Source organism: Spirillospora sp. NPDC127506, assembly GCF_040302145.1.
GTDB lineage: Bacteria > Actinomycetota > Actinomycetes > Streptosporangiales > Streptosporangiaceae > Spirillospora.
The window spans coordinates 115,344-171,167 of the sequence record NZ_JBEORG010000001.1; the positions used below are offsets into that span (position 1 = coordinate 115,344).

55 protein-coding genes (2 of these 55 running past the window's edge) are annotated in these 55,824 nt (G+C 73.4%); 25 read left to right on the top strand and 30 right to left on the bottom strand.

Annotated features, from left to right (window positions below; all coding sequences use genetic code 11):
* The 3 genes in view from ABTW95_RS00475 to ABTW95_RS00485 are tightly spaced (at most 22 nt apart) and all read left to right on the top strand, a layout consistent with a single transcriptional unit that may run on beyond the window.
* A protein-coding gene (locus ABTW95_RS00475; protein WP_500223373.1) for a serine/threonine-protein kinase crosses the window boundary here: on the top strand, positions 1-483 show its final stretch. It extends 1,476 nt beyond the left edge of the window; 483 of the gene's 1,959 nt are visible here — the last part of the coding sequence; the start codon falls outside the window, past its left edge; it ends in the stop codon at positions 481-483.
* Positions 483-2,186, top strand: a complete 1,704-nt coding sequence (locus tag ABTW95_RS00480) for a serine/threonine-protein kinase (protein ID WP_500223375.1) — start codon at positions 483-485, stop codon at positions 2,184-2,186. Before ABTW95_RS00475 ends, ABTW95_RS00480 begins: the two co-directional genes overlap by 1 nt.
* Positions 2,187-2,208: 22 nt before the next feature.
* Positions 2,209-3,693, top strand: coding sequence for a serine/threonine-protein kinase (locus tag ABTW95_RS00485; protein ID WP_500223377.1), 1,485 nt, complete (start codon positions 2,209-2,211; stop codon positions 3,691-3,693).
* On the opposite strand, the gene ABTW95_RS00490 is transcribed toward ABTW95_RS00485, so the two are convergent.
* The 8 genes from ABTW95_RS00490 to ABTW95_RS00525 form a co-directional block, all read right to left on the bottom strand.
* Positions 3,606-4,805 carry a DUF6114 domain-containing protein gene (locus ABTW95_RS00490; RefSeq protein WP_500223379.1) on the bottom strand — a complete coding sequence of 400 codons (1,200 nt, stop codon included), beginning with the start codon at positions 4,803-4,805 and terminating at the stop codon, positions 3,606-3,608. The two genes, ABTW95_RS00485 and ABTW95_RS00490, sit on opposite strands and share 88 nt — an antisense overlap.
* A gap of 4 nt (positions 4,806-4,809) precedes the next feature.
* Positions 4,810-5,403 carry a DUF6230 family protein gene (locus ABTW95_RS00495; protein ID WP_500223381.1) on the bottom strand — a complete coding sequence of 198 codons (594 nt, stop codon included), beginning with the start codon at positions 5,401-5,403 and terminating at the stop codon, positions 4,810-4,812.
* Positions 5,404-5,673: 270 nt separating this feature from the next.
* Positions 5,674-6,285: a response regulator gene (locus tag ABTW95_RS00500; protein ID WP_396447792.1), complete on the bottom strand. Its 612-nt coding sequence runs from the start codon at positions 6,283-6,285 to the stop codon at positions 5,674-5,676.
* 71 nt (positions 6,286-6,356) lie between these two features.
* Positions 6,357-7,022 carry a response regulator transcription factor gene (locus ABTW95_RS00505; RefSeq protein WP_396447793.1) on the bottom strand — a complete coding sequence of 222 codons (666 nt, stop codon included), beginning with the start codon at positions 7,020-7,022 and terminating at the stop codon, positions 6,357-6,359.
* On the bottom strand, positions 7,019-8,317 hold the full coding sequence (locus ABTW95_RS00510) for a sensor histidine kinase (RefSeq protein ID WP_500223383.1): 1,299 nt from the start codon (positions 8,315-8,317) through the stop codon (positions 7,019-7,021). Before ABTW95_RS00510 ends, ABTW95_RS00505 begins: the two co-directional genes overlap by 4 nt.
* Before the next feature lie 85 nt (positions 8,318-8,402).
* Positions 8,403-9,281, bottom strand: coding sequence for a cytochrome P450 (locus ABTW95_RS00515; protein ID WP_500223385.1), 879 nt, complete (start codon positions 9,279-9,281; stop codon positions 8,403-8,405).
* A gap of 90 nt (positions 9,282-9,371) precedes the next feature.
* A complete protein-coding gene (locus ABTW95_RS00520; protein WP_500223387.1) occupies positions 9,372-10,019 on the bottom strand; it encodes a response regulator transcription factor in 648 nt (215 codons plus the stop codon).
* Entirely contained in the window at positions 10,016-10,831 is an 816-nt protein-coding gene (locus ABTW95_RS00525) for a sensor histidine kinase (RefSeq protein ID WP_500223389.1), read from the bottom strand. The genes ABTW95_RS00520 and ABTW95_RS00525 overlap by 4 nt, the downstream gene beginning before the upstream one ends.
* Positions 10,832-11,505: 674 nt before the next feature.
* On the opposite strand from ABTW95_RS00525, the gene ABTW95_RS00530 reads away from it, so the two are divergent.
* Entirely contained in the window at positions 11,506-12,648 is a 1,143-nt protein-coding gene (locus ABTW95_RS00530; RefSeq protein WP_396454228.1) for a Rieske (2Fe-2S) protein, read from the top strand.
* Between the two features lie 198 nt (positions 12,649-12,846).
* Positions 12,847-12,996, top strand: coding sequence for a hypothetical protein (locus ABTW95_RS00535; protein ID WP_396447799.1), 150 nt, complete (start codon positions 12,847-12,849; stop codon positions 12,994-12,996).
* Here the strand turns inward: ABTW95_RS00535 and ABTW95_RS00540 are convergent.
* The 9 genes from ABTW95_RS00540 to ABTW95_RS00580 form a co-directional block, all read right to left on the bottom strand.
* Complete coding sequence (locus ABTW95_RS00540; RefSeq protein ID WP_500223391.1) at positions 12,993-13,907, bottom strand: hypothetical protein; 915 nt, start codon at positions 13,905-13,907, stop codon at positions 12,993-12,995. The genes ABTW95_RS00535 and ABTW95_RS00540 overlap by 4 nt on opposite strands.
* A 25-nt stretch (positions 13,908-13,932) precedes the next feature.
* Positions 13,933-14,649 (bottom strand): sugar transferase, encoded by a 717-nt coding sequence (locus ABTW95_RS00545; RefSeq protein ID WP_396447801.1) that lies wholly within the window; start codon positions 14,647-14,649, stop codon positions 13,933-13,935.
* 2 nt (positions 14,650-14,651) lie between these two features.
* On the bottom strand, positions 14,652-15,935 hold the full coding sequence (locus ABTW95_RS00550; RefSeq protein ID WP_500223393.1) for a lipopolysaccharide biosynthesis protein: 1,284 nt from the start codon (positions 15,933-15,935) through the stop codon (positions 14,652-14,654).
* Complete coding sequence (locus tag ABTW95_RS00555) at positions 15,932-17,245, bottom strand: O-antigen ligase family protein (RefSeq protein ID WP_500223395.1); 1,314 nt, start codon at positions 17,243-17,245, stop codon at positions 15,932-15,934. The genes ABTW95_RS00550 and ABTW95_RS00555 overlap by 4 nt, the downstream gene beginning before the upstream one ends.
* Positions 17,242-18,462 (bottom strand): glycosyltransferase, encoded by a 1,221-nt coding sequence (locus ABTW95_RS00560; RefSeq protein ID WP_396454225.1) that lies wholly within the window; start codon positions 18,460-18,462, stop codon positions 17,242-17,244. The genes ABTW95_RS00555 and ABTW95_RS00560 overlap by 4 nt, the downstream gene beginning before the upstream one ends.
* Before the next feature lie 10 nt (positions 18,463-18,472).
* Positions 18,473-19,639, bottom strand: a complete 1,167-nt coding sequence (locus ABTW95_RS00565; RefSeq protein ID WP_500223396.1) for an SDR family NAD(P)-dependent oxidoreductase — start codon at positions 19,637-19,639, stop codon at positions 18,473-18,475.
* Between the two features lie 2 nt (positions 19,640-19,641).
* Positions 19,642-20,793, bottom strand: a complete 1,152-nt coding sequence (locus ABTW95_RS00570) for a DegT/DnrJ/EryC1/StrS family aminotransferase (protein ID WP_500223397.1) — start codon at positions 20,791-20,793, stop codon at positions 19,642-19,644.
* A 4-nt stretch (positions 20,794-20,797) separates the two neighbouring features.
* Positions 20,798-22,186 (bottom strand): YveK family protein, encoded by a 1,389-nt coding sequence (locus ABTW95_RS00575; RefSeq protein WP_396447808.1) that lies wholly within the window; start codon positions 22,184-22,186, stop codon positions 20,798-20,800.
* 92 nt (positions 22,187-22,278) lie between these two features.
* Positions 22,279-22,935 carry a response regulator gene (locus tag ABTW95_RS00580; RefSeq protein ID WP_396447809.1) on the bottom strand — a complete coding sequence of 219 codons (657 nt, stop codon included), beginning with the start codon at positions 22,933-22,935 and terminating at the stop codon, positions 22,279-22,281.
* Between the two features lie 226 nt (positions 22,936-23,161).
* On the opposite strand from ABTW95_RS00580, the gene galE reads away from it, so the two are divergent.
* Both galE and ABTW95_RS00590 read left to right on the top strand, forming a co-directional pair.
* Positions 23,162-24,166, top strand: a complete 1,005-nt coding sequence (gene galE / locus ABTW95_RS00585; RefSeq protein WP_500223399.1) for a UDP-glucose 4-epimerase GalE — start codon at positions 23,162-23,164, stop codon at positions 24,164-24,166.
* A 229-nt stretch (positions 24,167-24,395) separates the two neighbouring features.
* Positions 24,396-24,773 carry a hypothetical protein gene (locus ABTW95_RS00590; protein ID WP_396455075.1) on the top strand — a complete coding sequence of 126 codons (378 nt, stop codon included), beginning with the start codon at positions 24,396-24,398 and terminating at the stop codon, positions 24,771-24,773.
* Positions 24,774-24,775: 2 nt separating this feature from the next.
* On the opposite strand, the gene ABTW95_RS00595 is transcribed toward ABTW95_RS00590, so the two are convergent.
* On the bottom strand, positions 24,776-25,621 hold the full coding sequence (locus ABTW95_RS00595; RefSeq protein WP_500223401.1) for an NAD(P)H-binding protein: 846 nt from the start codon (positions 25,619-25,621) through the stop codon (positions 24,776-24,778).
* Positions 25,622-25,726: 105 nt separating this feature from the next.
* Between ABTW95_RS00595 and ABTW95_RS00600 the strand changes: the two genes are divergently transcribed.
* On the top strand, positions 25,727-26,116 hold the full coding sequence (locus ABTW95_RS00600) for a winged helix-turn-helix transcriptional regulator (protein ID WP_500223403.1): 390 nt from the start codon (positions 25,727-25,729) through the stop codon (positions 26,114-26,116).
* Here the strand turns inward: ABTW95_RS00600 and ABTW95_RS00605 are convergent, their stop codons facing one another.
* Positions 26,117-27,049: an NAD-dependent epimerase/dehydratase family protein gene (locus ABTW95_RS00605; protein WP_396447654.1), complete on the bottom strand. Its 933-nt coding sequence runs from the start codon at positions 27,047-27,049 to the stop codon at positions 26,117-26,119.
* Positions 27,050-27,213: 164 nt separating this feature from the next.
* On the opposite strand from ABTW95_RS00605, the gene ABTW95_RS00610 reads away from it, so the two are divergent.
* A complete protein-coding gene (locus ABTW95_RS00610) occupies positions 27,214-27,687 on the top strand; it encodes a carboxymuconolactone decarboxylase family protein (protein WP_396447653.1) in 474 nt (157 codons plus the stop codon).
* Positions 27,688-27,759: 72 nt separating this feature from the next.
* On the opposite strand, the gene ABTW95_RS00615 is transcribed toward ABTW95_RS00610, so the two are convergent.
* Complete coding sequence (locus ABTW95_RS00615; protein ID WP_500223405.1) at positions 27,760-29,895, bottom strand: MMPL family transporter; 2,136 nt, start codon at positions 29,893-29,895, stop codon at positions 27,760-27,762.
* Positions 29,896-30,119: 224 nt separating this feature from the next.
* On the opposite strand from ABTW95_RS00615, the gene ABTW95_RS00620 reads away from it, so the two are divergent.
* Together ABTW95_RS00620 and ABTW95_RS00625 are read left to right on the top strand one after the other, a co-directional pair.
* Entirely contained in the window at positions 30,120-31,250 is a 1,131-nt protein-coding gene (locus ABTW95_RS00620; RefSeq protein WP_500223407.1) for a sensor histidine kinase, read from the top strand.
* The gene (locus ABTW95_RS00625; protein ID WP_396447650.1) at positions 31,247-31,909 is read left to right on the top strand and encodes a response regulator; all 663 of its coding nucleotides are present in this window, start codon (positions 31,247-31,249) and stop codon (positions 31,907-31,909) included. The genes ABTW95_RS00620 and ABTW95_RS00625 overlap by 4 nt, the downstream gene beginning before the upstream one ends.
* A gap of 9 nt (positions 31,910-31,918) precedes the next feature.
* On the opposite strand, the gene ABTW95_RS00630 is transcribed toward ABTW95_RS00625, so the two are convergent.
* Both ABTW95_RS00630 and ABTW95_RS00635 read right to left on the bottom strand, forming a co-directional pair.
* Complete coding sequence (locus tag ABTW95_RS00630) at positions 31,919-33,358, bottom strand: glycoside hydrolase family 62 protein (protein WP_500223410.1); 1,440 nt, start codon at positions 33,356-33,358, stop codon at positions 31,919-31,921.
* A 407-nt stretch (positions 33,359-33,765) separates the two neighbouring features.
* Positions 33,766-34,929, bottom strand: coding sequence for a cytochrome P450 (locus ABTW95_RS00635; protein WP_396453966.1), 1,164 nt, complete (start codon positions 34,927-34,929; stop codon positions 33,766-33,768).
* 221 nt (positions 34,930-35,150) lie between these two features.
* On the opposite strand from ABTW95_RS00635, the gene ABTW95_RS00640 reads away from it, so the two are divergent.
* The 6 genes from ABTW95_RS00640 to ABTW95_RS00665 all read left to right on the top strand — a co-directional run bounded on the left by ABTW95_RS00640 (position 35,151) and on the right by ABTW95_RS00665 (position 41,232).
* A complete protein-coding gene (locus ABTW95_RS00640) occupies positions 35,151-35,762 on the top strand; it encodes a TetR/AcrR family transcriptional regulator (protein ID WP_396447646.1) in 612 nt (203 codons plus the stop codon).
* Between the two features lie 67 nt (positions 35,763-35,829).
* On the top strand, positions 35,830-36,459 hold the full coding sequence (locus tag ABTW95_RS00645) for a LysE family translocator (RefSeq protein ID WP_396447645.1): 630 nt from the start codon (positions 35,830-35,832) through the stop codon (positions 36,457-36,459).
* A gap of 151 nt (positions 36,460-36,610) precedes the next feature.
* The gene (locus ABTW95_RS00650; protein WP_500223413.1) at positions 36,611-37,831 is read left to right on the top strand and encodes a PucR family transcriptional regulator; all 1,221 of its coding nucleotides are present in this window, start codon (positions 36,611-36,613) and stop codon (positions 37,829-37,831) included.
* 32 nt (positions 37,832-37,863) lie between these two features.
* Positions 37,864-38,472, top strand: coding sequence for a TetR/AcrR family transcriptional regulator (locus tag ABTW95_RS00655; RefSeq protein ID WP_396453967.1), 609 nt, complete (start codon positions 37,864-37,866; stop codon positions 38,470-38,472).
* Positions 38,469-39,818, top strand: coding sequence for an MFS transporter (locus tag ABTW95_RS00660; RefSeq protein WP_500223415.1), 1,350 nt, complete (start codon positions 38,469-38,471; stop codon positions 39,816-39,818). Before ABTW95_RS00655 ends, ABTW95_RS00660 begins: the two co-directional genes overlap by 4 nt.
* On the top strand, positions 39,808-41,232 hold the full coding sequence (locus ABTW95_RS00665; protein ID WP_500223417.1) for a pyridoxal phosphate-dependent decarboxylase family protein: 1,425 nt from the start codon (positions 39,808-39,810) through the stop codon (positions 41,230-41,232). The genes ABTW95_RS00660 and ABTW95_RS00665 overlap by 11 nt, the downstream gene beginning before the upstream one ends.
* Here ABTW95_RS00665 and ABTW95_RS00670 read toward each other — a convergent pair.
* A complete protein-coding gene (locus ABTW95_RS00670; protein WP_500223419.1) occupies positions 41,229-42,704 on the bottom strand; it encodes a D-alanyl-D-alanine carboxypeptidase family protein in 1,476 nt (491 codons plus the stop codon). The genes ABTW95_RS00665 and ABTW95_RS00670 overlap by 4 nt on opposite strands.
* Before the next feature lie 1,559 nt (positions 42,705-44,263).
* Here ABTW95_RS00670 and ABTW95_RS00675 point away from each other — a divergent pair.
* Positions 44,264-44,683 carry a CBS domain-containing protein gene (locus ABTW95_RS00675; RefSeq protein ID WP_500223421.1) on the top strand — a complete coding sequence of 140 codons (420 nt, stop codon included), beginning with the start codon at positions 44,264-44,266 and terminating at the stop codon, positions 44,681-44,683.
* Between the two features lie 68 nt (positions 44,684-44,751).
* Here the strand turns inward: ABTW95_RS00675 and ABTW95_RS00680 are convergent, their stop codons facing one another.
* Complete coding sequence (locus ABTW95_RS00680) at positions 44,752-45,915, bottom strand: aminotransferase class V-fold PLP-dependent enzyme (RefSeq protein WP_500223423.1); 1,164 nt, start codon at positions 45,913-45,915, stop codon at positions 44,752-44,754.
* 120 nt (positions 45,916-46,035) lie between these two features.
* On the opposite strand from ABTW95_RS00680, the gene ABTW95_RS00685 reads away from it, so the two are divergent.
* The gene (locus tag ABTW95_RS00685) at positions 46,036-47,922 is read left to right on the top strand and encodes an ABC transporter ATP-binding protein (RefSeq protein ID WP_500223425.1); all 1,887 of its coding nucleotides are present in this window, start codon (positions 46,036-46,038) and stop codon (positions 47,920-47,922) included.
* Between the two features lie 217 nt (positions 47,923-48,139).
* Here the strand turns inward: ABTW95_RS00685 and ABTW95_RS00690 are convergent, their stop codons facing one another.
* Genes ABTW95_RS00690 through ABTW95_RS00710 form a run of 5 tightly spaced genes read right to left on the bottom strand, consistent with a single transcriptional unit; the run spans position 48,140 to position 51,030 of the window.
* Complete coding sequence (locus tag ABTW95_RS00690) at positions 48,140-48,574, bottom strand: SRPBCC family protein (RefSeq protein WP_500223427.1); 435 nt, start codon at positions 48,572-48,574, stop codon at positions 48,140-48,142.
* 37 nt (positions 48,575-48,611) lie between these two features.
* Positions 48,612-49,412 (bottom strand): ABC transporter permease, encoded by an 801-nt coding sequence (locus ABTW95_RS00695; RefSeq protein WP_396447634.1) that lies wholly within the window; start codon positions 49,410-49,412, stop codon positions 48,612-48,614.
* Positions 49,413-49,427: 15 nt separating this feature from the next.
* Positions 49,428-50,372, bottom strand: a complete 945-nt coding sequence (locus ABTW95_RS00700; protein ID WP_500223429.1) for an ATP-binding cassette domain-containing protein — start codon at positions 50,370-50,372, stop codon at positions 49,428-49,430.
* The gene (locus ABTW95_RS00705) at positions 50,369-50,680 is read right to left on the bottom strand and encodes an ArsR/SmtB family transcription factor (RefSeq protein WP_500223432.1); all 312 of its coding nucleotides are present in this window, start codon (positions 50,678-50,680) and stop codon (positions 50,369-50,371) included. The genes ABTW95_RS00700 and ABTW95_RS00705 overlap by 4 nt, the downstream gene beginning before the upstream one ends.
* Positions 50,677-51,030, bottom strand: coding sequence for a VOC family protein (locus tag ABTW95_RS00710; RefSeq protein ID WP_500223434.1), 354 nt, complete (start codon positions 51,028-51,030; stop codon positions 50,677-50,679). Before ABTW95_RS00710 ends, ABTW95_RS00705 begins: the two co-directional genes overlap by 4 nt.
* A 101-nt stretch (positions 51,031-51,131) precedes the next feature.
* Here ABTW95_RS00710 and ABTW95_RS00715 point away from each other — a divergent pair, with 101 nt between their 5' ends.
* The 3 genes from ABTW95_RS00715 to ABTW95_RS00725 all read left to right on the top strand — a co-directional run bounded on the left by ABTW95_RS00715 (position 51,132) and on the right by ABTW95_RS00725 (position 52,826).
* A complete protein-coding gene (locus ABTW95_RS00715) occupies positions 51,132-52,052 on the top strand; it encodes an NADP-dependent oxidoreductase (RefSeq protein ID WP_500223436.1) in 921 nt (306 codons plus the stop codon).
* Between the two features lie 85 nt (positions 52,053-52,137).
* Positions 52,138-52,380, top strand: a complete 243-nt coding sequence (locus ABTW95_RS00720) for a hypothetical protein (protein ID WP_396447631.1) — start codon at positions 52,138-52,140, stop codon at positions 52,378-52,380.
* Entirely contained in the window at positions 52,380-52,826 is a 447-nt protein-coding gene (locus ABTW95_RS00725) for an SRPBCC family protein (RefSeq protein WP_500223438.1), read from the top strand. Before ABTW95_RS00720 ends, ABTW95_RS00725 begins: the two co-directional genes overlap by 1 nt.
* A gap of 17 nt (positions 52,827-52,843) precedes the next feature.
* Here the strand turns inward: ABTW95_RS00725 and ABTW95_RS00730 are convergent, their stop codons facing one another.
* Positions 52,844-53,191: a hypothetical protein gene (locus tag ABTW95_RS00730; RefSeq protein WP_396447629.1), complete on the bottom strand. Its 348-nt coding sequence runs from the start codon at positions 53,189-53,191 to the stop codon at positions 52,844-52,846.
* A 120-nt stretch (positions 53,192-53,311) separates the two neighbouring features.
* Between ABTW95_RS00730 and ABTW95_RS00735 the strand changes: the two genes are divergently transcribed.
* From ABTW95_RS00735 to ABTW95_RS00745, 3 genes are all read left to right on the top strand, one after another.
* Positions 53,312-54,676 carry an SMI1/KNR4 family protein gene (locus tag ABTW95_RS00735; RefSeq protein ID WP_500223441.1) on the top strand — a complete coding sequence of 455 codons (1,365 nt, stop codon included), beginning with the start codon at positions 53,312-53,314 and terminating at the stop codon, positions 54,674-54,676.
* Positions 54,677-54,861: 185 nt separating this feature from the next.
* On the top strand, positions 54,862-55,665 hold the full coding sequence (locus tag ABTW95_RS00740) for an SRPBCC family protein (RefSeq protein ID WP_396447627.1): 804 nt from the start codon (positions 54,862-54,864) through the stop codon (positions 55,663-55,665).
* A gap of 12 nt (positions 55,666-55,677) precedes the next feature.
* Positions 55,678-55,824: the beginning of an SRPBCC family protein gene (locus tag ABTW95_RS00745; protein WP_500223443.1), read on the top strand. It continues 951 nt past the right edge of the window; only the first 147 of its 1,098 coding nucleotides appear in the window; it begins with the start codon at positions 55,678-55,680; its stop codon lies off the right edge, out of view.

Below are 55,824 nucleotides of genomic sequence, written 5' to 3' on the forward strand. Positions count from 1 at the left end.
GGTTCGCCGAGCAGCGGGGGGCTGCCCGCCGGGTTCACCGTGCACAAGGACCCCAGCGGCTACCGGCTGCCGGTCCCGAAGGGCTGGACCGGCCCCGAGCGCAAGCAGGGCGGCGACTACTTCTACTCGCCCGACCGCAGGATCTACCTCCAGATCGACCAGACCGACGACCCGGGCGACAGCGCGATCGGCGACTGGCGGCGGCAGGAGCGGGGCGGCGCCGGCTTCCCCGGGTACCGGAAGATCCGGATCGCGCCGACCGGCGACCACCCGCCCGTCCCCGACACCGGTGACGGCGACGACTCCGCCGACTGGGAGTTCACCTACGACGGCGACGGAGGCCGGGTGCACATCCTCAACCGCGGGTTCGTGACGCACGGGCACGGCTACGCCATCCTCCTGCGCGCCCCCGACGCCGAGTGGGACAAGGTCTACCGGGACCTGCAGCCGGTCTACCGGTACTTCGAGCCCGCGGACGACTGATGGAGGGGCGTCTCCTCGCCGGCAGGTACCGGCTCGAATCCGTGGTCGGGCGCGGCGGCATGGGCACCGTGTGGCGCGCCCGCGACGAGACCCTCGACCGGGAGGTCGCGGTCAAGGAGGTCGCGCTGCCCGCCGGGCTGAGCGACGAGGAGCGCGAGAACCGGCACCGCCGGACGCTGCGCGAGGCGCGCGCGTCGGCGCGGCTGAACCACCCGGGCGTGGTGACCGTACACGATGTCGTGGACGAGGACGACCGGCCGTGGATCGTCATGGAGCTGGTACGGGCCCGTTCTCTCCAGGACATCGTGGACGAGGACGGCCCGCTGCCGCCCGGCCGCGCCGCGGTGATCGGGCGGCAGATCGCGGGCGCGCTGCGGGCGGCGCACGCGATCGGCATCCTGCACCGGGACGTCAAGCCCGCGAACGTGCTGGTCGCCGACGACGACCGGGCCGTCCTCACCGACTTCGGCATCGCGCAGCTCGCGGGCGAGGCGACGCTCACCGGCACCGGCCTGATCATGGGGTCGCCGGCGTACATGTCGCCGGAGCGGGTGAACGGCGACCCGGCGATCCCCGCGTCCGACCTGTGGGCGCTCGGCGCCACCCTCTACGCGGCGGTCGAGGGCAGGGCGCCGCACCACCGCAGCGACGCGATGGCCGTCCTCGCGGCCGTGATGACGCAGGACGCCCCGCCGCCGAAGAACGCCGGGCCGCTCGCGCCCGTCCTCACCGGGCTGCTGGAGCGCGACCCGGTGCGGCGGCTCAGCGGCGAGAAGGCGGAGGAGGCGCTCAAGGCGATCGCGTCCGGGCACGCCGCCGGCCTGGCGGCCGCGCAGCTCGCGGCGGGCGAGGCCACAGCCGCGGACGGGGCCGCCGTGGGCGGGCCGGACGCGGGCGGGACGGCGACCCGGCAGGCACCCCCGCAGTACGGGCCCGTTCCCGTCCCGCCTCCGCCCCCGGGCATGACCGCGCCGATCCCGCCGGACCCTGGCCGACAGTGGCCGCCCGGGCACGCGGGGCCGCCGGCGCCGTCCCGCCGGTCGCCGATCCCGCCGATCCTCGGGGGTGTCGCCGCGGCCGCGGTGATCCTCGCGGTCGCCGGGGTCGTGCTCTGGGCGAACCGCCCGCCCTCCGGCGGGACGGCCGCGACTCGGTCGCCCACCGCCGTGGCCAGGCAGTCCACGCCCGCCGCGCGGGAAACGCCGCGCGGCACGTCCGCGTCCACGCCCGGGTCGTCGTCGGCTCCGGGCACGGCGCCGCTGCCGCCCGGCCTCGTCCGGGCGGCCGGCCCCGGGTTCACGATCGGCGTCCCGCCCGGGTGGCGGCGCTCCGAGCAGGGCAACAGCGTCATCTGGACCGACCCCGCGTCCAGCGCTTACATTCAGGTCGACCGGACCGTCTGGACGGGCGACCCCTACGAGCACTGGGTCACCTGGGAGCAGGAGGCCATCGCGGACGGCAAGCTGAAGGACTTCCGGCGGGTCGGGGAGATCACCCGCACGGAGGTCGCCGGGCACGCGGCCGCCGACATCGAGTTCACCTGGACGCGCGGCACGGGGCTCACGCGCGCCCGCGACCGGGGGGTGAACGCGGGCGGCCGGCCCTACGCGGTCGTGGTGGCCGTTCCCGCGTCCCAGTGGAACAAGAGAGAGCCGCTCGTGAAGAATGTGCTCGACACGTTCCGTCCCTCCGGGGTGGGATGACCAATGGGGGGACTCTTCCGACATGACACAGGCACGTCTGCTCGGTAACCGCTACCGGCTGGACGCGGTGGTCGGCCAGGGCGGCATGGGCACCGTGTGGCGTGCGCGCGACGTCATGCTGGACCGCGAGGTCGCGGTGAAGGAGGTCGTGTTCCCGCCGGGCCTCAACGACGACGAGATCGCCGTCCTGTACGAGCGGACGTTCCGGGAGGCGCGGGCGTCGGCGCGGCTCAACCACTCCGGCGTCGTGACCGTCCACGACGTGGTGCAGGAGGCCGACCGGCCCTGGATCGTGATGGAGCTGGTCCTCGCCCCGTCCCTGCAGGACATCATCGAGCGCGGCCCGATGGACCACCGCCGTGTCGCCGACATCGGGCTGCAGATGCTCGGCGCGCTCCGGCACGCCCACGAGAAGGGCATCCTGCACCGCGACGTCAAGCCCAGCAACGTGCTGATCACCGACTCCGGCCGGGTGGTGCTCACCGACTTCGGCATCGCGCAGGTGGAGGGCGACGCGACGCTCACGCAGACGGGCCTCGTGATGGGGTCGCCCGCCTACATCCCGCCCGAGCGGGCGCAGGGCGAGCGGGCGGTGCCCGCGTCCGACCTGTGGGCGCTCGGCGCGACCCTGTACGCGGCGGTCGAGGGCCGGTCCCCCTACGAGCGGTCGGACGCCATGGCGTCGCTGCAGGCCGCGCTGACCGAGCCGGTCCCGCCGGCGCGCAACGCGGGGCCGCTCGCCCGGGTGCTGGACGGGCTGCTGGCGCGCGAGCCGGTGAACCGGATGACCGCCGCGCAGGCGGAGCCGCTGCTCGCCCGGGTCGCGGCGATGCCGCCCGCCCGGCCCGCGCCGCCCCCGCCCCCGCCCCCGGTGCGCCAGGCGGCGGGCGAGACGGTGCTGGACGAGCCGTCCGCGCGCCGGCCGCCGGGAGGCCGGGACGAGGCGGCGGAGACCGTCCTCGACCCGGCCGAGCTGGGCGTGGTGACGCGGCGGGACCGCGGGGCGGTGACGCGCCGCGACCCCGGCGACCCCGCCCCGGTGACCCGGCGCGACTCGGGCGGCTTCGCCGAGCAGCGCCCCGCCGGCCGCGGCTTCGCGGATCGCGGCGCCCCCGAGCGCGGACCGGCCGACCGGAACGGCTCGCACCGCCCGCCGCCCGCGCGGCCCGGCCGGGACCGCGAGGCGCGCACGCTGCTGGAGACCGAGTGGGCGCCGCCGCCCGCCCGGACGACCCCGCCGCAGCCGCCGCAGCCGTGGGAGCAGCCGGGGCAGTACTCCGGCTGGCAGCAGGCGCCGCCGGCCGGGGCGGGCGGGGAGCGCCGCAGGACGGTGCTCGTCGTCACGATCGCGGTGGTCCTCGTCGTCGCGGCGGTGCTGCTGGGCGCGTTCATCCTGCGCGGCAAGCTGCAGAAGGGCGCTCAGGAGGCGATGCCGAGCCCGGCGAGCTGCGCCCCGCCGGCGGTGACGGCGGGCTGCTCGGACACCACGTCCGTCATCACCATGTAGGGCAGCGTCAGCGGCGGCGGGTGCTCCGGCGTGAACGTCAGCGGGATGCCCAGCAGCTTGGACGACATCTTCGTCGTGTACATGACCACGTCACCGGTCAGGGTGAGCCTGGGGGTCCGTATCCGCGTGGTGGCCCCTCCGCGGGCGACGGTCTGGTCCACGTTCTTCAGGACGGCCGTGGACATGGTGAACTTCAGCGCCTTCACCGTCCCGCCCGCCGACGGCAGGGACGCGACGCCGTCGTAGCTGAGGCCCGACATCGTCAGCGAGTCGGCCCGCAGCGTCCCCGAGTCGGCGTAGAGGCGGGTGCCGCCGGCGGCCGTCTTCCCCTCCGCGGCGCAGGCGGGGTCCTTGCTCGACGCCAACTCCTGGATGAGTTCGCGCGCCTCGTCCTGCGAGAGCCCGGCGCCGTTGGCGGGGACGTCCGGGCACTGCGGCGCCGTCGTGGTGGACGTGGCGCTGGGCGCCGGCGAGGGGGTCGCGGCCGGGCCGGGGGACGCCGCAGGCGACGGCGTCGCCGTGGCGCCGGGCGCGGGTGCCGGTGCGGGCGTCGGGCTGAGCAGGTGGAAGCCCAGCAGGGCGGGCAGCGCGATGGCGGTCAGGCGCCCGCCGCGTTGCGCGTGCCGGGCGCCCGGCACGCGCGACCGGGGCGGCTGCGCGGGGGACCAGGCGAAGCCGAGGGCGCCGCCGGTCAGGCCGAGCAGCAACCCGACGAAGAACCCGCCGAAGTTGGACGTGAGGAACGACGCCAGCGACAGCAGCACGGCGAGGACGCCGTAGAAGCTGCGCTGGGCGGGCTGCGTCCACATGAGCACGCCGGCGGTGACGAGCAGCGCGCCGATCAGCCAGCTCGCCACCCCCGCCATGCCCTGGTGGACGACGAGCGGCATCGGCGCGAGCGGGACGGCGATCAGCTCCAGGCCGCCGAGGACGGTGAACACGCCGCCCCAGAAGGGGCGTGTCCGCCGCCACCGCCGGAACCCGCGCGGCCCGGCCCGGTCCGGTTCGGCCCGGTCCGGTTCGGCCGGGTCCGGTTCGGCGCGGTGCTGGTCGGCCCGGTACGGCTCGGTCCGGTACGGCTCGGTCCGGTAGTGCGGTTCGGCAGGGTTCATGGGCTCAGAAGCACTCGGCGCCGAGCTTCATGCTGAGGTCGCTCAGCTTGAAGGTGCCCGCGGTGGTCGCCCACGCGACCTGCCGCACGTTGCGCAGCTCGATCTTGGACGCCTGCTGGCCGAACATCCCCGCGGGCCCCTGGGCGCCGCGCGGGCCCTTGTCCAGGGTGCTGGCGTCCCGGCCGATCTCGATGTTGGAGAACTCGGCGTCGGCGTTCAGCTGCTCCACGTCCAGTACGAGGTCGGTGGCCTGGACCGGCTTGGCGCCCGTCCCGGCGGTCAGCCGCAGCGTGAACGGGCCGACCTTCACCGACTGGCACATGTTGCGGATCTGCGCGGACTTGATGCCGGAGATCTGCACCGGGTGCTTCTCCCCGCCCTTGCCGGCGTCGACCCCGCCGTACTGGACGAAGCCCGTCCCGGTGAGGGAGTCGGCGCTGACCTTGAAGCTGCTGCCGGACACGGCGAAGGAGGAGGCGATCGCGCCCTGCGCGGTCATGAACATCAGGGCGCCGGCGCCGAGCGCGGCGGGGGCTGCGATGGCCGCGAACCGCTTCCAGCGGACGCGGCCGACGGCGGGACCGGGGGAGTCGGACATGGGGGTTGCTCCTGGGGGTCTAGGGGTCCGGACGGACACGGTGATACCGGCCGATCTCGTGACGGTGAGTGCAAGTTACTACCAAGTACTTACTTGCGACAAACCGGATCACGGAGTCGCGAGGTAAAGAATCTGGCGCTGACCTGCGAAGTCTTTTGAACTCGATGTCAATAACGACCGGCAAGGTCAACTAGTATCAACTACCGAGTGTGATGGTCACGGGCCATAGATCCCGGGCCGCGGGGGCCGAAGGTCCCGAAACGGGCCGGCTCAGGAGCCGGCGGAGAAGGCGTCCAGCGCGAGGCGGAGCGCGCCGACGTGCTCGGCGAGGGCGTCGGCCGGCTCCCCGGACCGCAGCCGCGCGACGTCGTCCTCCACCTTGGACAGCCGCTCGTCGAGGGCCGCGAGCAGCCGTTCGCAGCCCGCCAGGGCGCCGCCGGCGTCGTCCCCGCCGAGGGTGCTGCGCAGCAGCCTCGCCTGCCGCTTCAGCTCCAGGTTGCGGCGGTGCAGGTCGACGAACACCGACACCTTCGCGCGCAGCAGCCACGGGTCGAACGGCTTGGTGAGGTAGTCGACGGCGCCGGCCGCGTACCCCCGGTACGCCTGCTCGCCCGCGCCGCCGCCGGCGGTGAGGAAGATGATCGGGATGTCCCGGGTGCGCGACCTGGACTTGATGTGCTCGGCGGTCTCGAAACCGTCCATCTCCGGCATCACGACGTCGAGCAGGATCAGCGCGAAGTCGTTGTTCAGCAGCTCCTTCAGCGCCGCCGCCCCGGACGTGACCGGCACGACCTCCACCGGCAGCGCATCGAGCACGGCCGCCAGAGCGGTCAGGTTCTCCTCGCGGTCGTCGACGGCCAGAATCCTCGTGTCGTTCGGCACCGGACTCCCAACGTCGATGGCGTGTCCCGTCCAGTCTGTCATGACCCCGCGGACGGCAGCACCGGCTTCGTCTAGGGCAGCCAGCCCGGTTTGACAAGGCCCGACTCGTAGGCGAAAACCACCAGTTGCGCCCGGTCGCGGGCGCCGAGCTTCACCATCGTGCGGCTGACGTGCGTCTTCGCGGTGGCCGGGCTGACCACGAGGCGGGCCGCGATCTCCTCGTTCGACAGGCCCTCCCCGACGAGCGCCATGACCTCGCGCTCCCGGTCGGTCAGGGCGTTCAGCCGCGGCGAGGGCGCCGGCTCCTTGGCCCGCGCGGCGAACTCGGCGATCAGCCGCCGGGTCACGCTCGGGGACAGCAGCGCGTCGCCGTCCGCGACCGCCCGGACGGCGTGCAGCAGCTCCACCGGCTCGGTGTCCTTCACCAGGAACCCGCTCGCGCCGCCGCGCAGCGCCTCGAACACGTACTCGTCCAGCTCGAACGTGGTCAGGATGACGATCTTCACGCCGTCGAGCCGCTCGTCGGACGCGATCCGGCGGGTCGCGGCGAGGCCGTCCAGGCCCGGCATGCGGATGTCCATCAGGATGACGTCGGGGCGCAGCCGGCGCGCCTGCGCCACCGCCTCCTCGCCGTCGCTCGCCTCCCCGACCACCTCGATGTCGGACTGCGCGTCCAGCAGCGCCCGGAACCCCGCCCGGACGAGCACCTGGTCGTCCGCCAGCACCACCTTGATCACTGTGCGCCCCTCACGTCCTCGCCGTCCTCGTCCAGGGGAAGCGCGGCCCGCACCCGGAACCCGCCGCCCGGGCGCGGCCCGGCGTCGAACGTCCCGCCGAGCGCGGCGGCCCGCTCGCGCATGCCGCGGATGCCGCTGCCGCCCGGCCGGTCGTCCAGCAGGGGCGCGCCCCGGCCGTCGTCCTCGACCCGCACCACGACCTCGTGCTCACCGTAGGCGATGGCGACCCGCGCGGTCACCGGCCCCGGACCGGCATGGCGGGTCACGTTCGTCAGCGACTCCTGGACGATCCGGAACGCGGCGAGGTCGGTGCCCGCGTGCAGCGGCCGCCGCTCCCCGGTGATCTCGGCCTCGACCGCGAGCCCGGCGGCGCGCGCCCGGTCCAGCAGCTCGTCCAGCCGGTCGAGCCCGGCGGTCGGGGCGCGCGGCGCGGTCTCGCCCTGCGACCGCAGCGCGCCGATCACCCCGCGCATCTCGGTGAGCGCCTCCTTGCTCGCGTCCTTGATGGCCGCGAGCGCCGTCCGCGCCTGCTCGGGGTTCTGGTCGATGAGGTGCAGCGCGACCCCCGCCTGCACGTTGATCATCGAGATGTTGTGCGCGAGGACGTCGTGCAGCTCGCGGGCCATCCGCAGCCGCTCCTCGCTGGCCTGGCGGCGCTCCTCCTCGGCCCGGACCCGCGCGCTCTCGGCGGCCCGCTGCGCCCGCATCCGGACGAGCTCCGAGCTGACCAGCACCACCAGCGCCCAGCCGACGACGAAGCTCGACCCGCCGGGCGTCGGCTCCTCCACCGGGAACAGCCCGTCCTGCCCGCGCTCGGCGGCCGGGACGCCGATCAGCGCGGTGAGGGAGAAGAACGCCGCCAGCCCGAGGCCCGCCCCGGCCCAGGTGACCAGCCGGTGCCCGGACACGATCGCCGCCATCATCGCGACGACCAGCGCGAGCGGCGCCGGCCCGTAGGTGTAGGCGCGCAGGAAGTACAGCGCCGTCACCGCGGCGACCGCGCACACCGTGAACACCGGGTGCCGGCGCCGCAGCAGCAGGAGCGCCGGCCCGCCGAGCAGCAGCGCGAAGCCGAGCGCGTCGAGGTCGGTGTGCCCCATGCCGCCGGGGCCGCCGCCCCCGTGCTCCCACGGCGGGCCGCCGGACGACCCGTTCGCCCCCGTCCGGTCGCGCTGCGCGCCCAGCGACCCGACGACCTGGACGAACGCCACCAGGGCCGGGACGACCCACACCGGCCACGTGCCGGGCCGCGGCCAGTGCGCCCGGCCCGGACCGGGCGGCGGTGAGGTGCTCATGCCTGCACGGTAGGTCATCGGGGGCCGGCTCCACGTCGGCCTCGGGGAGTGCGCGCCCGTACTCCGCGCGGGGTACGCCGGGCGGTCAGCCGGTCCAGCGGACGGGGAGGTGGGCGAAGCCCCGCCGGACGCTGGAGCGCAGCGGCACCGGCTCGCCCGCCGGCTGCGGCAGGCCCGGCCGTTCGAGCAGCGCGGCCAGCATGGCGCGCAGGTGCACGCGGGCCAGCCGGGCGCCGAGGCACGCGCGGTACCCGTACCCGAAGCACAGGTGCGGCCGGGCGGCCCGGAGGAAGCGGTCCGGGCGGAACCGGCCGGGGTCGGGGAACACCTCGTCGTCGTGGTTCGCCGAGATGAGCGACAGCATCACCTGCTCCCCGGCCAGCAGCGGCACGCCGCCCACGGTCGTCGCGCGCTGCACGGTCCGCCGCACCTGGAGCACCGGCGTCCACCAGCGCAGCATCTCCTCCACGGCGCTGTCGAGCAGCCTGTCGTCGGCCTGCTCCTCGCGCAGCCGGACGTACTCGGCGGGGTGGCGCAGCAGCGCGTACAGCCCTCCGGCGAGGGCGTTCCGCACCGTCTCGGGCAGGTCGTTCGCGACCTCCCCGACGAAGTCGACCGTGTCGCCGGACGGGATGCGGGCGAGCATGGCCCGCGCGGGCGGATCCATGTCGATGAGGGCCGCGTCTCCGGGCGGCGGCGGGGCGTCGCCGCTCGCCGGGCCGTGCGGCGCGCCGTCCGGCTGCGGCGCGAACAGCCCGGGGTTCACGAGGGCGTGGTGGACGTCGCAATAGCGCAGCACGGCCCACGCGCCGGACCGCTCGGCCCCGCCGCCGTCCAGCCACACCACCGGCGTCCGCGACCGGAGCCGTTCGAACCGGTCGTAGGGGACCCCGCGGGCGTAGGTGTCCGCGCGGCCGAGGGCCCCGGCGTCGGAGACGGGTGACGCGCCTCGCCGTTGAGGCATGGGGAACCTCCTCTCCGAGGCAGACGCTAACGCGTCCCGGCGGAACCCTGAAAGGTCCGGATTCGGCCGTCCCGCACGCGGTTTCGCCCGTCAGCCGGCGAGCCACTCCCCGGTCTCGACGCTGACCAGCCCGTGCCGGGCCGCCTCGATCACCGCCTCCCGCTGCGAGTGCACGCCCAGTTTGGACAGGACGCTCTGCACGTGGCTGCGCGCCGTGCTGCGGGTGACCCCCATCGCCTTGGCGAGCGCCTGCGTGGACTCGCCGCGCGCCAGCCGCGTCAGCACCTCCCGCTCGCGCGGCGTGAGGAACTGCGCGATCTTCTGCGCGCGGCTGCGCGGCCGGGCGCCGCCGCGCGGCGCCGGCGGGCCGGCGACGACCTCGCCGTCGGCGACGCGGCGCAGCACGGCGAGGATGTCGCCGGCCTGCTGCCCCTTGTGCGCGAACCCCCGCACGCCCGCCGCGACGCCCGCCTCCAGCACCGGCTGCTCCAGGAAGCCGGTCAGCACGACGAACTTGGTGTGCGCGGCCGAGGCGCGCAGCCGCGGCATCCAGTCGAGCGCGGTGCCGGACGAGAACTGCAGGTCGATCAGGCAGACGTCGGGCTGCCTGGCCCGCAGCACCGGCAGCGCGTCGGCCGGGGAGTAGACCACCCCGACGACGCTGTGCCCGGCGTCCGCCAGCACCAGCGACAGCGACTCGGCGAAGACCGCGTGGTCGTCGCAGATGACCACTCTCATGGATGGGGCCGCCAGTCGTCGGCGAACGCGTCGGCGCCGCTCCGCGACGCGACCGTGTCCGGCGGCGGGGCCGCCGGCAGCAGCATCCGGACGCGTGCCCCGCCCATCTCGCAGGTGCGGATCTCCAGGCTGCCGCCGTAGCCGGAGATGAGGTCGTGCACGATGCCGAGCCCGAGCGACGCGAGGCCCGGCCGCGCCGGGCCGTGCCCCGGGCGGCCCGGGTGCGCGCCCCACCCGGCCCCGAAGCCGGGGCCGTCGTCGTCGACCTGGATGGCGATCCAGCCCTGGTCGGCGTCGACGCGCACGTCCACGCGCCCCGCCGCCACGCGGCACGCGTTGTCGAGGACGTTGCGGACCGCGCGCCACAGCGCCACCGGGTCCATGTGGGCCCACGCCTCGCACCCGGTGAAGCACACCTCGTGCGCGGTGGCGAGCCGCATGCCGGTGACGACCTCGGCGGTCAGCTCGTCCACCCGGAGCCGCTCGGGGCCGGGCAGCGGGCGGCCGGCGCCGTCGTCGTCCTCGTCGAGCCGGCGCAGCAGGTGGTCGAGCCACCGGGTCTCGCCGAGCAGCTGGTCGATGCGGGCCCGGCTGGTGTCGCCGACGTCGTCGGCGACGACGACGGCCGAGGCCAGCATGATGATCGTGCCCAGTTCGTGCCGGATGTCATGGCGGAGCCGGCGCCGCCACAGCACCTGCTCCCCCCGCCCGGACGCCGCCGGCCGGTCCCGCCCGCCGTCGCGCGCGCCCGCGAGCGTCCCCGCGCCCGCGGCGGCTTCCGCCGGGGAGGACCGAGCCCGCCCGTTGTTCATGGAGACCCCCCGTCCACTATTCCAGCACCCTATAGACCGTCACCCCGCCTCCCGGCGGATGTCCAGTCAATTGGCCGCAACAGACCCGTGCCTGACCAGAAGTGGACATGCCGAAGGCGAGCGTAAACTTCCTTCTTTGTCGAAGCGTCTCAGCCAATGTCAGTTCTGCCCTGAGACATTTCATTCATGCCGGTGGCGTAGCCGCTTTGCGCATTCCGGCGGGTGCGCCCCCGGGCGGCGCGCGGGACAGTATCCCCATGCCGACGGTCACATTTCTCGGACATGCGGGGGTGGCGGTGGACGCGACCGCGTTCCACCTGCTCGCGGACCCGTGGCTCGCTCCAACGGGGGCCTTTCTCGGAGCCTGGCACCAGTATCCGAGAAACGATCACCTGGATCTCGCCCCGATCCTCGACGCCGACTGGGTCGCCGTCTCGCACGAGCATCTAGATCATTTCGACCCGTGGGTCCTGGAGCGCCTTCCGGCGCGGACCCGGATCCTCATTCCGCGTTATCCCGGACCCGCCTTCCGGGAACGCATCACGGCCGCCGCCGGCGGCCGCCAGGTAATAGAGATCGAACCCTGGGGGAAATTCCCTCTTGACAATCGCGGGTCCTGGATCACCGTGATTCCAGAACTGTCGCCAATGTGCCACGATGCCGCCTTTCTCATCGTGGCGGACGGCCGCGGCATCCTGCATTGCAACGACGCCCGGCTCACCGCCGCGCAGGCCCGCCGCGCCAAGCACCTCGCGGGCGGCCGGCTCGACCTGATGGCCCTGCAGACCTCCGGCGCGTCCTGGCACCCCATCTGCTACGAGTACCCTCCCGAGGAGATGGCGAAGGTCTCCATGGCCAAGCGGATCTCCAAGCTCCGCGCCGCGCAGCGCCTCGTCCGGCAGACCGAACCGGAGCTGGCCGTCCCCTTCGCGGGCCCGCCCTGCTTCCTCGACGCCGAGGTCTCCCACCTCAACTGGGTCCTCGACCAGCGGGACGGCGCGTTCTGCGACCCGGAGGTCTCCACCGCGTGGCTGCGCGAGCACCTGCCCAAGCAGCGCTGGGACTACTTCCTGCCCGGCGACGCCGTCGACCTCGACACCGGCGACATCACCCGCGACCCGGTCTCCGCGGAGTTCTCCTTCGCCGACGCCGGCGCCTACCTCGACCGCTACGCCGCCGACCGCGCGGAGGCCATCGCCGGCGTCCTCGCCGGCTACCCGGAACCGGGCCCGGACCTGTTCGACCGCTTCAAAGCCCACTTCACCCACCTCGGCGGCCTGAGCGACTACTTCAACCGGCACATCGCCATGATCGTCCGGTTCGAGATCACCGGCCCCAACGGCGGCGTCTGGGACGTCGACTTCGCCCCCGGCGGCGCCACCGTCTCGACCGCCTCCCCGGACGTCCGCCCGCACTACCGGATCACCACCGCCGGCCGCTGGCTGGACACCGTCCTCACCGGCCGCATGGCCTGGGAGGACCTCCTCATCTCCTTCCGCCTCAGCCTCTACCGCGACCCCGACGTCTACAACGACTACCTGGTCGGCCTCCTCAAACACGCCAACGCGCCCGCCCTCCAAGCCGTCGAGGAGTACGAGACCGGCCGCGACGAGTCCGAGCGCATCACCGTCGCCTGCGACGGCGCCCGCTACGACATCCCCCGCTACTGCCCGCACGCCGGCGAAGACCTCTCCGTAGGCGCCGTCGTCCGCGACGGCCAGATCCACTGCCTCGCCCACAACTTCGCCTTCGACCTGGCCACCGGCGAATGCCTGAACGCAAGAGCCGCCAACCTGACCAGTAGAAGGGTGAGCTGAGTTTGCCCAGGGGGAGTGTTGACCCAGGGGGCGACCCCCTGGGAACCCCTGATCGTGCGGGCTCGGGTTGGTGGCGCTGCGGCTCAGGCCGTGGACGTCCGGGCTTGGGGGTAACGGGAGGGTTACGGGGTGGGATTGGGTGGATCATGGTGTGTTAGGTTCGACCTGGGTTTTCTGGGGGTTGAAGGGGTGCGGGGCTTGGACCGCAAGAAGGTCGGCCTGTTGGCCGTCGCGTTCGTTCTGGTCGTCGGGGTGCTGGAAGTCGTGGCCGTCAAAGTGGGGTCGTTCGACTTCCCGGTGCCGTCCGGCTCGCAGCCGGCCATCGCCGACAAGGCGGGCGGGCACTAGCCGCGGGTGTTGCGGGCCCGGATGAGGGTCTGCAGGTCGGGGTGCGCGCCGCCCGTCGCGTCGGCGAGGGTGGGGCAGGCCCACTGGCCCTGGCGGCCCCACGAGTAGGAGATCTCCAGGGGCGGGCGCGGCGTGAGGCGGTCCCAGCGGGCGAGGATCTTGCGGAACTGCGTCTCCGTCGGCAGCCAGTACTGCTTGTCGCCGCTGGAGCAGCTCTGCCCGAACGTCTGCAGGACGGGCGCGATCCGGGTGCGCGGGATGCCGGCGGCGTCGGCCATCCGGACCATCCGGTCGATCGCCCCGATGTCGCAGTTCTCGCGGGCCTTGGACGAGCCCTTGCACGGGTACGGGTCGAGGCCGATCAGGTCGACCCCGACGCGTTTCGGGGTGAGGGGCTTCATCGGCCAGTCGGTGAGGGAGATGAACGAGACCTGGCCGGGCGCGTTCTGCTCCAGGTACTCGGCGCGGCGGCGGATCTCGCCCGCGACCTTCGGGCAGTCGCGGGTGTTCGGCTCGTCGGACAGGTACCAGCCGTAGACCTTCGGGTCGTGTCCGAACTGGGCGACGGCCCGCTTGAACGCGTCCCAGTCGAGTTCGAAGTCGCCGCAGGTGAAGTTGCCGACCCACAGGAGCGCCTGCATGCCCGCCGGGACGCCGGCGACGAGCGCGGCGTCCGCCTTGACGTCCACCAGGTCGTAGCCGAGGGCCCGGAGGCGGGGGTAGTCGGACGGCTGGGTGTTCAGCGCGATCCGGCGGGTCTTGCCGGCGGCGGGCGTGCCCGGCGAGGCCAGCGGCCCGCGGTACGGCTCGTATCCGGACGACCTGTGCTGCAGGAACAACAGGAACCCGGCCACCAGGACGACCGCGGTCGCGACGGCCGAGAGCTTGAACCGGGCGTCCCGGAAGTCCATGGTGTCTCCCCGATGGCGGGCGGTGTCAGGCCGCGGAGCCGGGTTCGGTGCGCTTCTCCTGCGGTTCCGCGAACGCGCCGGTGATCCGCAGGGGCGGGATCGGGATGCCGAGGATGTGCTTCACCGTGTCCCACAGCGCGCCGAACGTGGCGCGCATCGACGGGTCCCGCAGGTAGACGGCGTCGACGGCGACGCGGGCCGGGACGATCCGCTCGATGTAGTTGACGAGATCGACCTCCTCACCGGGCCCGAGGACGTCGAAGTCGCGGAACCGGACCTCCGAGACGCCGGTCAGGCCGGGGCGGTGGTCGAAGATCCAGCGGCAGTGCTCGGCGTAGTGCTCGGCCAGGTCGTAGGTCTCCGGGCGCGGCCCGACGAGGGTCATCTGGCCGCGCAGCACGTTCACCAGCTGCGGCAGCTCGTCCAGCGACCACTGCCGCAGCAGCTTGCCGACCTTCGTGAGCCGCGGATCGCAGTTGGCGGTGACGGTGAGGCCGCCGACGCCCTGCCGCATCGTCCGGAACTTGTACATGGTGAACGGCCGCCCGCCCTGCCCGACGCGGGTCTGCCGGAACACGCCGGGGCCGGGGCTGGACAGCCGCACCAGCAGGTAGATGAGCAGCAGCGGGACGCTGAGCAGCAGTAGCCCGGTGAGCGCGCCGGCGATGTCCAGCACGCGGCGGGGCCGCGACGGGGGGACGCCGTCGGACGTGTCGACGGGACGGCTCACGAGCTCGGACATGGTCACCCCTTGTGTTTGACGTGCTGGAACCACACCAGCAGTGCGGCCGTGGTGGCGACGAAGGAGATGGACGTGGCGACGGCCGCGCCGATCGCGCCGTGCGTCGGGATCAGGACCGCGCCGAGGACGACGACCACCACGAGGCCGATGCCCTGCCCGGTCGACGCGGCGCCGGGCCGCCCCACCCCGTACAGGTAGGCCATGACGAGGCCGGTCACCCCGAACGTGACGACGCCGGCGAGCCGGATGTAGGTGGGCACGACCGCGTCGTCGAACACGTCCCCGAAGACCCAGGGCAGCGCGGTCCCGGCGATGAGCGCGAGCGGCAGCGCGGCCAGCGCCGACACGCCCAGCGCGGGCAGGATCAGGCGGGACGTGCGCTTCGTCGCCGTCTCCCGGTCCTCCTTGGCGAAGTCGGGGTACAGGACGTAGTTGACCGCGAGCCCCGGCAGCTGCACCAGCTCGGCGAACTTGCTGGCGACCGTGTAGACGCCGAGCACCTTCGGCCCGGCGAGCGCGCCGAGCAGCGCCATGTCGAAGCGGAGCTGCAGCAGGTCGATGAGCTGGCCGAGGTAGCCGCGGAACCCGTACCCGGCGATGGAGCGGCCGAGCCGCCGGTCGGCGCGCCCCCAGCCGGCGAAGAACCCGCGCCGGGCGAGCCGCCGCGCGATCCACGCTGCGGCGGCGACGTCGGCGAGCACGAGCCCGGTGATGAGCGCGCCGGGCCCGTACCAGCCGGTCAGGATCACCAGGTAGATCGGCAGGAACACGAACTCCTCGACGGCGATGGCGAGGCTCGCGCCCGGCTGGTCGTCGGTGCCCTGGAGCAGGCCCTTGCCGACCGACACGAAGCCCTGGGTGAAGGACGGCGCGGCGGCGGCGATCGTGACCCAGATCCCGAACGATTTGAAGAACACCAGGTAGAACAGGGGGCTGAGGGCCAGCCAGCCGATCCCGGAGGCCGTCGCGCCGATCACGGTGAGCCAGGCGAGCGTGGGCCGCACCCGGCTCTGGTCGTAGTCGGAGCGGGCGAGGAAGAACGGCGCCGCGCCCGGGAGCCCCGCGCTGGACAGCTGGCACAGCAGCCCCGGCAGGATCCGGACGAGGGTGAACGCGCCGACGAGCTTCGGCCCGCCGATCCGCGCGACGAGGATCGTCGCGATGCCGAGCGACCCGAGCGCCCCGATCCGTCCCGCCATGTTCCCCGCGACCAGCGCGACGAGCCGCCGCCGGAGCCGCGACTCCGGTGCGGGCGCGACGGCGGCGGGGGACTGCGTGTCGGTCATCGCGCTTCCTCGCTTTCACGGGTGGGGCCGCCGGGGTGTTCCGCCCGGCCGAAGCAGTCGAGGGCGGCGATCAGGCCGAAGAACGCCCAGCCGTGGCGGTAGTGGAGGGTCTCGTAGAACAGCCCGGAGACGAGGAAGACGGCGACGAGCGCGCCGAACAGCTCGGGCCGCGGGACGAGCCGCGCGTACTCGGCGGTCAGGGCGCCGCGCCGGGCGATCCGCACGCACTTCAGCAGCAGGACGAACACCAGCGTGATGAGCGCGACGCCGCCGAGGAAGCCGCGTTCGAGCACGGACGCCACGTAGTCGTTGTGCGCCTCGCGTACGTAGGTCTCCTGCCGCACCAGCATCTGCTTCTCGGTCTGGCCCGGCCCGATGCCCCACGGGTGCGTCTGGTCGTCGATCATCTGGATGGTGGTGGCGAGGACGGTGCTGCGCGAGTTGGTGCTCTCCCCGGTCGTCCGGCCGATGGAGTCGCGCAGGATCGGCGACGCCTGGCTGGCCCGGTCCAGCAGCGGCTGGACGTTCACGGTAGAGACGACCGCGGCGGCGCCGCCGCCGACGAACACGGCGAGCGCGCCGACGGCGACGGCGTGGTGCGCCTTGCCCTCGCGGAACAGCCGGAACAGGTAGCCGAGCAGGACCGCGACGCACAGCGCGAGCAGCCCGCCGTTCGAGCCGGTCAGCAGCTCGGCGGCGATCAGCACGCCGCAGACCGCGAAGCGCCGCCGGGCCGTCTCGGGGAAGCGGCTCGCGCGGGCGATGAAGAAGACGCAGATGAACCAGTTGGACGCGTAGTTGGCGTCGCCGAAGGTGAACATCGCGCGTTCGCCGTCGACCTGCTTGCCCGACAGCGCCTCGATGCCCAGCACGAAACCGACGATCATCACGACGGCGTAGAACGTGCCGATCCACACGAACGCGCGCAGCGCGAGGCGCAGCAGGGACGCGTCGCGCCCGAAGTTGGCGATGGCGACCGCCCACAGCAGGACGAACAGGTCCTTGGCGAGGGTGAGCCCGCCCGCGTCGTTGACCACGGCCGCGATGCCGCCCGCGATGATCGTCATGAGGGTCGGGATGAGGAACGGCCACCGGATCGGCAGCCGCCGGGTGCCCGCCCACAGCAGCAGCGTCGCGGTGACGCCGACGAGCACGAGGTCGGGCAGGCCGGTGTTGCCCGGTCCGGGCGCCAGCCCGGCCGGCATCAGCATCGGCAGCGAGGCGATGCCCGCGATGATCATGACCGCCGGCAGCCGGGTGCGGCGGGTCAGCGGCGGCGGCGCGGGCGGCGCCTCGGTGATCGCGGTCATGGGCGCGCGGAGCTCCCCCGGTAGACCTCGTCCAGGACGGTCCCGAGGTGGGCGGGCGAGAACCAGTCGCCGACCCGCGCGCGGGCGCGTTCCGCCATGCGGGCCGCGGCGGCCGGGTCGTCGAGCAGCGCCGACACCGCGGCGGCGAGCCCGTCCGGGTCCTCCGGCCGGACCAGCATCCCCGTCTCACCCGCGAGGACGAGGTCCTGGTTGGACGGGACGGCGGTCGCGACCAGCGGGACGCCCGCCCCGATCGCCTCGACCAGCACGCACGGCAGCCCCTCCCACCGGCTCGCCATCGCCATCACGTCGAACGCGGGCAGCACGTCGGCGACGTCGCCGCGGTGCCCGAGCCAGCGCATCCGCTCGGCGACGCCGAGCTTCTCGGTGAGCTCGGCCAGCTCGTCCGCCATGGGGCCGCCGCCGACCCACAGCCCGAACACGTCGTCCGGCAGCCGGGCGATCGCCTTCACGAAGATCTCCGGGCCCTTCTGGAACGTCAGCCGCCCGATCGACCCGACGACCTTCACGCCGAGCGGCAGGTCGAGGCGGCGGCGGGCCTGCGCGCGGGAGCCGGGCGCGGCGGCGTAGGCGTCCACGTCCACGGCCGGCCAGGACAGCCGCACCCGCTCCGGCGTGGTCAGCCCGAGCCGCAGCGCCGTGGTGACCGTCTCCGACCCGATCGCGAGGAACGCGTCGGTGCGCTTGGCGGCGATCCGTTCGAGACGTATATATACGCGTCGCCGCGGCCACGACTGGAACTCGTTGAACGGGAACCCGTGCCAGGTGTGCACGATGCGGGGCACGCCCGCGCGGGCCGCCGCGATCCGCCCGATCACGCCGCCCTTCGCGCTGTGCGTGTGGACGACGTCGTACCGGCCGTCCGCGAGCACGCGGGTCAGCGTGCGCAGCGCGGCCAGGTCGTCGCGCGGCGAGATCTGCGGCACCAGCGGCCCCACCTGGACGATCTCCATCCCGGCGGCGTGCGCCTGGGGGGTGAGGTCACCGGCGGCGGCGTTGGCGACGGCATCGTCCCCGTAGAGGACGCTGTTTCCGATGGACGCTGCCGTGCTGTCCATACCGACGCCGCCGGTGACGATCGCGCGCTCGTAGCCGCCGTCGGGGAGGGCCAGCGCGCCGTTCAGCGCGACCTGCCCGGCCCCGCCGTTGAAGCGGGTGATCACCGTGGCGACTCTGAGCTTCCTCGTGGTACTCAACTGGCACACCTCACAGGCCGGGCGGGTCGGGGCTGCACTGCGCGCCGCAGAGGCAGGGCGGCGCGGGCGGCGGGGGCTCGGCGGGGTCGGGCCGCCGCACCGGGTGGTATTCGGGCAGCAGCCGGCGCAGCAGCAGCCGCACCGCTTCGTCGTCGCCCGCCCCGGCCGCCGCCTCCAGCTCGTCCAGCAGCTGCGGCAGCCCGGCGGGCGGCGCGGCGGGCCGGGTCGCCCAGATCTTCGGGTGCGCGGTGCGGATCCGGCGCTCGGAGTCGGCGAACGCCTTCTCCGCGAGCTTCTCGCCGGGCCCGAGCCCGCTGAACCGGATCGTCACCTCCGGCAGCCGCAGCTGCTCGGCGTACCGGTGCACGAGGTCGACGACCGGGACGGGCCGGCCCATGTCGAGGACGAACGTCTCCGCCTCCTCCGCCATCGCCGCCGCCTCGATCAGCAGCCCCGCCGCCTCCCGCACCGTCATGAAGTGGCGGGCGACCTCGGGGTGGGTGATCGTGACGACCTCGCCGGAGGTGATGCGGTGCGCGAGCAGCGGCAGCAGCGACCCGGTCTCGCCGATCACGTTGCCGACGCGGACGGCGGCGAAGCACGTCGAGCCGGGCGTCGCGGTCCGCAGCAGCAGCTCCCCGAGCCGCATCGTCGCGCCGAACACCGAGGTCGGGTCGGCGGCCTTGTCGGAGGAGACGAACACGACCCGCTCCGCCCCGTGCCGCACCGCCGCGTCGATCACGTGCCGGGTGCCGAGGACGTTGTGCGCGACGCCCCGGCACGGGTCGCGTTCGACGTCCGCCAGCTCGTTGCGGCCCGCCGTGTGGAACAGCAGGTCGGGGCGGGCCGCCTCGATGACCTCGCCGACGCGCCGCTCGTCGCGCACGTCGGCCCGGGCCGGGATGGCGTCGGCCAGCTCGCCGCTCAGCCGGGCGAGGCCGTCGCCGTCCCGGTCGAGCAGGGTCAGCGCGGCCGGTTCGAGCCGCCCGACCTGGTGGCAGAGGGCGCGGCCGACCGTCCCGCACGCCCCGGTGACCAGCACCCGCCGGCCGCGGACGAGCCGCCGCCCGCGATGCCGCGCCATGACCACCTCGTCCCGCCCCATCAGCAGGGCGAGCGGGCTGACCGGGACCGGCGCGGGGGTCCCGATGCGGCGGCGCGGCAGGAACCTTCGCACGGTCAGTCCCGGGTCCGCGTCCGCAACGCCTCGGTGAGCGCGGCGACGACGAGGTCGACGCCGTCGTCGGTCAGCCCCGGGTACATCGGCAGCGACAGCAGCTCCTCGCCGACCCGGTCGGTCACCGGCACCCGCGCGCACTCCTCGGCGCCCAGGATCTCCTGGTAGGCGGTCATCTGGTTCGCCGGGATGAAGTGCACGGACGTCGCGACGCCCGCCGCCTCCAGCTCGCCGCTGATCGCGTCGCGGTCCGGGACGCGGACCTGGTAGAGGTGCCAGGCGTGCCGGATCCCGGCCAGGTTCCGCTGGGGGAGGACCACGCCGGGGAGGTCCCGCAGCGCCGCGTCGTAGCGGGCGGCGATCTCGGCGCGCCGCTCCTGCCAGCCCGGCAGCGCCGCGAGCTGCGCCCGCCCGATCGCCGCCTGGACGTCGGTCATGTTCGCCTTCAGCCCGACCCGTTTGACGTCGTACCGCCAGCTGCCGCCCGGGAGGTAGCGCTTCCAGGAGTCCTTGCTCATCCCGTGCATCCGCATCGCGCGGACCCTGTCGGCGAACTCCCGGTCGCTGGAGGCCACCGCGCCGCCCTCGCCGATCGGCAGGTTCTTCGTCGCGTAGAAGGAGAAGCACGCGGCGAACGACTCCGCGCCGACGTTCCTGCCGCCGCGCGCGGCGCCGGGGCCGTGGGCGGCGTCCTCGACGACCCTCGTCCGGTCGAGCCCGGCCGCCTCCGCCAGCGCGGCCACGTCCACCGGGTACCCGCCCTGGTTCTGGACGATCATCGCCGCCGGGGCGGCGCGCCCGGCCGCCGCCTTCACCGTCTCCGGGCTCGGCACCAGCGTGTCCTCGTCGATGTCGACCAGCACCGGCCGGTGCCCCGCGTGCAGGATCGCGTTGATCGCGCCGCAGAACGTCAGGCTCGGCGTCAGCACCGCCGAACCGGGCGGCAGGTCCAGCGCGCGGAGGCACAGCTCCAGCGCGGTCGTGCACGACGCCACCGCCACGACGTGCGCGGCGCCCAGGTGGTCGGCGAACTCCTGCTCGAACGCGGCGGTCTGCGGGCCCGTCGTGATCCAGCCCGAGTCGAGCACCTTGACGACCGCGTCGGACACCTCGCCGGCCACCGGCGGGACCGTGAACGGAACGGACGAACTCATCTGGCTACCCCCTGCTCTTCCGGGACGCGGAGACCTTCCGGGACGTGGCGACGACGCCGAGCAGCGGCCAGCCCGACGCGGCGACCAGATCGCGGACCGTCTCCAGCCCCGCCACCCGCGTCACCGGCCCGACCGCCACGACCACGCCGACCACCTCGTCCGAGCCCGGATCGACGTCCTCGAACGCGTGCACATGACAGAGCCGGCGCACCGGAACCGGCTGGGTGACCTCCGAGGGCGACACCTCGGACTTCTTCGTCATCACCGCGGTGCCGCCGGCGCGGACCACCGAGGTGCTCTTCTTCGTCCCGCCCGGCCCGCTGCTGTTCAGCGACGGCCCGCCGCCGCCGTCGTCGCCGGGCTCGTCCTTGTTCCCGGGCCGGGCCGTGACGACCTTCGTGTCGTCCCCGTACACCGCGGACGCCACCGCCGACACCAGGTCCGCGGGCAGCGGTCCGGGCGCGCCGACGAGCGTGACCCGCCCGACGCCCTCCTTCTTGGCGGCCAGCCGGATGCGCCGCCCGAGGTCGGCGAGCTGCGCCGGCCCCCGGTCGGCCCAGCCGAGCAGCGGCACCCCGAGCCGCCGGGCGACCCGCCGCTGCCCAGGGATCGTGGGACGGACCATCTCCGTCACCACCGCGATCAGGATCCCGCCGATCAGCCCGACCAGGCCCGCGATCGACGCCATCATGACCACCGGGTTCGTGCGCGGCGCCAGCACCGCCGGCTGCACCACCGACGCCGTGCCCGCCGTGGACAGCTGCGTCTGCAGGTCCGAGCGGTTCGCGCGCAGGTCGGTCAGCTCCGCCTGCACCCGCTCCCGCTCGTTCGCGGCGCCGATGTCGGGGTTCGGCTGCGCGTTCGCCCGCCGCGACAGCGGCCCGAGCTTCTTCTCCAGCTCCCGGACGCGCTTGTCGATCTGGTCCATCTGCTGCGTGATCGCGCCCTGGTTGGAGGTGTTGATCTCCTTGACGACCGCGGCGCCGATCGCGTCCGCGAGCCGCCGCGCCACCTCCGGGTCGGGGTCCTTCACCGACAGCTCGACGATCGTGGACGTGCCGAGCCCGGTCACCTCGATCGCCTTGGCGACCTTCAGCGTCGAGCGGTCGACCCGCTGCTGCCGCAGCACCTCGGTGAGCAGGTTCTCGCTGGTCGCGAACGCCTTCACCTGGCTGACCACGATGGACACGCCCGCGTCCCCGGGGGCGGCGTCGGTCGCGCGGCTGCTCGCCTGCAGGCGCGACTTCGCGACCGACGGCGGCTCCTGCCCGCCCATCACCAGGCCCACCAGCACCAGCGGGACCACCGTCATGACCAGCAGAAGCGCCCAGTAGCTGCGAACCACCCGCGCCGCGACCTCGTCGATCTCCACGATTCCCTCCGGGTTCGTCACGGCGAGCGTAAGGAGGGGCTTCAGCGGAGCAATCGCCCAAACGACGACCCCGGACTACGCCTTTTGCACCAGGGGCGCCGACGCCCTGGGAGTCAGCCGGACGGCCGCATGCCGGCCCGCATGGCGAGCGTGATCGCCTCCAGCGCCGAGTGCAGCCCGAGCTTCGCCAGCAGGTTCTGCGTGTGCGTCCGGACGGTGTTGGCCGACAGCCCGAGCCGCTCGGCGATCTCGGCGCGCCCCAGGCCGTCCACCATGCACTGCAGCACCTCGCGCTCCCGCGGCGTCAGCTCCGCCAGCAGGCCGGAGCTCTCGGCCCCGCCGCCCTCCCGGACGAGCCTGCGCAGCACGTCGCCCAGCACGTCCGGCGGAATCCACCCGCCCTGCCGCGCCGCCGACCGGATCACCCGCGCCACCAGATCGGCGCTCTCGGTCTTCTCCAGCCAGCCGACCGCGCCGCGCCGGACGGCCTGCACCATCGCGTCCGGGTCGCTCATCGCGGTCAGCACGACGACGCGGACGTCCGGGTGGTCCGCGCGGACCCGGTCCAGGACGTCCAGGCCGCTCTCGGCGCCCAGCATCAGGTCGAGGACGAGCACCCGGGGGCGCTCGGTGGCGGCCAGCGCGAGTGCGCGCCGCACGTCGGCGGCGATCGGCAGGATCACCAGATCGGGCTCGCGCCCCAGCCGCGCCGCGAGGGCCTCGGCGAACAGCGCGTGATCGTCCACGATGAGGACGCGGATCGGTTCCATCCACCGACCATGACCGCTGCGCGCGCCGGGCGGATCCTGCAAACGCTGTACTCCGTCCGGACCCGGCCGCGGGGGAGGGTCGCGTGCGCGGACGCACTCGCGCCGCGTCCGGTTCACCGGCGTCCTAACCCGGTCACCTTCCGTGCGGGACATTGACCGTCCGCGACCGCCTGCGGATCCTGTGCGTGTCATTTCAGGGGACGCACTGGCCTGCAGGGGATGCCACATGAAAGTGCTGATCACTGGGGGAGCCGGGTTCATCGGCAGCACGATCGCCTCCGCCTTCGCCGAGCGCGGCGTCACGCCCGTCGTGCTCGACAGCCTGGTCACGGGCCGGTCCGAGTTCGCCGCCGGCAAGATCTTCTACAAGGGCGACATCGGCGACGGCGACCTGGTCGACGAGATCTTCCGCGACCACCCCGACATCGCCGCGACCGTCCACTGCGCCGCGCTGATCGTGGTGCCCGACTCGATGGCCGACCCGCTGCGCTACTACCGGGTCAACCTGTCCAAGACCCTCGACCTCGCCGGCCACCTCGTGCGCAACGGCTGCGACCGGATGATCTTCGCGTCCACCGCCGGGATGTACCGCCCGGAGCCCGACCTCTCGGTCACCGAGACGTCCTTCCTCGAACCGCAGAACCCGTACACCCGCTCGAAGATGATGGCGGAGCTCCTCCTGCAGGACTTCTGCAAGGCCTACGACTTCCGCGTCATCTCGCTGCGCTACCTCAACCCGATCGGCGCCGACCCCCGGCTGCGCACCGGCCTGCAGAGCAGCAAGCCCACGCACGCCCTCGGCAAGATGATCGAGTGCCACGCCCTCGGCGTCCCCTTCAAGATCACCGGAGTGGACTGGGAGACCCGGGACGGCACCGCGATCCGCGACTACATCCACGTCTGGGACATCGCCCGCGCCTTCTACGAGGCCGCCGCCCGCTTCGACTCGATCATCCCGCCGGTCGGCGACCACCCCCGGTACGAGGTGATCAACCTCGGCACCGGGGACGGCACCACCGTCCGCGAGCTGGTCGCCGCCTTCCGCGAGGTGGTCGGCGACTCCTTCGTCGCCGAGGACGCCCCGGCCCGCCCCGGCGACGTCGTCGGCGCCTACGTCAAGCCGGACAAGGCGTGGGACCTCCTCTCCTGGAAGCCCGAGTACACCATCGAGGACGCCATACGCCACTCCCTGCAGTGGGCCGAACGCCGCCGCGACCTCGACGTCGCCTGACCCCTCGCCCGGGGCGCGCCGCCTCCGGGCGCCGCGCCGCAGCCCCTGGTCCGGCGCGTCCGGCCTCCTCCTTCCGCCGGAGGCCGGACGCGCCGCGGCCCGTCGCGGGGCGGCCCGCCGACCGCCCCGCGACCGGCCGGGGACCGCCGTGCGAGCCGCCGCGCGCGGATGCCGCCCGTCCCCGCGGGAGTAGGATCCACCGGAAGCCCGCGGCGGAAAGAGGTGCTCAATGGCGGTCGCACGTCCCAAGAATTGGGTGGCGAACAGGCCGGTCCAGGATTCCCGGCTGGCCTGGGAGGCCGCAGTTCCCGAATTGGCCCGGCGATCAAGGAATTGGTGGACCGCCCCTCTCCGGATTCTCGGTGCCGCGGTTCCCAACCGGCGCGCGAACGGCGGCATGGAAGGCGGCGGCTCGACCGGTTTCGCCCGCGAGATCGGCCAGGACGCGTCCAGCGGACGCCTGAAGTCCTACGCGGTTCCCGTCGACGTCGCGGCCGAGCGCCTGACCCCCGAAGAACGGAAGGCGCTCCGCGCCGGAGGCGTCCTCCCGGAATGGTTCTTCGACGCGGTCGAAGAAGAGCGCCGCGCCCAGCGCAAACGCCGTTAGCCCTACCGGAAGGCCTCGATGTTGCGGCTGGCCCATTCGGCGAAGGGGCGGGGCGCGCGGCCGAGCACCCGCTCGACGTCCGGGCTGAGCCGCAGTTCGGCGGCGTTCGGCTCGCCGAGGACGGCCAGCGTGGTCTCCACGACCTGCTCCGGCATGAACGCGGACATCCGCGCGTGCGCCTCGGCCCGGGTCAGCTCCACGAACCGCACCGGCTCGCCGAGGGCCGCGCCGATCGCCTCGGCCTGCTGCCGGGGCGTCACGGCCGCCGGCCCGTTCAGCTCATACACCTGGCCCTCGTGCCCGTCCTCGCGGAGGGCGGCGGCCGCGACCTCCGCGATGTCCGCCGGATCGACCACCGGTATGCCGACGTCGCCGAACGGCGCGGCGGCGGTCCGCTCGGTGCGCACCGACTCCGCCCATGCGTAGGCGTTGGACGCGAAGCCGCCGGGACGGAGGATCGTCCAGGCGAGGCCCGATCCGCGCACCGCCTCCTCGATCGCCCGCATGACGCCTCCGTGCGAGGGCGACTCCGGCCTGGTCGCCACGCCCTGCGAGGAGAGCAGCACCACCCTCCGGACACCGGCGGCCTCCGCCGCGTCCAGGACCGCCTTCGGATCGAACCCGTGGCCGCCCGCGCCGCCGTCGTGCAGGAACAGGGCCTCGGCGCCGTCGAGGGCGGGCCGCAGCGTGTCCGGCTCGGTCAGGTCCGCGCGCACGTGGGCGGCCCCGTCCGGCAGGTCAACGGGGCTCCTCCCCCGCGACACCGCCGTCGCCTTCTGCCCGGCCCGGGCCAGGGCCTGCACCAGCGGCCGCCCGACATTCCCGGTCGCCCCCGTCACCACGATCATGAGCAACTCCCCGCGTTCTCTCGTGTTCTGCGCGATGACGGCGACGCTAACAGCCTCCGTATAGTAGGTACCTAGAAGAAAGCGACTACCTCAGAGGGGTGCGCCATGACCCGTGCGGCGGCCGATGCCGTGACCGATCCCGAGCTGGCCTGCCCGGTCTCCCCGGTCGTCGACATCGTGTTCAGCCGGTGGACGACCCCCATCCTCTGGTCGCTCCACACGTTCGGCCGCCACCGGTTCGTGGAGCTGGAGCGGCGCATCAAGGGCATCACCCCCAAGGTGCTCACCCAGCGCCTGCGCCAGCTGGAGCGCGACGGCCTCGTCGTCCGCACCTACCACCCCGAGGTGCCGCCGCGCGTCGAATACGAGATCAGCGACCTCGGCCGCAGCCTCGGCCCCCTCTTCGCCCACCTCTCCGAGTGGGCCGAGACGAACCTGGAGCACGTCGAGCGCGCCAGGCGGCGCTACGACGGCAGCGGGGCGCCCCGCGGCTGATCAAGCCAGCTCCGCCTTGAAGCCCTGCCGCCAGGACGGGTAGCGCAGCTCCCAGCCGAGTTCCCGCTTGGCCTTGGCGTTGGAGAACCCGCGCCCCTCCGTCATCATGATCACCGCGACGTCGCCGGCCAGGGGGCGGGCCAGCCACGCGGGGACCTTCAGCGGGCGCTTCGCTCCCGCGCACTCGGCCACGTAGGGCAGCCACTCCGCGGCCGGGGCCGGCTCGTCGTCGACGATCGCGAACACCCCCCGCGCCTTCTGCTCCACGGCGAGGACGGTGGCGGACGCCGCGTCGTCCAGGTGCACCCACGAGCAGTATCCGGTGCCTCCGCCGACGACCGGGAACTGCCGCTTGCGCACCGGCCCGACCAGGTCGTCCATGGCGCCCGGGCCGTAGAACCAGCCGTAGCGCAGGACGGCGCCGCCCGCCTTGAGGACCGCCTCCTCGACGTGGCGGATCGCCTTCATCCCCGGTTCGGCGGGGGTGCCCGCCATCGGGTCGACCGGGTCCTCCTCGGTCTTCACCCGGCCGCCCTCGCGGATACCGTTCCAGGCGCCGTAGCTCTGCGCGACGAAATGGGGGACGCCGTTCGCCTCGGCGGCGGCCAGCAGGTTGTCCGTCCCCTCGGTGCGGAGGCGGTTGGTGCCCGCGAACCACCGGTCCATGTGCTTCATGTCGGCCTTGCCCGCGTGCGCCGCGGAGATCGCGGTCATCTGGTGGACGATCACGTCCGGCCGGGCGGCCGCGACCGCCTCGTTGACCGAGGCCGCGTCCAGCCCGTCCATGACGACGCCGTCCGCGCCCATGTCCTCCAGCAGGCCGAGCTTGGCCTCGCTCGTCGCCGTGGCCGTCACCTGGTGGCCGCGCTCCAGCAGCTGCGGCACCAGCCTGCGGCCGAGGACGCCCGTCCCGCCTGCCACGAACACTCGCATGACCATCACCTTTCCCTGAATCGGTCTCTACAAGCGGGGACGAGACGGCCCGGCCGACTGTGACATGGGCGGCGGCATGGCGCACGTCACATCCGGGAGGTGTCACAGACCTCCGCGCCCGTCCCGTCGTGAGGGTGCAACCGCGAGAACGTGAGGAGAGCACGATGGAACCGCGCCTGAACCTGTTCGAGAGCCCGGTGATGGGCAAGGTGCTGAAGCACCTCGTCGCGGCGGGCCACGCGATCCCCGACTCGACGCTGCCGCGCTCGACGCAGGAGCTCGTGCGGCTCCGCGTCAGCCAGATCAACGGCTGCGCGTTCTGCGTCGACATGCACAGCAAGGAGGCCGCGCACGCCGGCGAGACCGCGACCCGCCTCAACCTGGTGGCGACCTGGCGCGAGGCCACGGTGTTCACCGAGGCCGAGCGCGCCGCCCTGGAACTGGCGGAGCAGGGCACCCGGATCGCCGACGCGGCCGGCGGCGTCCCCGACGACGTGTGGGCGAACGCCGCCAAGCACTACGACGACGAGCAGCTCGCGGCGCTGGTGTGCGTCATCGCCGTCATCAACGCCTTCAACCGCGGCAACGTCATGACCCAGCAGCCGGCCGGCGACTACCAGCCCGGCCAGTTCGGCTGACGCGCACCGCGCACCAGGGCCGCGGGCGCCGGACGGCGCCCGCGGCCCTGGTGCGTGCGGCGGCACCGCAGGTCAGGCTCCGACCTCTTCCCCGACCCGCGGCATCGGGGCCGCGGCCGGCCGGGGAGTCCGGCGGCCGGGGAGCCACCAGTTGGCCTTGCCGAACAGCTCCATCACCGCCGGGACGAGGACCATCCGGACGACGGTGGCGTCGATGAGCACGGCGACGGCCATGCCCAGGCCGATCTGCTTCACCGAGACGTCCGGGCCGAGCAGGGACGTCGTGAAGACGCAGATCATGATGGCGGCCGCGGCCGTGATGACCTTCGCGGTGCGCGCGAGCCCGCGGGTGACGGCCGCCCGGGTGTCGCCGGTGCGCTCGTACTCCTCCCGGATCCGCGAGACCAGGAAGACCTCGTAATCCATGGACAGGCCGAACAGCAGCGGGAACATCATCATCGGCACCCACGCGGTGACCGGCATCTCGGCCGGGAACCCGAAGAGCGAGCCGAGCCACCCCCACTGGACGATCGCGACGATCACGCCGTAGGCGGCGCCGATCGACAGCAGGTTCATGACGGCCGCCTGCACCGCGATCGTGACCGACCTGACCAGCGCGACCAGCAGCAACAGGGACAACGCGATGACGACCGCGATCATGTAGGGCAGCCGCGAGCCGACCTCGTCGGCGAAGTCGATCGCGGTGGCGTTCGGCCCGCCCACGTAGACGTCGTCGGGGAGCACGCCGTCACGGAGGCGGTGCACGAGGGCCGGGGTCGCCTCGTCCTGGATCCCGGTCTCCGGGAAGGCCATGAAGAACGCGGCCCGCCCGTCTCTGCTGACCTCCGGCTGCGTGACGAGGGCGATGCCCTCGGTGCGGCCGACGGCCCCGGCGACGGGACGCAGGTCGGCGCCCCCGGAGCCGGCCTCGGTCGCGAAGACCAGCGGCGCGCCGTAGCCGGGGCCGAACCCCTCCGCGAGGATCTCGTAGGACGTGTAGCTGCTCCGGTCGTGGGGCTGCACGCTCGCGTCCGGGAAGCTCAGCCGCATCGACAGCGCGGGCGCGGCCAGCACCAGCAGGCCGGCGCCGGCCAGCACCGCGGCGACCAGCGGCCTGCGCTGCATCATGCCCGCCCACCGCTCGGCGGGGGTGCGGCGCTGCCCGCCGCCCCGGCGCGGCCGCCGCAGCGGGCCGATCCGGCGCCCGGTGAAGCCCAGGAACGCCGGCAGCAGGGTCACCGCGGCGGCCATCGTGACCAGCACGGTCACCGACGCGGCGATCGCCACGCCCGTCATCAGCCGCTGCCCCATGACGACCAGGCCCAGCAGCGCGATCATGACGGTCGTGCCGGCGAACAGCACCGCGTGGCCGGCCGTGGCGATCGCCTTCGCGGTGGCGGCCTCGGGGTCGTCGCCGTCCTGCCGGGCCTCCCTGAAGCGGGTCACGATGAACAGGGCGTAGTCGATGCCGATGCCGAGCCCGATCAGCACCGCGACGAGCACGGTGAAGTCCGGCGCCGGGACCACGTGCCCCACCAGCTTGATCAGCGCGATGCCGCCGAGGATCGCGGTCAGCGCGGTCACGATCGGCAGGCCCATCGCCACCAGCGACCCGAACGCGACGAACAGGATCACCGCCGCCGCCAGCACGCCGATGCTCTCCGCCGGGCCCTGCGCGGGGGTCTCGGCCTTCTCCGCCTGCTCCCCGCCGAGCCCCAGCGTCACCCCGCCGCCGGACGCGTCCTTGACCGTGGTCACCAGGGACTTGACGTCCGCCTTCTCCGGGTCGCCGTCGGTCAGCGGGACGGTCGTGCGGGCGATCCGCCGATCGCCGGTCACCAGCTCCCGGTGCTGGTACGGCGACGCCACCGGCCCGGTGACGGGCGAGGCGTCCAGGTCGGCGATGACCTTCTCGATGGTCCGCCGCGCGGCGGGGTCGTCGATTCCCTTTTCCGCCTTGATCGCGAGAGTGAGCGTGTCGCCCTGCCGTTCGGGGAAGTGCTTTTCGAGCAGTTCCTGCGCTTTGGCGGAGCCGGAGCCGCCGCCGGAGAAGTCGTTGTCGGGTGCGGCGCCGAAGCGGAATCCGGCGACCGCCACGGCGAGCACGCCGGCGATCCAGGCCAGCAGGACCAGGCGCCGGCGCCGGTAGCAGAAGCGGGCGAGCCCCGCCAAGGCTCCGCCCGCACGGGGAGTCTCGGTCGATCTCATTTCTTCCATAAGTCGCTCACATCCGATGAGGGAATGTGAGTCGATCTTGCCTTCCGGGAACGGTGCGGGTCGTCCGCCGAGCGCATGCAATTCGCGCTACCGCCGGCGGCGCAGCCCGTTACCGCGGGAATTGCAGAGGCCGCGGAAGTACTGCGTCCGCAGTAGCGGGCGGCTCGTCTGCGAGCATGAGCCGCACCCGGGCGGCACCTGGTTAGGGTTCGCGTATGAGCACAGGACTGCGGCGGCTGTGGGCCAGGGGCAGCGGCTGGGCGATCGCGGTCTTCGTGGCCGCGGTGCTGCTGGCCACCGCGCTCGCCGAGGACCACCCCGCCACGGATCTCGCCTGGCTCGGCTACGCGCTGGTGGCCGCGAGCGGCCTGGCGCTGGCCGCCGGGCGCCGCGCGCCGATACCGGTCCTGGCCGCCACCGGGCTCTGCGCGGCGGGATACCAGGCGATCGGCTTCGACGTGCCCGCCGTCGCGTACCTGTTCGCGGTGTACACCGCCTTCCGGTCGGGGCACCGGATCGTCACCGTCGCGGTGAGCGCGGTCCTGCTGGCCGTCCTGCCGCTGGCGATCATGGCCTCGCCGGCGGACGGGTCCGTCGGCGACGCGTTCACCCGGGCCCGCGGCGTCCTGGAGCTGGCCTGGCTGGTCGCCGCGGGCGCCGCGGGCGAGGCGCTGCGGCAGGCCGAGCGGCGCGCGGACGAGGCCGAGCGCACCCGGGAGGAGGCCGCCCGGCTGCGCGCCACCGAGGAGCGGCTGCACATCGCGCGGGAGCTGCACGACTCGCTCACCCACCAGATCTCGATCATCAAGGTGCAGTCCGGGGTCGCCGTCCACCTGGCCCGCAAGCGCGGCGAGCACGTCCCGGAGGCGCTGCTGGCGATCCGCGACGCCGCCCGCGAGGCGAACCGGGAGCTGCGCGCGACCCTCGACACGCTCCGCGACGACGCCAGGATCCCGCCGCACGGGCTCGACCACGTCCCGGAGCTGGTCGAACGCGCCCGGGGGATCGGCCTGAAGACGACGCTCACGATCGAGGGGCAGCGGCACGACGTGCCGGTCGCGGTCGACCGGACCGCCTACCGGATCGTCCAGGAGGCGCTCACCAACACCGCCCGGCACGCCGCCGCCGAGACGGCGACGATCCGGATCGACTACCGTCCGGGCACCCTCGCCGTGCGGGTCGACGACGACGGCAAGGCCGCGCCCGGCGCCGCGCCGGTGCCGGGCACCGGGCTGCTCGGCATGCGCGAGCGCGTCACCGCCCTCGGCGGCCGCCTGCGCGCCGAACCGCGCAGCGAGGGCGGCTTCAGCGTGCAGGCCGAGTTCCCCGTGGGCCGGCCGTCGTGATCCGCGTCCTGCTGGTGGACGACCAGTCGCTGCTGCGCGGCGGGTTCCGCGCGCTGCTCGACGCCGAGGACGACATCGAGGTGGTCGCCGAGGCCGCGGACGGGGCGGAGGCGCTGGCGCTGACCCGCGAGCACCTGCCCGACATCGCGCTCATGGACATCCAGATGCCGGTCATGGACGGCATCGAGACGACCCGGCGCATCGCCGCCGACCCCGCCCTGGCCGGGGTGCACGTCGTCATCCTGACCAACTACGGCTTCGACGAGTACGTGTTCAACGCGCTGCGCGCCGGCGCCGCCGGGTTCCTGGTCAAGGACATCGAGCCGGACGACCTCCTGCACGCCGTCCGCGTCGCCGCGCGCGGCGACGCGCTGCTCGCGCCGTCCATCACCAGGATGCTGATCAGCCGGTACGTGGCGCAGCCGCTCGACCCGGGGGCCGGGACGGCGCTGAAGGAGCTGACCAACCGGGAGCGCGAGGCCGTCGCCCTGGCCGCGCAGGGCCTGTCCAACGACGAGATCGCCGCCCGGATGGTGATCAGCCCGGTGACGGCGAAGACGCACATCAACCGGGCCATGATCAAGCTCCGGGCCCGCGACCGCGCCCAGCTGGTCGTCCTGGCCTACGAGTCCGGCCTGGTGTCGCCCCGGACCGGCTGAGCACGCCGGTCAGCAGGCGGAGCCGGTCTGGGTCAGCAGGCCGAGCCGCCACGGCAGCGAGTTGTAGTCGCCGCCCGCGTCGGGATCCTTGCCCTGGTACAGGTACCGCATGTCGCACGGGCTGATCGTCAGGGTCTGGTCCGTCCCGGCGCGGATCATCTCGCCGTGGCTGATGTCGCTCGTCCAGGGCGTGCCGTCGAAGGTCACGTTGCTCGCGCGGGCGAACGGGTTGCTCTCCTCGGCGGCGAGCGGCGTCCACGACCCGGCGATGCTCGTGGACGTCCAGGAGCGGAAGTACCGCCGGCCGTCGCCGCCGATCGCCTCGACGAGGAGCAGGTAGCGGTCGGTGCCCTGCACCTTGTAGACGTTGCTCGCCTCGAAGAGCCGGTACGCGTTCGAGTCCTGCATCGCGATCACCGGCTCGGAGAAGCCGTCGGGGAAGTTCGCGAGGCTGGTCTGCGACCGGTACAGGTGTCCGTTGTCATCGGACGAGAACAGGTAGCAGTTCGTGTCGTCGCAGATCACCCACATGTCGACCCAGTAGCCGCTGCCGATGTTGTCCCGGATGATGTCCGGCATTCCGGAGTAGAAGTTCTTCGGCGCCGACCAGGAGCCGGGGTCGCTGATGTCGCTGGTCGTCGAGTAGGACGCGTTGCCGGTCTGGTAGACGAGGTACCACTTCTTCTGGGGCGCGAAGTAGAACACCTGCGGCGCGGCCCGGTATCCGGTCCCGATGCCGCTCTGGTCGAGGTAGTACTGCGGCGCCGACCCGGCCTGCGACCAGTCGGTGAAACTCGTGTAGACCAGGTTGTAGCCGGACGAGTTGGCCGTGCTCGCGAACACGTGCCATTTGCCGTTGGCGTAGACGACCGACGGGTCCTTGATTCCGGCGACGTTGTGGGAGGCGTCCGACTTCGGTGCGATGAGCGCGCCGCTGGAATGCCACGTGAAACTCGACGGAAGCGTTCCGGTGTCGTCCGGGGGCGTCGCGGTCGACGTCGGGCCCGGCTCACCGGTGCAGACCGCGCCGTTCAGGGAGAACGCGCCGGGCACGGGGTTGGAGCCGCTCCACGATCCGTTGAATCCGAAGGAGACGCTGCCGCCGGACGGGACGGCCGCGTTGTAGCCGGCGTCGCTCGCGGTCACCGCCGACCCGGACTGGGATTTGACGGCGTTCCAGATCTGGGTGATCTGCTGGCCGGAGCCGAAGGTCCAGCTCAGCTCCCATCCGTTGACCGCGTCGCCCAGGTTGTCGATGGTGACGGCGGCGGTGAAGCCGTTGTTCCACTGGGCCGTGACCTTGTAGTCGACCTTGCACGCGACGGCGCCCCGGGCGTTCTGCGCGGTCAGCAGCCCGGTCACCGCCGAGGCGAGCAGGAGCACGGCCGCCGCGATCACATTCCTGCGGTGCAGGCGGGTGCGGCGCACGGCGAATGGGGGTGGGGACATCATTTACTCCTTGTGCATGATGCTCCCCACCACCCCGGCAGCGGAGTCCGCTCGGTGATCGAGTTTCGAAACCGCGGCCGCGAGTGTCAAGGGTGTATTTCCGGAGATTCAGTGCCGCGCCTTTTACCTGGAGCGATGGCCGGCTGCGCCGTGAAACTTTCATGCGGCCTTGACGCGGGGCGTCCCGGCTGCTTCTGTTAGCGATAACATGCCGCCGCCTCCGCCACCCCGGCGCTCTTGCCGACGGCCGAACGCGACCACCGGCGCCGAGGGCGCTCGTGCTCCTCCGCGCGAGTTGATTCAGCCGCGCGAGTCGAATGGCCGCACGAGTTGATTCAGCCGCACGAGTTGATTCAGCCGCACGAGTTGATTCAGCCGTATGAGTTGATTCAGCCGTATGAGTTGATTCAGCGCGGCGTGAGGGTGACGGGGAATTCGGTGACGCCCCGGACGAAGGCGTTGCGGAGGATCCGCGGGCCCTCGTCGTCCGCCCATTCGGCGGTCGCCACGCGCGCGATGAACTCCTCGAAGAAGATCTGCAGTTCCAGCCGGGCCAGGGACGCGCCCAGGCAGAAATGCGGGCCGAGGCCGAACGCGATGTGGTCGCCGGGGCGGCGGGTCACGTCGAAGACGTCCGGATCGTCGAAGACGGCCTCGTCGCGGTTGGCCGAGCCGTACATGAGCAGGACCTGCCCGCCCGCCGGGATCTTCACGCCCGCGACCTCGGCGTCGGCCGAGGCGACCCGGCACATGTTGAGGATCGGCGTCGTCCAGCGCACGAACTCCTCGACGGCGTCCGGGACGAGGGACGGGTCGTCCCGCAGCTTCCGCCATTCGGCCGGGTGCCGGATCAGGGCGTCCAAGGCCGTGGCGATGACCGTGCGCGTCGTCTCCGCACCGCCGACCAGAAGCAGCAGGGCCTCGTGGGCGAGGTGGTCGTCGTCGTAGGCGGGCTCGTCCGGCCCCGCGTTCGACCACACGGAGAGCAGGTCGCCGGTCGGGCGGGCGCGGCGGTCCTCGGCCATCTCCAGGACGGCGAGCGCGTACTCGCCGGCCGCGATCGTCGCGTCGTCGGTGATGTAGCGCCGCCCTCCGCCCGCGTAGACGGCCGTCGCCGACCAGTGGACGAGCTGCGGCCACGCGTCCTCGGGGAAGCCGAGCAGCCAGCCGATGACGCGCGCGGGCAGCGGCGCGGCCAGGGCGGGGACGGCGTCGACGGTGCCCGCCTCCAGGGCCGCGGTGATGCAGTCGACGGCCGTGGCGCGGATCCGGTCGGCGTAGCGGGAGACGCCCCGGGGGGTGAAGCGCCGGTAGACCATGCGGCGCCGGCGCGCGTGCTCCGGGTCGTCCTGCCCGATCATGGACGGGTCGGCCGGCAGCTGCGGGCGGTACCCGCCGGAGTTCGTCCAGACGCGCGGGTTCCGCTCGACGGCGAACACGTCGGCGTGTCGGGCGATGCCCCACAGGCCGTTCTCCTCGTCGTGGTACACGGGCGCCTCGGCGCGGAGCCGGGCGTAGACGGACCAGGGGTCGGTGGCGTACATCTCGCCGTCGAGAAGGTCGATGTCCATGGCTCACTCCTCGGGATGCGCGTCGGACGGGGGGCTCATGGGGAGTGGGGCATGTGCCGCGCCTTGGTGGAGACGTGAGTCGAGACTAACGTCTCACCCAAGCAAGTGCTAGGTCCATGTTGTCCCGGCGCGCGCGGGCCGTAAAGAGGAGGAAGACCCTTGGTGCACGCGTTCGGTGTCAATGTGCGGAAGAATGGGGGCGGCCACAGCGAGGAGGCGTTTTGAGCAGCGATGCGCAGTTCACCGTGACGCGGACGCTGAGCAAGGACCAGCAGGCCCGGCGCGAACGGCTGATCGACTCGGCGAGGGAGCTCGCGCTGGAAGGGGGATACCCGGCCGTCACCATGCACGACGTGGCGGACCGGGCCGGCGTCGCCCGCGCGACCGTCTACCGCTACTTCGCCACCAAGGACCACCTGCTCACCGAGGTCGCCGCGGCCTGGGCGCACCACGTCACCGACGACATCGACGCGCTCGCGGTGGGCGACACGCAGCTGGAGCGGCTCACCGCGCTGCTGGAGCGCATCGTGTACGTCGCGGCGCAGGAGCCCACCCTGACGTCCGCGATCATCCAGGCGGTGACCTCGGACGACTCCAGCGTGGACGACGCCCGCACCGTGCTGTTCCAGTACCTGCGCGACCGGCTGTCCGCGGCGATCGGCGACCCGGTGCCCGAGCGGGAGGACGTCGAGCTCGTCCTCGGGCACATCCTGCTCGCCGCGCTGATCAGCCTCGCGTCGCTGCGGCAGCCCGTCGAGGACGTCGCCACGATGGTCCGGAAGTCCGGCCGCCTGGTGCTGGCCGGGGCGCTCTCCGCCGCCTCGCCCACCTGATTGGTCCACGTCCCGCGGCCCTGATTGGATCTAGAGGCAGGACCACTGCGCTCCCTAGCGTTCTCGCATGACCAATCCGCTGCTGTTCCTGCTGGCCGCGCTGACGCTGGTCGCCATCCCCGGCCCGAACCACCTGTACATCACCACGCGCAGCATCGGCGAGGGCCGCCGCGCCGGCGTGGTGTCCGCGCTCGGCGTCGAGACCGGCACGCTCGTGCACATCGCCGCCGCCGCGGCCGGGCTGTCCGCCGTCGTCGCCGCGTCCGCCACCGCCTTCGGGTTCCTGCGCTACGCGGGCGCCGCGTACCTCGTCTACCTGGCCTACCGGACGCTGCGCAGCCGCCACCGGCTCGGCGAGATGGAGCTCGCGCCGCAGCCGATCCACCGCGTCTACCTGGACGGCGCGCTGGTGAACGTCCTCAACCCGAAGGTCGTGCTGTTCTTCCTGGCGTTCCTGCCGCAGTTCGTCGACCAGGACGCCGGCGCCGTGCCGCTGCAGATCGCGGTCATGGGCCTGGCCACCGGGCTGATCGGCCTGGTCAGCGACATCGCCTACGCCCTCGCCGCCGGGTCGATCGGCGGCTGGCTGCGCGCCCGCCCGGCGTTCCAGCGGCGGCAGCGGTACCTGACCAGCATGATCTACCTCGGGCTCGGCGCCGTGGCGGTGTTCGCCGGGCCGAGCGCCCGCCGCGCCTGACCGGGCCGGACACCGCGGTGTCCTCCCTGGAGCTAGTGTCCGCCGTGCCGGAATTGTCACCCGGCTTATAAGTGCCGCCCCGCAATGCGTCGCCGGTGGTGCAGCCCGCCCGGCGCGCCGTCGGTAGCTTCCGTGGCGGGAGGTGCGAACGGTGACCACGACCCTTCAGGAAGGCTCACCGCTGAAGCCCTGGGCGGGCGTGCCGAGCGAGCTGTCCGGCGTGTTCCGGCCCCACCTGGACGCCCTCGCCGAGGAGATGATCGAGGAGATCCTCGCCGGGATCCCCGAGTACTCCCGCCCGCAGGACGAGGAGTACGCGCGGCTCGTCCGGCTCGCCGTCGAGGGCGCGCTCCGCCAGTTCGTCGACCTGATCATGGACCCGGAGAGCTCGTGGGAGCCGGTCGCCGCCGTCTACCGGGAGATCGGCCGGGCCGAGGCCCGCGAGGGCCGCAGCCTGGACATCCTGCAGACGTCGCTGCGGCTCGGCGCCCGGGTCGCGTGGCGGCGGCTCGCGTCGGAGTCCGAGCGGTACAACGTCTCCCGCCGCACCCTCGCCAGCATCGCCGAGGCGATCTTCGCGTTCCTGGACGAGATCGCCCGCGCCGCCACCGAGGGCTACACCGAGGCCCGCGCGCAGGAGGCCGGCGAGCTGGAGCACCGCCGCCGCCGGCTGCTCGACATGCTGCTCGCCGAGCCGCCCGCCTCCCCGCAGGCCGTCGCCGACGTCGCCCGGCTCGCGCAGTGGCGCGTCCCGCGCACGGTCGCCGCGGTCGTCCTGTACGAGCGGGGCAGGCAGCCGTTCTCGCACCCGTCGCTGCCGCCGGACGTGCTCGCCGACGTCAACCGCCGCGAGCCCTGCCTCCTCGTCCCCGACCCGGAGGGGCCGGGCCGCGGCAGGATGCTGGAGTCGGCGCTGCGCGACTGGATCGCCGCCCTCGGCCCGACCGTCCGCACCGAGGACGCGGCCAAGTCGCTGCGCTGGGCCCGCGAGGCGCTGCCGCTCGCGCGGCGCGGCATCCTGCCGTCCGACCGGCTGGTCCGCTGCGCCGACCACATGCCCGCGCTCGTCGTGTTCAAGGACGAGGAGCTGGTGCGCGCGGTCGCCGACCTGCGGCTCGCGCCGCTGAAGAGCGTCCGGCCCCGGCACCGCGAGCGGCTCATGCGGACGCTGCTGTCCTGCCTGCAGAACGGGTTCAACGCCACCGAGGTCGCGCACCGGCTGCACGTCCACCCGCAGACCGTGCGGTACCGGCTGCACCAGCTGGAGGAGCTGTTCGGCGAGCGGCTGTACGACCCGGACACGCGGCTGGAGATGGAGATGGTGCTCACCGTGTGGCTCACCGAACCGCCGGACGATCAATCAATCGATTGACCGACTTGGGGGTTACCGCCTAGTTTGAGGCTATGACCGGTAACGACTCCGGTCGAGAGCGGATCCTCGACGCCGCCACCCGGCTGTTCGCCGCGCTCGGCTACGACGGGACGTCCACGCGGATGATCGCGGAGGCGGCCGGGCTCAACGTCGCCACCGTCGCCTACCACGTGGGCGGCAAGCGCGACCTCTACCTCGCGGTCATGGAGCGCGCCCACGAGCAGGAGCGCGCGGTGCTGTCGTCGGCGATCGAGGAGATCACCCCCGACGTGGACGGCATCCTCACCCTCCTCGACCGCTACATCGACTTCTGCATGACGCGGCCCGAGATCCCGGCGCTGTGGATGCACCGGTGGCTGTCCGACGCCGCGGACGTCGCCCACCTGGAGGAGCAGTACGTCCGGCCGCTGATGGTGATGGTCGCCGACGCCGCGCGCAAGGTCGTCCCCGACGACGTCGACGTCGAGTACGTCGTGTGGACGGTCGTCTGGGCCACGCACGGGTTCGGGGCGGGCGGCGTCCTGGACGCCGACGGGAACCGCCGCGGCCCGGACGACCCCGAGGCCGTCGCCCGGTTCCGCCGCCACATGCGCCGCACCGTCGCCCAGGCGATCGGTATGTCCGACCAGGTCAGCGGATGACCGCGCCGGCCGCCACGGCGCTGCCCCGGCGCCGCCTCCTCGGCTACGGCGTCGGCTCGGTCGGCACGGGCGTGTTCTCCTCCGTCCCGGGGCTGCTGCTCCTGTACTACCTGACCGACGTCCTCGGCGTCTCGGCGGCGATCGCCGGGGCCGTGCTCGTCGTGCCCAAGGCGTGGGACGTGCTGCTCAACCCGATCGTCGGCGCCGCGAGCGACCGCGAGGCCGTCCGCACCGGGCGCCGCACCCGGCTGCTGCTGCTCGGCGCCGCCGCGCTGCCGCTGCTGTTCGCCGCCATGTTCGCCGTGCCGGTCGACTCCCCGGGCATCGCCGCGGCCTGGGCCGGGGTCGCGTTCCTGCTGGCCGCGAGCGCGTTCGCCTGCTTCCAGGTGCCGTACGTGGCGCTGCCCGCCGAGATCTCCGCGGACCCGTCCGAGCGGGGCCGCGCGATGGCGTGGCGCGTCGTCTGCCTGACGCTCGGCATCCTCGTCGCGGGCGGTCTCGCGCCCGCCCTCACCGAGGCCGCCGGGGGCGGCCGCGCCGGATACGCGCTGATGGGCGGGGTGATCGGGCTCGCCATGGGCGCCGCCATGATCGGGAGCACGCTGGCGAACCGGTGGATCCCGTCCCGCCCCGGCCCGCGCCCGCTCGGGCTGGTCGCCGCGCTGCGCACCGCGCGCGGGAACAGGCCGTTCTTCCTGCTCCTCGGCGCCTCCGTGCTGCAGATCCTCGCCGTCGGGATCATGCTGGCGGGCGCCCCGTACGTCGCGACCTACCGGCTGGACGACTACGGGCTCACCTCGGCGATGTTCGTGTGCATGGTCGGGCCCAGCGCGTTCGCGGTGCCGCTGTGGCGGTGGCTGTCGCGGAAGTACGGGGTCGTCGAGTGCTACGTGGTGGGGGTGCTGCTGTTCGCCGTGACGGGCGTCGCGGCCTACCCGGTCATCACGTCCACCGCGGGCGTGCTGGTCTGCGCCGGGCTCGTCGGCGTCTGCTACGCGGCCATGCAGCTGCTGTCGCTGGTGCTGCTGCCGGAGACCGTCCACGCCGACACCGGACGCACCGGCCACGCGCAGGCCGGGGCCTTCACCGGGCTCTACACCGCCGCGGAGACCGGCGCGCTCGCCCTCGGCCCCGGCGTGTTCGCGCTGATCCTCGCCGCCACGTCCTTCCACTCCTCCGACCTCGAAACCCCCGTCGTGCAGCCGGCGTCGGCCATCACCGGCATCGGCGTCGGGTTCACCATCGTCCCGGCCCTGCTGCTGCTGATCAGCGTTCCGCCGCTGCTCGCGTTCCGGCGGGCCGCCGCCCGCCGACCCGTAGAGGAAGCCCAGGAAAATGCCGTCTGATCCCCTTCCCGAAGCGGGCCGCGCCCCCGCCGGCCTGCTGGCCGAGCTCGCCCGGCTCCGGGACGCGGACCTGCCCGTGCGCGGCGGCCAGGTCACCGCCTACGTCTACGACACCGGACGCGAGGCCGTCCACGACCTCGCCGCCACCGCCTACCACGAGATGCTGGAGGTGAACTGCCTCGACCCGACCGCGTTCCCCAGCATCGTCGCGCTGGAACGGCAGATCGTCGGGTACGTCGCGGCCAAGCTCGGCGGCGGCTCCGGCGTCTTCAGCAGCGGCGGCACCGAGTCGATCATGCTGGCGGTGAAGGCCGCGCGGGACGCCCACCCGGTCGAGGGGCGGCCCCAGATCGTCCTGCCGGCGACCGCGCACCCCGCGTTCCACAAGGCCGCGCACTACCTGGGCCTGGAGGTCGTGCACGTGCCGGTGGACGCGGGGTACCGCGCCGACCCCGCCGCGACCGCCGCCGCGATCACGCCGCGCACGGCGCTCGTCGTCGCGTCGGCCCCGTCCTATCCGCACGGCGTCATGGACCCGGTCCCGGAGATCGCCGCCGCCGCGGCCGCCGCCGGAGTGCCCTGCCACGTCGACGCCTGCGTCGGCGGCTGGGTGCTGCCCTGGCTGCGGGACGCGGGGCGCGACGTGCCGCCGTTCGACCTGTCCGTGCCGGGCGTGACGTCGATCTCCTGCGACCTGCACAAGTACGGGTACTCGCCGAAGGGCGCCTCGGTCGTGCTGTTCGCGGACGAGTCGCACCGCCGGCACGCCTACTTCGCGTCCGCGGAATGGCCCGGGTACACCGTCATCAACGCGACCGTCCAGAGCAGCAAGAGCGCCGGGCCGCTCGGCGCCGCCTGGGCGACCCTCAACGCCGTCGGCGCGCAGGGGTACCGCGAGCTCGCCGAGAACGCGATGAAGTCGGCGGAGCGGCTGATCGCCGGCGTCGCCGCCGTACCCGGGCTGCGCGTCCTCGGCGAGCCGGTCGCGCCGCTCGTCGCGGTCGCCTCGTCCGACCCCTCGCTGGACGTGTTCGTCATCGCCGACGAGGCCAGGCGGCGCGGCTGGTTCTTCCAGCCGCAGCTCTCCTACCAGGGCATCCCGCCGAACCTGCACTTCACGCTGACCGGCGTCAGCGACGTCGACGCGCTCCTCGACGCGCTCACCGGCGCCGCCGAGGCCGCCCGCGCCGCCGGCCCGCCGGACGTCCCGGCCGACCTGGTCGCGGCACTCGCCGACCTGGACCTCGACAGCCTCGACGACGCGGGCTTCGCGGGGCTCCTCGCCTCCGTCGGCGTGGACCTCGAGGGCGGCGGCGAACCGGAGATGGCCGTGGTCAACACCATCCTGGACGGCCTGCCGCCCGCGACCCGCGAAGCCCTGCTGATCCGCTTCCTGTCGGCGCTCTACGCCTAGCCGAGGCGGATGAGCCGCTTGAGGTAGGACGGCTCGTCCAGGTTCCGGGCGAGCCGCAGCGGCACGGTCGCCGCACCGGCCGTCACGGCGCCGACCTTCTGGCCGCCGCCGGCCTCGTGCGGCGGGTCGCCCGTGACGCCGACCGGCACGGTCAGGCCGGGCCAGCCGACCACCGTCACCGGCGCCGCGGCGCGCAGCGGCGTCGTCCCGCCGAGCCCGTCGTCGACCCGCGCGACCCGCGCCCCCTTCGGCGCCAGCGTCACCGCGGTCAGCGCGCCCTCGGCCGCGGTGACGAGCCGCCCCGCCGCGCTGACGGCCCCCGCCGCGCTCGGCGACCGCTGCCCCATCACCGCGCCGATGATCAGCGTCGGCACGCCCGCGACGCTCTCCCGCGCGGCGAACACGAAGTTGCCGCCGGCCGCGTCGGTGTAACCGGTCTTGCCGCCGACGACGCCGTGCTGCCCGAGCAGGAAGTTGCCGCCCTCCCGCGCCGCGCCGCCGCCGTCCGGCACGTACGCCCGGTTGTTGACGATCTCCGTGAACGCCCGGACCTTCATCGCGGCCCGCAGCAGCTTGACCTGGTCCTGCGCCGTGCTCACGGTGCCGGCGTCGTACCCGCTCGGATCGGTGTAGTGCGTGGCGGTCATGCCGAGCTCGCCCGCCGTCGCGTTCATCTTCGCGACGAACGCCTGCTCGCTGCCCGCGTCCCACCGCGCCAGCTCGTGCGCGACGTCGTTCGCCGAGATGATCAGCAGCGCCTCCAGCGCCTTGCGCTGCGTCAGCTTCTGGTACGCGGTGACGCCGAGCAGCGACTCGTCCCGCTTCTTGCGCATCGGGATCTGCGCCGCCGCCTCCGGCGACACCGTCAGCACCGGCCCCGGCTCACCCGGCTCCAGCGGATGGTCGCGCAGATACACGTACGCCGTCATCACCTTCGCGACGCTCGCCGTGGGCGTCGGCGCCGTCCCGCCCGAGGACCCCATCATCCCGAGGCCCTCCACGTAGACGGCGGCCTGCCCCGCCGTGGGCCACGGCAGCGCGGGCGCCTGCCCCGGGAACGCGTGGCTGGACGCGATGGCCAGCTCGATCGTGGGCTGCGGGACGGGCCGGATGAGCTGGCCGGCGGCGACGCCGACGAGCAGCACCAGCGCCGCCACCAGCACGATGAGCCCGCGCCGCCGCTTGCCCTTCCGCCGCGGCTCCGCCGAAGGCTGCACGGGGGGCCGGGGCTGCACGGGGGGCTGCGCCGGGGGCTGTGCGGCGCCGTCCCAGGGCACGTTCCACTGCCCCGACGACCGGGCCGGATACTCCCCGGAGCCCCGCACGGCCGGCAGCCGCTCGACCCGCGTGACAGAGGCGTCCGGCGGTGGCGCGGCGGGCAACGCCCGCTGCGGCGACGCCTCGTGCGGCCGCTCCCGTACCGGCGCCGCCTGCGCGCCCTCGTTGCCCGGACGGTTCTTCGAGGGATCCACGCGCCAAGGCGCACCCTGCGGCGGCGCGGCCGCGGGCGGGACACCCTGCGCACCGGCCGAGGCGCCCCTTGCCCCCGGAGCGCCCTCCTGCGCACCGGGCGGAGGGCCCTGCCGGGGTGTCCCGGCGGACGGCGCCGCATGCCTGCCCCGCTGCGGCGCCGCGCCCGGCCGCGCGTTCCCGCGCCCCGCCTGCGGCGCCGCGTCTGCGGGCGGTGCCGCGTCCCGGGCCGGCGCCCGATGCGCCGACCGGCCGCCAGACCCCGCGGGCGGCGCCTCGGGCGGGGTGGACGCGTGCGATGCCGGCCGGCTGCCCGGCCTGCGCGCATGGCCGCCGGACTCCAGCGGTCCCGTCTCGGCAGGCGGGCCGGTGCGAGGCCGTCGTATCGGATAGGTCGCCGGGCGTGTTTCGTCGCGTGGTTGTTGCGGCGCGGCTTTTGCGGGCGGGGTGGGTGGCTGTCGTGTGGGTTGGGTCGTCGGGCGTGCTTCGTCGCGCGGCCTTTGCGGCGCGGCTTCTGCGGGTGGGTTGGGTGGTTGTCCTGTGGGTTGGGTCGTTGGGCGTGCTTCGTCGCGCGGCTTGCGGGGTGCCGCTTCTGCGGGTGGGGTGGGTGGCCGTCGTGTGGGTTGGGTGGTCGGGTGTGTTTCGTCGCGTGGTTGTTGCGGTGTGGCTTTTGCGGGTGGGGTGGGTGGCTGTCGTGTGGGTTGGGTGGCCGGGCGTGCTTCGTCGCGCGGCTTGCGGGGTGCCGCTTCTGCGGGCGGGTTGGGTGGCCGTTGCGCTGGTCGGGTGGCCGAGTGCGCTTCGTCCCGGGGCTTCTCCGGCGGAGTGGGGCGTGGCTCCTCGCGTGGTTGCCGACGTGGTTCGGCGGGCGTTTCCGCGGTGGTGTCGCCGGGGCGCTCCTGTGCGGGCGCGGCGTGCTTCGGCGCGCTCGGGCGCGGTGTCGGCTGGGTGGGCGCGGTGCTCGGGTGCGGCGTTGCGGTGTCGCGGTCGTCGCGTTGCGGTGCTTCTTCGGTTTCCGGCGGGTCCTCGTCCTGCTCGGACGGGGCGGGGCCGGGTTCTTCCGCGTCGGACGCTTCGGCTGCGTCGTCCTCTGCTGCGGGCGTCTCGGGCGGCGTCGGGAACTGGACGTACCAGGTCGGGGTGGGCGGCTCTTCCGAACGGCGGCGGATCGCCATGTCCGGGCGGGTCAGGTCGACCTTCGCGGGGGCGCGGAACTCGGCGGTCGCCGTGCGGGCGGCGTCCTGCTCCTCCTCGGTGCCGGACGTGTCCCGTTCCCGCTCGGCCTCGTCGTCCACGTCCCCGACCTTCCTCGTACTCGAGTCATGACAAGCAGGCGGAGCGGTCCCCCCGACAACCCCGTGCATAGTGAAGGATGCGCAGTTTATCGAGAAGGTTCGCGCTGATTCGCATGCGCGGCCGCCGTGTTCCGCGAGGGGACGGCCGGGGCGAGCCGGATGCCCGACGCGTCCGGGGCGTCGTGAGTGATCCCGTTCCTGCCGGGTAGGGGCCGGATCAGCCCGGGCCCAGCACAACGGTTCACGAGGCTCAAGGAGTGAGCATTCCCATGGCCACGAAGATCCGCGAAATCATGACCGGCTCGCCGACGTCGGTGTCGCCGGAGCTCGACCTCGTCACGGTGGCGCGGGCGATGCGGGACGAGGACATCGGCGCCGTGCTGGTGGCGGACGGCGACGACCTCATGGGCGTCGTCACCGACCGCGACCTGGTCATTCGCGGGCTCGCCGCCGGCGGCGACCCGGCCCAGGCGAAGATCGGCGGCATCGCCAGCCGGGTGACCGCGACCATCGGCCCCGACGACACGCTGGACAAGGCCGCGCAGATCATGCGCGAGCGGTCGGTGCGGCGGCTCCCGGTCATGGAGGACGGCCGCCCGGTGGGCATCGTCTCCATCGGCGACCTCGCGATGGAGAAGGACTCGGAGTCGGCGCTCGCGGACATCAGCGCCGCACGCCCCAACACCTGACTTATTCCCGACCAGTGGGCGCGTCCGGAGGTCGCCTACCGGTGCCCATCCTCCGACCCCGGGCGCGCTCACTTTTGGGGCAGGGCGGCCAGCAGCCGCTCCAGCTCCCCCTCGGTGTTGTAGTAGTGCACGGAGGCCCGCACGGCCGTCGGCCGGGCGTCCGGGTCGTATCCGTGTGATGCGGGGTACGTGACGTTGATGTTGACATCGTGTGCGCGTGCGGCCTTCTTGATGGCGTCGGGTTCGTGGCCGTCCACGGTGAAGGTGACGATCCCGGACTGCCGTGCACCCTTGTCGAGGACAGTGACGCCAGGGCGTTCGGCCAGGGCGGCGCGCAGCTTGGCGGCGAGGTCGGTCACGCGGGCCTCGATGTTCGCCATGCCGAGGCCGGTCGCATAGTCCGCGGCGACGCCCAGGCCGATCTGCCCGGCGACGTACCGCTCCCACGTCTCGAAGCGCCGGGCGTCGTCGCGCATCTCGATGCCGTCCGGTGACTTCCAGTCGGCGGCCCGCAGGTCCAGGAACGGCGGGACGAGGGTCCGCAGGATGTCGCGGCGCACGTACAGGAACCCGGTCCCGCGCGGGCCGCGCAGGTACTTGCGGCCGGTCGCGGAGAGCATGTCGCAGCCGATCTCCTCCACGTCGACGGCGAGCTGGCCGACCGACTGGCATGCGTCCAGGAGGTAGAGGACGCCGTGCTCGCGGCAGAGCCGCCCGACCTCGGCGGCCGGGTTGATGAGCCCGTTCTGCGTGGGGATGTGGTTGAGCGACACCAGGCGGACATCGCCCTTGGCGAGTTCGGCCTCCAACGCCTCCAGCGAAAGGGTTCCGTCCGCCTCGTCCGGGACGACGTCCACCCTGGCGCCCTTGGCCTCGGCCATCTGCCGGTAGGCGATCGCGTTGCTGGAGTACTCGCTGGTCGTCGTCAGGATGCGGTCGCCGTCCGCGAACGGGATCGAGTAGAACGCCATGTCCCACGCGCGGGTGGCGTTCTCCACGTAGGCGACCTCGTCTGCGCGCGCGCCGATGAGCCCGGCCACGGCGTCGTAGAAGTGCTGGACGGCCTCCGCGTTCTGCTCGGCCGCCTCGTACCCGCCGATCGTCGACTCCAGCGCGAAATGCCCGTTGACGGCCTCGATGACGGGATAGGGAGGCAGCGCGGCGCCGGCGTTGTTGAGGTGGGCGACCCTCGCGCACCCCGGGGTGTCGGTCCGGATCCGTCCGATGTCCATGCTCGCCTCCGCAGAAATGTCGTACCCCCGCGTGATGCTGGATCGCGGTCACGACTTGACCTCAAGCCGCCTTGAGGTCGCATGCTTGCCGGTCCAGGCTAACGATCTTCAGGGGGCTCCATGGACATGGAAGTCACGGCGTGGATGTCGCTGCACCATGCCATGAACGCGCGGGACAGCAGACCGTTCTCCAAGGCGACCCTGCGCCGCATCGCCGGGTTCGCCCGCCCGCACCGGCGCCCGCTGGCCGCGTTCCTCCTGCTCAGCGTGGTGATGGCGGTCATCGCGGTGGCGACGCCCGTACTCGCCGGATGGGTCGTCAACGCGATCGTCGACCGCGCCGCGACGTCCACCGTCGTCTGGCTCGCGGTGCTCATCGCCGTCCTCGCGGTCGCCGAGGGCGGGCTGGGCCTCGCCAACCGGTGGCTGTCCGCCCGCATCGGCGAGGGGCTGATCCTCGACCTGCGCACCGCCGTGTTCGACCACGTCCAGCGCATGCCCGTCGCGTTCTTCACCCGGACCCGCACCGGCGCCCTGGTCAGCCGCCTCAACAACGACGTGATCGGCGCCCAGCGCGCCTTCAGCGACACCCTCTCCGGCGTCGTCAGCAACACGGTCACGGTGCTGCTCACCTTCGCCGTGATGGTGCGCATCTCGTGGCAGATCACCCTGCTCGCGCTGCTCCTGCTGCCCGTCTTCGTCCTCCCGGCCCGCCGCATGGGCGCCCGCCTGGCCCGCCTCGAGCGCGAGGCCGCCGCGCACGACTCCGCGATGAGCACGCAGATGACCGAGCGGTTCTCCGCGCCGGGGGCGACCCTCGTGAAGCTGTTCGGTCGCCCGGACCGCGAATCGGCGGAGTTCGCCGCGCGGGCCCGCCGCGTCCGCGACATCGGCGTCCGTACCGCGATGGTGCAGCACGTCTTCATCACGGCGCTCACCATGGTGTCGGCGCTGGCCCTCGCCCTCGTCTACGGCCTCGGCGGGTTCCTGTCGCTGCGCGACCACCTCGACGCCGGCGCCGTCGTCGCGCTCGCTCTCCTGCTCACCCGCCTGTACGCGCCGCTGACCGCCCTCGCCAGCTCCCGCGTCGAGGTGATGAGCGCCCTCGTCAGCTTCGAGCGCGTCTTCGAGATCCTCGACCTGGAGCCCCTCGTCGCCGAGCGGCCCGACCCGCGCACCGTCCCGTCCGGCCCGGTCTCGGTGGAGTTCGAGGACGTCACCTTCGCCTACCCGTCCGCCGACAAGGTCTCCCTCGCGTCCCTCGAAGAGGTCGCCACCCTCGACACGCGCGGCGGCGTGGACGTCCTGCACGGCATCTCGTTCCGCGCCGAACCCGGCCAGATGATCGCGCTGGTCGGCTCCTCGGGCGCGGGCAAGTCGACGATCGCCCAGCTCCTGCCGCGCCTCTACGACGTCGACTCCGGCGCCGTCCGGCTCGGCGGCGTGGACGTCCGCGACCTGTCCTTCCAGGCCATCCGCGAAACCCTCGGCATGGTCACGCAGGACGGCCACCTGTTCCACGAGTCCATCCGGGAGAACCTGCTGCTCGCCCGGCCCGAGGCCACCGACGACGAGCTCTGGGACGTCCTGCGCCGCGCCCGCCTCGACACCCTCGTCGAGGGGCTGCCGGACGGCCTCGACACCATCGTCGGCGAGCGCGGCTACCGCCTCTCCGGCGGCGAGCGCCAGCGCCTCACCATCGCCCGCCTCCTCCTCGCCCGCCAGCGCGTCGTCATCCTGGACGAGGCCACCGCCCACCTCGACTCCACCTCCGAGGCCGCCGTCCAGGAGGCCCTGGCCGAGGCGCTCGACGGCCGCACCGCCATCGTCATCGCCCACCGGCTGAGCACGATCCGCGCCGCCGACGAGATCCTCGTCATCGAGGACGGCCGGATCGTCGAACAGGGCGCCCACGACGAGCTGCTCGCCGCCGAAGGCCGCTACGCCGACCTCCACAACACCCAGTTCGCCAACACCCCGCCGCTGGAACCCGAGCCCGCCCTCTGACTCCCCGAGCCCGCCCCTCTGACTCCCCGAGCCTGCCCTGGACACGCGCCAAGCCCGCCCTCGGCATGCGCCGAGCCCGCCCAGACAAGCGCCGAGCCTTCCCTCGACACGCGCCGAGAAGCCGCGACGGCGCCGCGAGTGTCGAAGCGCCCGGACGGCCATGGACCCGGCCCGGACCCGGCGGGTCGGGGGCGGCGAGGGCTGGGTCGGGCCGGGGTCAGGGGAGGGCGGTGAGGGTTCGGTTGAGGGCGCGGAGGACGCCGGAGCGCCAGCCGCTGCCCATGCCGCGGAACGCGAACGCGTTGACGGGGTCGTCCAGGTCGAAGCCCGCGTGCTCGATGAACAGGCGGGTGCCGCGGCCCTCGGGGGTGAGCCGCCACGTCACCGTCGTGTCGAGGCCGCCGCCGTTCCAGGTGATGCGCAGGAGGCGCTCCTCGTCGATGTCGAGGACCCGGCAGGCGATCCTCCCGTCGAAGCCGACGTTCGGGATCGGCGGGGCGGTGAACGTGAACCGGTGCCCCACGACGGGCTTGAAGTCGTTCGGCATCAGCCAGCGGGCCAGCAGGTCGGGCTCGGTGAGCGCCCGCCACACCTTGGCCGGCGGATGCGGCAGGAACTCGTCCACCTCGATCGACGCGCGTTCACCGCTCACGCCGTCCCCCTCCGGCCCCGTGCGGGGCGTCGCAGCCTCACGTCCGGCGTGCGCGGGTGACGGCGACGAGGCCGGAGACCGCGATGATCCCGGCGGTCCACGCCAGCGCCCGCGGCACGTAGTGGGCGGCGCCGTGGCCGAGCAGCGCGGACGCCGCCTCGCCCTGCGTCAGGACTCGGACGGTGTCCATCATGACAGTGACCGGCTGGTTCTCCGCGAAGCCCCGCAGCCATCCGGGCATCGTGTCCACCGGCACGTAGGCGCTGGACACGAAGCTCAGCGGCAGCGCCAGGAATCCGGCGCCCTGCGCCGCCTGCGGGTTCGCGGTGAGCAGCCCCAGCGCGACGAACATCCACACGAACGCGAACCCGAAGAGGACGCACAGGCCGAACCCGGCGAGCGCCGGCGCCCAGCCCGCGTGCACCCGGAACCCCACGGCGAAGGCCAGCGCGGTGCTCACCGCGAGGATCAGCGCGACGCGCACCGTGTCCGCCGCGACCTGCCCGGCGATGACGGCCGTGCGCGGCATCGGCAGCGACATGAGGCGGTCGAGGCGGCCGGACGCCAGGTCATCGGCGACCGCCACCGCCGCGCTCATCCCGGCGAACAGCCCGCTCACCGTCAGCAGCCCGGGGATCATGTAGTCGACGTAGCCGATGCCGCCCGTCCCGATCGCCCCGCCGAACACGTAGCGGAAGATCAGCAGGAACGCGATGCTCTGGACGAGCCCCATCACGATGATCTGCGGCGTCCGGAGCGTGCGCCGGACCCCGCGCTGGGCGATGACCCAGCTCGCCGCCCCCAGCCCGGACCCGCCGGACGCCTGCGTTACTGCCACGGTGATCTCCTCTGGTCATGCGGTGGTGGTCTGGGCGGGGGCGGTGAGGGCGAGGAAGACCTCGTCGAGCGTCGGGCGGCGGAGGGTCATGTCCTCGATGACGGCGCGGTGGTCGGCCAGTGCATGGGCGGCCTTCATGAGGTCGTCGGGGCCGTTCTCCGCCGTGAGCGTCAGCAGCAGCGACGCCGGATCGGTGTGGACGTCGCCGACCGCCCGCAGGGCGTCCGCGGCCGGTTCGAGGGCGGCGTGGTCGCGGACGTGGATCTCGATCAGGTCGCCGCCCATCCGGGCCTTCAGCTCGCGGGGCGAGCCCTCGGCGGCGACGCGGCCGCAGTCGATGATGACGACGTGGTCGGCGAGGTGGTCGGCCTCGTCCAGGTACTGGGTGGTCAGCAGGACGTTCGTGCCGTTCGCCACCAGGTCGCCGATGGCGTCCCACAGCTCGATGCGGCTGCGCGGGTCGAGCCCGGTGGTGGGCTCGTCCAGCAGCAGGAGGCGCGGCGCGCCGACCAGGCTCGCGCCGAGGTCGAGGCGGCGGCGCAGCCCGCCCGAATAGGTGCGGACGAGCCGGTCCGCCACGCCGCCGAGCGACAGCCGGTCGAGGACGTCGGCGGCGGCCGCGCGGGCGGCCCGCCGGCTCAGGCCGAACAGCCGGGCGGTCATCTCCAGGTTCTCGCGGCCGGTCATGGCCCCCTCGACGGCCGCGTACTGCCCGGCCAGGCCGATGATCCGGCGCACCCGGCCGGGGTGCCGGGCGGCGTCGACCCCGTCCACGAGCAGCGTCCCGCCGTCCGGGCGGACCAGCGTCGCGACGGACCGGACGAACGTCGTCTTCCCGGCGCCGTTCGGCCCGAGCAGGGCCACGACCCGGCCGGGCTCGGCGACGAGGTCGAGCCCGTCGAGGGCGGCGACGCGGCCGAAGCGCTTGACCAGGCCGGCGGCCTCGACGATCGGGGTCACAGGTCCTCCTCGTCCAGCAGTTCGCGCAGGTTGGAGAGCTTCTCCCGCCAGAACCGCTCGTAGGGGAGCAGCCACTCCGACAGCTCGCGCAGCGGCGCGGGCTCCAGCCGGTAGACGCGCTGCCGGCCGTGCCGCCGCTCGCTGACCAGCCCGGCCTCCCGCAGCACCCTGAGGTGCTCCGACACGCTCGGGCGGCTCATCGCGAAATGCGCGGCGAGGTCGTTCACCGGGCGCGGGCCGTCCAGCAGCAGTGAGGTGATCTCCCGGCGGACCGGGCTGGCCAGCGCCCCGAAGACGTCCGCGGTCACCGCGCGGCCAGCACGATGGAGTTGCCGTCGGGATCGGTGAGCGTGGCCTGGCGGCCCCACGGCAGGTCCTGCGGCCCGTCGACCTCGACGCCGGCGGCGCGCAGCTTCGCGCAGTCCGCGTCGAGGTCGGCCGTCTCCAGCATCAGCCCGTGCACGCTGCCCGGCGCGGGCACGTGATCGGCGAGGACGACGCTCGTCTGCGCGCCGGCGGGGGCGACCTGCAGCCAGCGCATCGGGCCCGCCTGGCGGTCCGCGACGACCTCGAGCCCGAGCTTGCCGGCGTAGAAGTCCTTGGCCGCGTCCAGGTCCGAGACGGGAACGGTCAGCAGCCGCACATGCGTGATGTTCATGTGCCCGACGATACGTAGGAGGATTCCTACGTGTCAAACGTAGGAGGTTTCCTACCTATCGGGCCGCGTTTAGGGGAGGGACGCGGAGGGAGGGTGGAGGCATGCGCGCCGTCACCTATGACTCGTTCGCGTCCGACAACTCGCGGCTGGCCGTCGGGGACGTCCCGGACCCGAAGGTCGGCCCCGGCCAGGTGCTGATCGAGGTCCGCGCCGCCGGGGTCAACCCCGTGGACTGGAAGGTCATGGCCGGCGGCCTCGACGGGATGATGGACGCGATGTTCCCCGTCATCCCCGGCTGGGACGTCGCCGGGGTCGTCCGAGCGGTCGGCCCCGACACGCCGGAGTTCGGGCCGGGCGACGAGGTCATGTCCTACGCCCGCAAGGACGTCATCGGCCAGGGCACGTTCGCGCAGTACGTCGCGGTGTCGGCGGACGACGTGGCGCGCAGGCCCGAGGCGCTCGGCTGGCCCGAGGCGGGCGGGCTGCCGCTCGCCGGGCTGACCGCGCAGCGCGCCCTCGACCGGCTCGGCGCCGGCGAGGCCGACGTGCTGCTCGTCCACGCGGCGTCCGGCGGTGTGGGGAGCTTCGCGGTCCAGATCGGACGCGACCGCGGTGTCCGCGTCATCGGCACGGCGTCCGAGAAGAACCACGACTACCTGCGCGGACTCGGCGCCGAACCGGTGGCGTACGGGGACGGGCTGGCCGAACGCGTCCGCGAGCTGGCGCCCGGCGGGGTGACCGCGGTCGCCGACTTCGCGGGCGGCCAGCTGGACACGACGCTCGCGGTCCTGGCCGAGGGCGGGCGCCACGTGTCCGTCGCCGACCCCACCGTGGACGAGCACGGCGGACAGTGGATCTGGGTCCGCCCGAACGGCGCGAAGCTCGCCGAGCTGGCCCGTCTCGCCGACCGCGGCGCGCTCGCGGTCGAGGTGGCCGGCACGTTCCCGCTGGAGGAGACGGGCGCCGCGTTCGACGCCAGCCGCGGCGGCCACACGCGCGGCAAACTCGTCATCACCCCCTGACGCCCCAGGGAGTACCGCCCTACCCGTGACGTCCGGAGGCCGGCCGCCCGGGGCGGAGGCCGGACGAGCGTGTTACATTGTTACCGTGGTAACAGTTGAGCGGGTGCAGACCGGCCTGCGCATCGAGCGCAACGTGCTGAAGGTCCTGAAGGCGCTGGCCGAGTACCTCGACCTGTCCCTGGGCGACCTCGTCGAGGGCATCGCGCTGCACGCCTTCGAGGGCAAGGCGCCCTTCTCCGCGGAGACCCTCGCCAAGATCGAGCAGCTCAAGGACGTCTACGGCCTGACGCTCACCGCCGCGGACGCGCACACGCTGGACGATTCATGATGAGCGCCGCGACCAACGCCCAGTACCGGCTCACCGGCCGCCTGACCGTCCCGCTCCCGCCCGACCGGGCGTTCGAGCTGTTCACCGCGCGGGGCGAAGAACGCTGGGCCGCGCATTGGAAGCCGCGCTTTCCCCTGCCCGTCACCGACGACGCCGTGCCGGGGACGGTCTTCCAGACCGATGCCCACGGACACGCCACCACGTGGATCGTCCTCGACAGCACCCCGGGCCGCCGCATCCGCTACGCCCGCGTCACCCCGCAGACCACCGCCGGAACGGTCACCGTCAGCCTGAACGGAACGGGCGGACGAACCGAAGTGACGGTCACATACGAGCTCACCGCACTGACCGAAGCCGCCGCGCCCGGCCTCCGTGAATTCGCCGCCGGCTACCCGGCCTTCCTGACGGACTGGCAGCACGCCATCACCCGGTCACTCCGCGCCTGACCGCCGATCGAGCGGCGTCAGGACTTCGGTCGCCTCCTGCCGGGAACGATCCACGCATGAGGCGCGGGATCGACCGCCAGCTCGTTCTCCACGAGCTCCTGCCAGCCCTCGTCCGCCAGGCCGGCGGCGACGAGCAGGTCCCGCCAATCCGTGCGGCCGAGCGATATCGCCTCGTCCAGCTCGCCCAGATGCCCTCGGGCCAGCACGAGAGCGGCGACCTGAATGCGCTCGACATGGATGGAATCGCGAGGCTCGCCGCGAAAGACATCGCTGGTCAGCCCCGCCAGAGCCTCGGTCACCTGCGGGACGTGGTGCGGGAAGTCGGCACGGACACGGCGCCGCACACGCTCGGAAACGTCGACCACGCTTCACGCTCGCACGGGCACCGCGCCCCGGACAACCCGGCAATGCGGCCAATCCCCGGCCGCCCGTGCGATCTTCCGTGATAATTGCCGCCACGATCACGGAGGGACCGGGAGGCGCCATTGCCCGCGATCAACGACTTCGGCACCTGGGAGCCCCTGTTGCGGCTCCTGCGCGCGGGCAACGCGAAGGCCCTCGCCGCCCCGGACGGCCACGTCGCCGGGCGGATCGGCCGCTACGGGTGGAGCCTGCCCCTCCCGCCGCGCCTTCCGCCGCCCGGCCGCGCTCTCCAGGTCGAGGACATGCAGGAGGAGTTCGACGCGGTCGGACGCGTGCAGAGCGCCCTCGCCGACGACGAGGAGATCTCCTTCGTCGCGGAGATCGGGCCGACCGGGCGGACCGTCCTCTACCTCCTCGATCCCAGCCCCGCCGTCGAAGCGGGCATCGGGCCGCACCCGGGTGCGCTCGTCCTGGTCGACCAGGCCGTCCCGGAGCCTTGGCGCCGCCTTCCCGACCCGGTGCCCGGCGCGGCGCCGGCCCCGTCCGCGGACCCGGCCCTGCTGGGACGGACGCTCCGCGAGCGGCTCCCCGGCGCGACCGGCGCCACGGAGGCCGAGATCGCCGCGGCGGAGGCCCGCCTCGGCGTCGCGCTGCCCGCCGAGCTGAAGGCGCTCTACCGGGTGATGCGCGGACGGTGGGACGACTGGGGCGACGACTACGAGGCGGCCGAACGCGCCGCCGAGGCGGTCGGCTGCGAGCTGTTCCCGCTGGAGGAGGTGTACATCGCCGACCCGCCGTCCCGCCCGTGCCCGTGGCGGTTCGCGGCGCAGGAGGCGGTCGTCACCCCGCCCGGCGCGGCGGTGCAGGGGGTGGTCGGCTCGCCCGGCTGGATCGCCTTCGGCGACAACGGCGGCGGCGACCGGCTGGCGGTCGACCTGACCCCGGGCCCGGCCGGCCGCGTGGGGCAGATCATCATGATCGGCCATGAGCAGAGCATCGGCGCCGACCTGCTGGCCGACTCGCTCACCGACCTCGTGGTGAACGGCCGCGACGAACCGCGCTCCGACCGGAGGGACGATTCGCCGGCCGTGGCCAGGATCAACTACCGGGACCTGCCGAGCGTCCACGCCGCCGCCCACCCGGAACTGGAGGTCGTCAGCATCGGCGTCTGGGAGGGGGAGCCGCTGAGCCTCGCCCCGCTGGCCGGGCTGCCCCGGCTGCGGACCCTCACCGCCTACCCCGGGACGCTCGCCGACCCGCTGGAGATCGCCAAGCTGACCGGCCTGGAGTTCCTGGAGCTCGGCCCGGACGAGTGGCGCGTCCTCCTGGACGCCGGAGCCGTCCCGCGCAGCCTCTCCGCCGCCGCGATCGAGGTGCACGGCGACCGCCACCCGCTGCCGGTCGTGTCCCTCGCCAACGAGCTGCTGGCCCTCTGGGACCGCCCCCAGATCACCCAGACCATCCTCGAAGGCCACCTCACCTCCTAGGCGCCGCGCGGGCAGAGCAACCGACGCCCCCAGCCCTTCTGACGCGCTCGGCCGGTCCTGCGAGGGACGCCGGAGCCGACGATCGTTGTACCGGAATGCCTCGTTGTTGGCCTGCGGCCTGTTTTGCCCGGTCTTGACCGGGTAACCCGGCGCCGTATCCGAGTGGACGACGAGGTGGACAGGACATGAGATTCCGGACCGGCACCGCCGCCGGCACGGCGCTCGGCGCCGCCGCGGGCGCGGGCGGGGTCGCCGCGGCCCTGTCGGCCCGGCGCCTCGGCCGCCGCGTCCTGCGCCGGGCCGAGCGGCGGCTGGAGCGCGAGACCCGGCGTCTCGTCGCGAAGGCCGAACAGGCGGGTCCGCTGGGCAAGGCCGCGCTGGCCGGGGTGAAGGCGCTGCGGGACGGCAAGTCCCCGCTCCGCGCGCTGCTGAGCTTCGGCTGGACGGCCCTGAAGGAGACCCTCGCCGGCATCTTCGGGCGTGGGCGAAGGGGGAAACCGACCAACATCGTCGAGCAGATCGATGTGGGCGCGCCGCGCCGCCTCGTCTACGACCAGTGGACGCGGTTCCAGGACTACCCGTCCTTCATGAAGAAGGTCGAGAGCGTCGACCAGGCGTCCGACGAGAAGCTGCACTGGAAGGCGAAGATCTTCCTGTCCAGCCGGACGTGGGAGTCGACGATCACCGAGCAGGTCCCCGACGAGCACATCGTGTGGCGCTCCAAGGGGCCGAAGGGCCACGTGGACGGGGCCGTCAGCTTCCACGAGCTGACCCCCGACCTGACCCGCGTCCTGCTCGTCCTGGAGTACCACCCCGCCGGTCTCTTCGAGCGGACCGGCAACCTCTGGCGCGCGCAGGGCCGCCGGGCCCGCCTTGAACTGAAGCATTTCCGCCGTCACGTGATGACACAGGCGCTGACCCGCCCCGACGAGGTCGAGGGCTGGCGAGGCGAGATCCGCGACGGCGAGATCGTCACAACCCCCGAGTGAGGTAGACACACAATGGCACGCGGAAGCCTGATGGGCCGGGCGCCCATCGGACAGATCACCAAGCATCTCCCCGGCGGGCGCCGCAAGCGCATCCCCGACCTGGGCCGTCTCTCCAAGAACCTCCCGAAGGGCCTGCCGGGCGGGCGGGCCGTGGGCACC

Bases quoted from the DNA above. Each gene is read 5' to 3' on its own strand.
- ABTW95_RS00570 (WP_500223397.1), bottom strand. From the start codon at position 20,793: ATGAGTTCGTCCGTTCCGTTCACGGTCCCGCCGGTGGCCGGCGAGGTG.
- ABTW95_RS00515 (WP_500223385.1), bottom strand. From the start codon at position 9,281: ATGCCTCAACGGCGAGGCGCGTCACCCGTCTCCGACGCCGGGGCCCTC.
- ABTW95_RS00580 (WP_396447809.1), bottom strand. From the start codon at position 22,935: ATGGAACCGATCCGCGTCCTCATCGTGGACGATCACGCGCTGTTCGCC.
- ABTW95_RS00680 (WP_500223423.1), bottom strand. From the start codon at position 45,915: ATGGACATCGGACGGATCCGGACCGACACCCCGGGGTGCGCGAGGGTC.
- ABTW95_RS00600 (WP_500223403.1), top strand. From the start codon at position 25,727: ATGACCCGTGCGGCGGCCGATGCCGTGACCGATCCCGAGCTGGCCTGC.
- ABTW95_RS00520 (WP_500223387.1), bottom strand. From the start codon at position 10,019: ATGAGAGTGGTCATCTGCGACGACCACGCGGTCTTCGCCGAGTCGCTG.
- ABTW95_RS00545 (WP_396447801.1), bottom strand. From the start codon at position 14,649: ATGTCCGAGCTCGTGAGCCGTCCCGTCGACACGTCCGACGGCGTCCCC.
- ABTW95_RS00645 (WP_396447645.1), top strand. From the start codon at position 35,830: ATGACCAATCCGCTGCTGTTCCTGCTGGCCGCGCTGACGCTGGTCGCC.
- ABTW95_RS00510 (WP_500223383.1), bottom strand. From the start codon at position 8,317: ATGAGCACCTCACCGCCGCCCGGTCCGGGCCGGGCGCACTGGCCGCGG.
- ABTW95_RS00610 (WP_396447653.1), top strand. From the start codon at position 27,214: ATGGAACCGCGCCTGAACCTGTTCGAGAGCCCGGTGATGGGCAAGGTG.
- ABTW95_RS00595 (WP_500223401.1), bottom strand. From the start codon at position 25,621: ATGATCGTGGTGACGGGGGCGACCGGGAATGTCGGGCGGCCGCTGGTG.
- ABTW95_RS00480 (WP_500223375.1), top strand. From the start codon at position 483: ATGGAGGGGCGTCTCCTCGCCGGCAGGTACCGGCTCGAATCCGTGGTC.
- ABTW95_RS00740 (WP_396447627.1), top strand. From the start codon at position 54,862: ATGAGATTCCGGACCGGCACCGCCGCCGGCACGGCGCTCGGCGCCGCC.
- ABTW95_RS00605 (WP_396447654.1), bottom strand. From the start codon at position 27,049: ATGCGAGTGTTCGTGGCAGGCGGGACGGGCGTCCTCGGCCGCAGGCTG.
- ABTW95_RS00615 (WP_500223405.1), bottom strand. From the start codon at position 29,895: ATGAGATCGACCGAGACTCCCCGTGCGGGCGGAGCCTTGGCGGGGCTC.
- ABTW95_RS00490 (WP_500223379.1), bottom strand. From the start codon at position 4,805: ATGAACCCTGCCGAACCGCACTACCGGACCGAGCCGTACCGGACCGAG.
- ABTW95_RS00725 (WP_500223438.1), top strand. From the start codon at position 52,380: ATGAGCGCCGCGACCAACGCCCAGTACCGGCTCACCGGCCGCCTGACC.
- ABTW95_RS00485 (WP_500223377.1), top strand. From the start codon at position 2,209: ATGACACAGGCACGTCTGCTCGGTAACCGCTACCGGCTGGACGCGGTG.
- ABTW95_RS00715 (WP_500223436.1), top strand. From the start codon at position 51,132: ATGCGCGCCGTCACCTATGACTCGTTCGCGTCCGACAACTCGCGGCTG.
- ABTW95_RS00655 (WP_396453967.1), top strand. From the start codon at position 37,864: ATGACCGGTAACGACTCCGGTCGAGAGCGGATCCTCGACGCCGCCACC.
- ABTW95_RS00685 (WP_500223425.1), top strand. From the start codon at position 46,036: ATGGACATGGAAGTCACGGCGTGGATGTCGCTGCACCATGCCATGAAC.
- ABTW95_RS00620 (WP_500223407.1), top strand. From the start codon at position 30,120: ATGAGCACAGGACTGCGGCGGCTGTGGGCCAGGGGCAGCGGCTGGGCG.
- ABTW95_RS00675 (WP_500223421.1), top strand. From the start codon at position 44,264: ATGGCCACGAAGATCCGCGAAATCATGACCGGCTCGCCGACGTCGGTG.
- ABTW95_RS00495 (WP_500223381.1), bottom strand. From the start codon at position 5,403: ATGTCCGACTCCCCCGGTCCCGCCGTCGGCCGCGTCCGCTGGAAGCGG.
- ABTW95_RS00550 (WP_500223393.1), bottom strand. From the start codon at position 15,935: ATGACCGACACGCAGTCCCCCGCCGCCGTCGCGCCCGCACCGGAGTCG.
- ABTW95_RS00630 (WP_500223410.1), bottom strand. From the start codon at position 33,358: ATGTCCCCACCCCCATTCGCCGTGCGCCGCACCCGCCTGCACCGCAGG.
- ABTW95_RS00555 (WP_500223395.1), bottom strand. From the start codon at position 17,245: ATGACCGCGATCACCGAGGCGCCGCCCGCGCCGCCGCCGCTGACCCGC.
- ABTW95_RS00665 (WP_500223417.1), top strand. From the start codon at position 39,808: ATGCCGTCTGATCCCCTTCCCGAAGCGGGCCGCGCCCCCGCCGGCCTG.
- galE (WP_500223399.1), top strand. From the start codon at position 23,162: ATGAAAGTGCTGATCACTGGGGGAGCCGGGTTCATCGGCAGCACGATC.
- ABTW95_RS00660 (WP_500223415.1), top strand. From the start codon at position 38,469: ATGACCGCGCCGGCCGCCACGGCGCTGCCCCGGCGCCGCCTCCTCGGC.
- ABTW95_RS00635 (WP_396453966.1), bottom strand. From the start codon at position 34,929: ATGGACATCGACCTTCTCGACGGCGAGATGTACGCCACCGACCCCTGG.
- ABTW95_RS00590 (WP_396455075.1), top strand. From the start codon at position 24,396: ATGGCGGTCGCACGTCCCAAGAATTGGGTGGCGAACAGGCCGGTCCAG.
- ABTW95_RS00525 (WP_500223389.1), bottom strand. From the start codon at position 10,831: ATGAACAACGGGCGGGCTCGGTCCTCCCCGGCGGAAGCCGCCGCGGGC.
- ABTW95_RS00710 (WP_500223434.1), bottom strand. From the start codon at position 51,030: ATGAACATCACGCATGTGCGGCTGCTGACCGTTCCCGTCTCGGACCTG.
- ABTW95_RS00540 (WP_500223391.1), bottom strand. From the start codon at position 13,907: ATGGACTTCCGGGACGCCCGGTTCAAGCTCTCGGCCGTCGCGACCGCG.